The organism is Litoribacterium kuwaitense, from assembly GCF_011058155.1.
GTDB lineage: Bacteria > Bacillota > Bacilli > Bacillales > DSM-28697 > Litoribacterium > Litoribacterium kuwaitense.
Map to the genome: position 1 here is coordinate 1 of NZ_JAALFC010000008.1, position 57,671 is coordinate 57,671.

The 57,671-nt window shown below is 43.7% G+C and carries 49 protein-coding genes and 3 pseudogenes (1 of these 52 running past the window's edge); 27 read left to right on the forward strand and 25 right to left on the reverse strand.

Features of this window, described 5'->3' with window-relative positions:
- Together G4V62_RS06745 and G4V62_RS06750 are read left to right on the forward strand one after the other, a co-directional pair.
- On the forward strand, window positions 1-227 hold a 227-nt coding region (locus G4V62_RS06745; RefSeq protein ID WP_165200472.1), incomplete at its 5' end, for a zinc ribbon domain-containing protein.
- 184 nt (window positions 228-411) lie between these two features.
- Window positions 412-1,188 carry an endonuclease/exonuclease/phosphatase family protein gene (locus G4V62_RS06750; protein WP_246218307.1) on the forward strand — a complete coding sequence of 259 codons (777 nt, stop codon included), beginning with the start codon at window positions 412-414 and terminating at the stop codon, window positions 1,186-1,188.
- Here G4V62_RS06750 and G4V62_RS06755 read toward each other — a convergent pair.
- Window positions 1,177-2,037, reverse strand: a complete 861-nt coding sequence (locus tag G4V62_RS06755) for an MsnO8 family LLM class oxidoreductase (protein WP_165200476.1) — start codon at window positions 2,035-2,037, stop codon at window positions 1,177-1,179. The genes G4V62_RS06750 and G4V62_RS06755 overlap by 12 nt on opposite strands.
- A gap of 43 nt (window positions 2,038-2,080) precedes the next feature.
- On the opposite strand from G4V62_RS06755, the gene fosB reads away from it, so the two are divergent.
- Together fosB and G4V62_RS06765 are read left to right on the forward strand one after the other, a co-directional pair.
- Window positions 2,081-2,497: a metallothiol transferase FosB gene (gene fosB / locus G4V62_RS06760; protein ID WP_165200701.1), complete on the forward strand. Its 417-nt coding sequence runs from the start codon at window positions 2,081-2,083 to the stop codon at window positions 2,495-2,497.
- Between the two features lie 515 nt (window positions 2,498-3,012).
- Window positions 3,013-4,254, forward strand: a complete 1,242-nt coding sequence (locus G4V62_RS06765; RefSeq protein WP_165200478.1) for an MFS transporter — start codon at window positions 3,013-3,015, stop codon at window positions 4,252-4,254.
- 552 nt (window positions 4,255-4,806) lie between these two features.
- On the opposite strand, the gene G4V62_RS06770 is transcribed toward G4V62_RS06765, so the two are convergent.
- Complete coding sequence (locus tag G4V62_RS06770; protein WP_165200480.1) at window positions 4,807-5,184, reverse strand: hypothetical protein; 378 nt, start codon at window positions 5,182-5,184, stop codon at window positions 4,807-4,809.
- A 154-nt stretch (window positions 5,185-5,338) separates the two neighbouring features.
- Here G4V62_RS06770 and G4V62_RS06775 point away from each other — a divergent pair, with 154 nt between their 5' ends.
- The gene (locus tag G4V62_RS06775) at window positions 5,339-6,442 is read left to right on the forward strand and encodes a matrixin family metalloprotease (protein WP_312855449.1); all 1,104 of its coding nucleotides are present in this window, start codon (window positions 5,339-5,341) and stop codon (window positions 6,440-6,442) included.
- Window positions 6,443-6,708: 266 nt separating this feature from the next.
- On the opposite strand, the gene G4V62_RS06780 is transcribed toward G4V62_RS06775, so the two are convergent.
- From G4V62_RS06780 to G4V62_RS06795, 4 genes and pseudogenes are all read right to left on the reverse strand, one after another.
- Window positions 6,709-7,059, reverse strand: coding sequence for a YolD-like family protein (locus tag G4V62_RS06780; RefSeq protein WP_165200482.1), 351 nt, complete (start codon window positions 7,057-7,059; stop codon window positions 6,709-6,711).
- Window positions 7,060-7,372: 313 nt separating this feature from the next.
- Window positions 7,373-7,948, reverse strand: a pseudogene (locus G4V62_RS06785) (IS3 family transposase); the annotation flags it as partial.
- Between the two features lie 537 nt (window positions 7,949-8,485).
- Window positions 8,486-8,881, reverse strand: coding sequence for a preQ(1) synthase (gene queF, locus G4V62_RS06790; RefSeq protein WP_165200484.1), 396 nt, complete (start codon window positions 8,879-8,881; stop codon window positions 8,486-8,488).
- 77 nt (window positions 8,882-8,958) lie between these two features.
- Window positions 8,959-9,669: a queuosine precursor transporter gene (locus G4V62_RS06795; RefSeq protein WP_165200486.1), complete on the reverse strand. Its 711-nt coding sequence runs from the start codon at window positions 9,667-9,669 to the stop codon at window positions 8,959-8,961.
- A gap of 227 nt (window positions 9,670-9,896) precedes the next feature.
- Between G4V62_RS06795 and G4V62_RS06800 the strand changes: the two genes are divergently transcribed.
- Window positions 9,897-11,279 carry an NAD-dependent malic enzyme gene (locus G4V62_RS06800; protein WP_165200705.1) on the forward strand — a complete coding sequence of 461 codons (1,383 nt, stop codon included), beginning with the start codon at window positions 9,897-9,899 and terminating at the stop codon, window positions 11,277-11,279.
- Window positions 11,280-11,443: 164 nt separating this feature from the next.
- On the opposite strand, the gene G4V62_RS06805 is transcribed toward G4V62_RS06800, so the two are convergent.
- Window positions 11,444-12,577, reverse strand: a complete 1,134-nt coding sequence (locus tag G4V62_RS06805; protein ID WP_165200488.1) for an HAD family hydrolase — start codon at window positions 12,575-12,577, stop codon at window positions 11,444-11,446.
- 174 nt (window positions 12,578-12,751) lie between these two features.
- Between G4V62_RS06805 and G4V62_RS06810 the strand changes: the two genes are divergently transcribed.
- From G4V62_RS06810 to G4V62_RS06820, 3 genes are all read left to right on the forward strand, one after another.
- Window positions 12,752-13,165: a universal stress protein gene (locus G4V62_RS06810; protein ID WP_165200490.1), complete on the forward strand. Its 414-nt coding sequence runs from the start codon at window positions 12,752-12,754 to the stop codon at window positions 13,163-13,165.
- Between the two features lie 178 nt (window positions 13,166-13,343).
- The gene (locus G4V62_RS06815; RefSeq protein ID WP_165200492.1) at window positions 13,344-14,402 is read left to right on the forward strand and encodes a Gfo/Idh/MocA family protein; all 1,059 of its coding nucleotides are present in this window, start codon (window positions 13,344-13,346) and stop codon (window positions 14,400-14,402) included.
- A 120-nt stretch (window positions 14,403-14,522) separates the two neighbouring features.
- Window positions 14,523-15,077 carry a general stress protein gene (locus G4V62_RS06820; protein ID WP_165200494.1) on the forward strand — a complete coding sequence of 185 codons (555 nt, stop codon included), beginning with the start codon at window positions 14,523-14,525 and terminating at the stop codon, window positions 15,075-15,077.
- 141 nt (window positions 15,078-15,218) lie between these two features.
- Here the strand turns inward: G4V62_RS06820 and G4V62_RS06825 are convergent, their stop codons facing one another.
- The 3 genes from G4V62_RS06825 to G4V62_RS06835 all read right to left on the reverse strand — a co-directional run bounded on the left by G4V62_RS06825 (window position 15,219) and on the right by G4V62_RS06835 (window position 18,158).
- Entirely contained in the window at window positions 15,219-15,815 is a 597-nt protein-coding gene (locus tag G4V62_RS06825; protein ID WP_165200496.1) for a hypothetical protein, read from the reverse strand.
- Window positions 15,816-16,090: 275 nt separating this feature from the next.
- On the reverse strand, window positions 16,091-17,605 hold the full coding sequence (locus G4V62_RS06830; RefSeq protein WP_312855446.1) for a phytoene desaturase family protein: 1,515 nt from the start codon (window positions 17,603-17,605) through the stop codon (window positions 16,091-16,093).
- Between the two features lie 16 nt (window positions 17,606-17,621).
- Entirely contained in the window at window positions 17,622-18,158 is a 537-nt protein-coding gene (locus G4V62_RS06835; RefSeq protein ID WP_165200501.1) for a methyltransferase family protein, read from the reverse strand.
- Window positions 18,159-18,357: 199 nt separating this feature from the next.
- On the opposite strand from G4V62_RS06835, the gene asnB reads away from it, so the two are divergent.
- The gene (gene asnB / locus G4V62_RS06840; protein ID WP_165200504.1) at window positions 18,358-20,253 is read left to right on the forward strand and encodes an asparagine synthase (glutamine-hydrolyzing); all 1,896 of its coding nucleotides are present in this window, start codon (window positions 18,358-18,360) and stop codon (window positions 20,251-20,253) included.
- A gap of 54 nt (window positions 20,254-20,307) precedes the next feature.
- Here the strand turns inward: asnB and G4V62_RS06845 are convergent, their stop codons facing one another.
- The gene (locus G4V62_RS06845; RefSeq protein WP_246218302.1) at window positions 20,308-21,174 is read right to left on the reverse strand and encodes a C39 family peptidase; all 867 of its coding nucleotides are present in this window, start codon (window positions 21,172-21,174) and stop codon (window positions 20,308-20,310) included.
- Window positions 21,175-21,303: 129 nt separating this feature from the next.
- Here G4V62_RS06845 and G4V62_RS06850 point away from each other — a divergent pair, with 129 nt between their 5' ends.
- On the forward strand, window positions 21,304-21,615 hold the full coding sequence (locus tag G4V62_RS06850; protein WP_165200507.1) for a YwdI family protein: 312 nt from the start codon (window positions 21,304-21,306) through the stop codon (window positions 21,613-21,615).
- A 69-nt stretch (window positions 21,616-21,684) separates the two neighbouring features.
- Window positions 21,685-21,975, forward strand: coding sequence for a hypothetical protein (locus G4V62_RS06855; protein WP_165200510.1), 291 nt, complete (start codon window positions 21,685-21,687; stop codon window positions 21,973-21,975).
- Here G4V62_RS06855 and G4V62_RS06860 read toward each other — a convergent pair.
- From G4V62_RS06860 to pxpB, 3 genes are all read right to left on the reverse strand, one after another.
- On the reverse strand, window positions 21,968-22,918 hold the full coding sequence (locus tag G4V62_RS06860; RefSeq protein WP_165200513.1) for a 5-oxoprolinase subunit C family protein: 951 nt from the start codon (window positions 22,916-22,918) through the stop codon (window positions 21,968-21,970). The two genes, G4V62_RS06855 and G4V62_RS06860, sit on opposite strands and share 8 nt — an antisense overlap.
- Window positions 22,918-23,712 carry a LamB/YcsF family protein gene (locus G4V62_RS06865; protein ID WP_165200516.1) on the reverse strand — a complete coding sequence of 265 codons (795 nt, stop codon included), beginning with the start codon at window positions 23,710-23,712 and terminating at the stop codon, window positions 22,918-22,920. Before G4V62_RS06865 ends, G4V62_RS06860 begins: the two co-directional genes overlap by 1 nt.
- A gap of 367 nt (window positions 23,713-24,079) precedes the next feature.
- Window positions 24,080-24,796, reverse strand: a complete 717-nt coding sequence (gene pxpB, locus G4V62_RS06870; RefSeq protein ID WP_165200519.1) for a 5-oxoprolinase subunit PxpB — start codon at window positions 24,794-24,796, stop codon at window positions 24,080-24,082.
- A gap of 143 nt (window positions 24,797-24,939) precedes the next feature.
- On the opposite strand from pxpB, the gene G4V62_RS06875 reads away from it, so the two are divergent.
- Window positions 24,940-25,311, forward strand: a complete 372-nt coding sequence (locus G4V62_RS06875) for a DUF423 domain-containing protein (protein ID WP_165200522.1) — start codon at window positions 24,940-24,942, stop codon at window positions 25,309-25,311.
- A gap of 101 nt (window positions 25,312-25,412) precedes the next feature.
- Here the strand turns inward: G4V62_RS06875 and G4V62_RS06880 are convergent, their stop codons facing one another.
- The 5 genes from G4V62_RS06880 to hemQ all read right to left on the reverse strand — a co-directional run bounded on the left by G4V62_RS06880 (window position 25,413) and on the right by hemQ (window position 31,347).
- Complete coding sequence (locus tag G4V62_RS06880) at window positions 25,413-27,782, reverse strand: putative bifunctional diguanylate cyclase/phosphodiesterase (protein WP_165200525.1); 2,370 nt, start codon at window positions 27,780-27,782, stop codon at window positions 25,413-25,415.
- A 205-nt stretch (window positions 27,783-27,987) separates the two neighbouring features.
- Window positions 27,988-29,181, reverse strand: a complete 1,194-nt coding sequence (locus G4V62_RS06885) for an FtsW/RodA/SpoVE family cell cycle protein (RefSeq protein WP_165200528.1) — start codon at window positions 29,179-29,181, stop codon at window positions 27,988-27,990.
- 179 nt (window positions 29,182-29,360) lie between these two features.
- Entirely contained in the window at window positions 29,361-29,804 is a 444-nt protein-coding gene (gene gerQ / locus G4V62_RS06890; protein WP_165200531.1) for a spore coat protein GerQ, read from the reverse strand.
- Between the two features lie 15 nt (window positions 29,805-29,819).
- Window positions 29,820-30,248, reverse strand: a complete 429-nt coding sequence (locus G4V62_RS06895; RefSeq protein WP_165200534.1) for a cell wall hydrolase — start codon at window positions 30,246-30,248, stop codon at window positions 29,820-29,822.
- Window positions 30,249-30,600: 352 nt separating this feature from the next.
- A complete protein-coding gene (hemQ, locus tag G4V62_RS06900) occupies window positions 30,601-31,347 on the reverse strand; it encodes a hydrogen peroxide-dependent heme synthase (protein WP_165200537.1) in 747 nt (248 codons plus the stop codon).
- Between the two features lie 299 nt (window positions 31,348-31,646).
- Between hemQ and pta the strand changes: the two genes are divergently transcribed.
- Window positions 31,647-32,627 carry a phosphate acetyltransferase gene (pta, locus tag G4V62_RS06905; RefSeq protein ID WP_165200540.1) on the forward strand — a complete coding sequence of 327 codons (981 nt, stop codon included), beginning with the start codon at window positions 31,647-31,649 and terminating at the stop codon, window positions 32,625-32,627.
- A 65-nt stretch (window positions 32,628-32,692) separates the two neighbouring features.
- Here pta and G4V62_RS06910 read toward each other — a convergent pair whose 3' ends face one another.
- Both G4V62_RS06910 and G4V62_RS06915 read right to left on the reverse strand, forming a co-directional pair.
- Window positions 32,693-33,520, reverse strand: coding sequence for a lipoate--protein ligase family protein (locus tag G4V62_RS06910; RefSeq protein ID WP_212508692.1), 828 nt, complete (start codon window positions 33,518-33,520; stop codon window positions 32,693-32,695).
- Window positions 33,521-33,706: 186 nt separating this feature from the next.
- Window positions 33,707-33,877: an aspartyl-phosphate phosphatase Spo0E family protein gene (locus tag G4V62_RS06915; protein ID WP_165200543.1), complete on the reverse strand. Its 171-nt coding sequence runs from the start codon at window positions 33,875-33,877 to the stop codon at window positions 33,707-33,709.
- A gap of 653 nt (window positions 33,878-34,530) precedes the next feature.
- On the opposite strand from G4V62_RS06915, the gene G4V62_RS06920 reads away from it, so the two are divergent.
- The 3 genes from G4V62_RS06920 (at window position 34,531) to G4V62_RS06930 (ending at window position 36,933) form a co-directional block, all read left to right on the forward strand.
- The gene (locus tag G4V62_RS06920; RefSeq protein ID WP_165200546.1) at window positions 34,531-35,832 is read left to right on the forward strand and encodes an HD domain-containing protein; all 1,302 of its coding nucleotides are present in this window, start codon (window positions 34,531-34,533) and stop codon (window positions 35,830-35,832) included.
- 12 nt (window positions 35,833-35,844) lie between these two features.
- A complete protein-coding gene (locus tag G4V62_RS06925; protein WP_212508694.1) occupies window positions 35,845-36,342 on the forward strand; it encodes a YwgA family protein in 498 nt (165 codons plus the stop codon).
- 84 nt (window positions 36,343-36,426) lie between these two features.
- Window positions 36,427-36,933 carry a YwhD family protein gene (locus G4V62_RS06930; protein ID WP_165200552.1) on the forward strand — a complete coding sequence of 169 codons (507 nt, stop codon included), beginning with the start codon at window positions 36,427-36,429 and terminating at the stop codon, window positions 36,931-36,933.
- 246 nt (window positions 36,934-37,179) lie between these two features.
- Here G4V62_RS06930 and G4V62_RS06935 read toward each other — a convergent pair whose 3' ends face one another.
- Window positions 37,180-39,216, reverse strand: a complete 2,037-nt coding sequence (locus tag G4V62_RS06935; RefSeq protein WP_376768288.1) for a transglycosylase domain-containing protein — start codon at window positions 39,214-39,216, stop codon at window positions 37,180-37,182.
- A gap of 190 nt (window positions 39,217-39,406) precedes the next feature.
- Between G4V62_RS06935 and speE the strand changes: the two genes are divergently transcribed.
- From speE to G4V62_RS06950, 3 genes are all read left to right on the forward strand, one after another.
- Window positions 39,407-40,246, forward strand: a complete 840-nt coding sequence (gene speE, locus G4V62_RS06940) for a polyamine aminopropyltransferase (RefSeq protein WP_165200558.1) — start codon at window positions 39,407-39,409, stop codon at window positions 40,244-40,246.
- Window positions 40,247-40,284: 38 nt separating this feature from the next.
- Window positions 40,285-41,127 carry an agmatinase gene (gene speB / locus G4V62_RS06945; RefSeq protein WP_165200711.1) on the forward strand — a complete coding sequence of 281 codons (843 nt, stop codon included), beginning with the start codon at window positions 40,285-40,287 and terminating at the stop codon, window positions 41,125-41,127.
- A gap of 236 nt (window positions 41,128-41,363) precedes the next feature.
- Complete coding sequence (locus G4V62_RS06950; RefSeq protein WP_165200561.1) at window positions 41,364-46,421, forward strand: ATP-binding protein; 5,058 nt, start codon at window positions 41,364-41,366, stop codon at window positions 46,419-46,421.
- A gap of 161 nt (window positions 46,422-46,582) precedes the next feature.
- Here G4V62_RS06950 and G4V62_RS06955 read toward each other — a convergent pair whose 3' ends face one another.
- On the reverse strand, window positions 46,583-47,248 hold the full coding sequence (locus G4V62_RS06955; protein WP_312855447.1) for a response regulator transcription factor: 666 nt from the start codon (window positions 47,246-47,248) through the stop codon (window positions 46,583-46,585).
- 198 nt (window positions 47,249-47,446) lie between these two features.
- Here G4V62_RS06955 and G4V62_RS06960 point away from each other — a divergent pair, with 198 nt between their 5' ends.
- On the forward strand, window positions 47,447-47,908 hold the full coding sequence (locus G4V62_RS06960; RefSeq protein ID WP_165200564.1) for a YwiB family protein: 462 nt from the start codon (window positions 47,447-47,449) through the stop codon (window positions 47,906-47,908).
- Window positions 47,895-49,565 carry an arginine--tRNA ligase gene (argS, locus tag G4V62_RS06965; protein ID WP_165200567.1) on the forward strand — a complete coding sequence of 557 codons (1,671 nt, stop codon included), beginning with the start codon at window positions 47,895-47,897 and terminating at the stop codon, window positions 49,563-49,565. The genes G4V62_RS06960 and argS overlap by 14 nt, the downstream gene beginning before the upstream one ends.
- Before the next feature lie 300 nt (window positions 49,566-49,865).
- Here argS and G4V62_RS06975 read toward each other — a convergent pair.
- Window positions 49,866-51,076, reverse strand: a pseudogene (locus tag G4V62_RS06975) (phospholipase D-like domain-containing protein).
- A gap of 183 nt (window positions 51,077-51,259) precedes the next feature.
- Between G4V62_RS06975 and rpoE the strand changes: the two are divergent.
- Window positions 51,260-51,778 (forward strand): DNA-directed RNA polymerase subunit delta, encoded by a 519-nt coding sequence (rpoE, locus tag G4V62_RS06980; RefSeq protein WP_165200573.1) that lies wholly within the window; start codon window positions 51,260-51,262, stop codon window positions 51,776-51,778.
- A gap of 344 nt (window positions 51,779-52,122) precedes the next feature.
- Window positions 52,123-53,727: a CTP synthase gene (gene pyrG, locus G4V62_RS06985; protein ID WP_165200576.1), complete on the forward strand. Its 1,605-nt coding sequence runs from the start codon at window positions 52,123-52,125 to the stop codon at window positions 53,725-53,727.
- Between the two features lie 210 nt (window positions 53,728-53,937).
- On the opposite strand, the gene G4V62_RS06990 is transcribed toward pyrG, so the two are convergent.
- Window positions 53,938-54,480: a DUF2529 family protein gene (locus G4V62_RS06990; RefSeq protein WP_165200579.1), complete on the reverse strand. Its 543-nt coding sequence runs from the start codon at window positions 54,478-54,480 to the stop codon at window positions 53,938-53,940.
- Between the two features lie 233 nt (window positions 54,481-54,713).
- Between G4V62_RS06990 and G4V62_RS06995 the strand changes: the two are divergent.
- The 3 genes and pseudogenes from G4V62_RS06995 to murA form a co-directional block, all read left to right on the forward strand.
- Window positions 54,714-55,084: pseudogene (locus G4V62_RS06995) on the forward strand (response regulator).
- A 230-nt stretch (window positions 55,085-55,314) separates the two neighbouring features.
- On the forward strand, window positions 55,315-56,178 hold the full coding sequence (fba, locus tag G4V62_RS07000) for a class II fructose-1,6-bisphosphate aldolase (RefSeq protein WP_165200582.1): 864 nt from the start codon (window positions 55,315-55,317) through the stop codon (window positions 56,176-56,178).
- A gap of 332 nt (window positions 56,179-56,510) precedes the next feature.
- Window positions 56,511-57,671, forward strand: partial view of a UDP-N-acetylglucosamine 1-carboxyvinyltransferase gene (gene murA / locus G4V62_RS07005; RefSeq protein ID WP_165200585.1) — the 5' portion only. It continues 126 nt past the right edge of the window; 1,161 of the gene's 1,287 nt are visible here — the first part of the coding sequence; its start codon is at window positions 56,511-56,513; its stop codon lies beyond the right edge, outside the window.

Sequence of the window (57,671 nt, forward strand, 5' to 3'; positions counted from 1 at the left end):
AATGGTATGGCAAACAAGTCGTTGTTGTTGGAAAAACATTTGCAAGTTCTCAACTGTGTTCTTGCTGTGGCTACCAAAATAAAGACGTTAAGAATCTCAACCTTCGTGATTGGGATTGCCCTTCTTGTGGTACGCATCACAATCGAGATATTAACGCAGGACAAAATCTTAAAAACGAAGCGATAAGGCTTCTAACCGTAGGAACTACGGGGATACTTAATCAATAACTGGCGGTTACGCTGGTGTTCTTAGGAATCTCCCACTTCAAACAGCTCGTAAAAGAGTGTTAAGTGGGGGTGGTTCAATTTGCTCTATTTTCTCCACCATCGAGCCGATTTACTTCTTTCATTACTAGTGAAATGATGTAGGATAGACTTAGAAAGAAACTTGAGGAGAGGAAAGGTGAGCCTAATGAATGTACGATGTATGACTTTTAATTTGCGGCATGCGAATGAGAATGATCCATCTCCGTGGAGCCGCAGAAAAGATGCGATTGTCGATGTAATTCAAGCACGTGAGCCGTCGCTACTTGGGACACAGGAAATGTTGCCGGAGATGCTTAAAGAGCTGACGTCTGCGTTGCCTGATTATGAAGCCATTGGTGCTTTTAGAAGAGATAAGGATGAGGCGAATACTCTCTTTGTCCATCGCGACCATTGGCAGGTTGACAATCATCATACGTTTTGGCTGTCGACGACACCAGAAGACCCTGGCAGCTTTGACTGGGGAAGCATTCCGCGCATTTGCACGTATGCAGAATTGACGTCAAAACAACACTCGGATGTGCGCATACGTGTTATGAACACCCACTTAGATCATGAGAGTCCGTATGCCCGTCATCAAGGCGCTTTAATTATTCGTCAATATTTTGACGAACTACAGCAAAAAGAGGCAATGCCGACACTGCTTATGGGTGATATGAATGAAGGGTTGAAAGGACAGGCCATCAATGTTTTTCAATCCCTTAGCACGGCAAATGGCACGTTTAAAAGCGTTTTTGATCAGGCGATCACGTTAGAGGAGACGTTCCATCATTTTGGTGAATTCAAAGAAGGCGATCCGATCGACTTTATTTTTTATTCGCGTGAATGGACGTGGGAGAAGACAGAAATTGTTCGTGATCGGCCGAATGGAATCTATCCGTCCGACCACGATCCTGTTCTCGCTGACTTTCGTTTAGGCGAATAGTTCATCTGCCAAGTGCTGAATCGTTGAATGCCGTGTTTCAAAAGAGGCCGAGGGAATGTGGATCATCAGCTCGTCGGCGCCGCTTTCACGGGAGACCGACTTTAGCTGTGTTGCCACCTCGGCTGGCAGGCCAACGATCGGCGGTGGGTGCTCTTGATCGTGTGGCATAAGGGCTAAGTCACGATTTGGCGCCGAGGGTGACACACAAGCCACTGAAACGGCGATCATCGTTTTTGCCCTAAGTCGTGCATCGGACAGGGATTGTTTATAATGCTGGAACGCTTCGCTCGCTGGAGAAGCACTCATAAAAGCCCCAAAGCAATACGATAGCCCGCGTTCTCTGGCTGCGATTGCGCTCCGTCTTCCCGTGCCGAGCAGCCATACTTCTGGGAGCTTAGAAGGGACAGGTCGTATGTTGTCATCTGCCAAATGTGTCAACAGCTCGTCTAAACGCTCGGGGTGTCGGCGGACTGCTTCTAGGAAATTCCCTGCTAACCGGGTCGTGACCTCAGGAGGTGCACCCGGTGCTCGGCCAATCCCTAAATCAATGCGGTCAGGAAACATGGCCGCGAGCTGCCGATGGGTTTCAGCGACGAGGTAAGGAGGATGGAGGGGGAGTAGAACGGCACCTGCCCCGAGTCGAATCTGCTTTGTCGCTTGCCCGATCGCAGCAATCATTAATGCGGGCGACGCGCTGGCAATATGTTTGAGCTGGTGATGTTCACTCAGCCAAAACCGTTCATATCCGAGTTGATCCGCTTCGATCGCTAAATCAATCGTCTGTTGGAGGGCATTTTCATCTGAAGTCCCTTTTGCGGCAGGCGATAAATCTAATATAGAAAGCTTCATATCTCATAGCTCCTTATCTCAACCATTATTGGAGGTGTGTTTTCTGAATATTTCAGGCATCAATCACGTCTGTTTTTCGGTGCGAAATTTGGTAAAATCCATTCGGTTTTATCGCGACGTGCTCGGTGGAAAGCTCCTCGTCTCTGGCAAAACGACCGCGTATTTTGATATTGGCGGCGAATGGATTGCTTTAAATGAAGAACCCGATCGTGCTCCCGTATCTACAGCATACACCCATCTCGCCTTTGCCATCGAAGAAAAAGACTTTGAGGCATGGGAGGAAAAGTTAAAACAACATCACGTACATATATTAGCAGGCAGAGCAAGGGATGAGAGAGACCGCAACAGCATTTATTTTACTGATCCCGATGGACATCAGCTTGAGCTTCATACCGGCACGTTGCAAGATCGCCTTCAGTATTACCGCGATACGAAGCCGCATATGACTTTTTATGAATGATGAACGTTGGGATGAATGTGTGGAATAGAGAGGAAGACGACATACGAGACAAGACCGAAAAAGTCATTTTTTAGTGTTGCGTACACATTTTGACCAACAACTTTCGAACAATTCCATTCTTTAAAGTGGCTTAAAACCGCTTGTTTGTCTAGGGGCGACGGTGAGCAGATCGTCAGCTTTTGACATGTTGAGAGAGGTGAAGGGGCTTTCTACCCTCAGTATGCTTGAAACAGCTTGTCAGCTTAGGTGAGAAGGCGCGCGCATACTATGGCATAGGGCGCCGGTTCATGAGTCAACGAGAGAAGCTACAGGCGATGCGTTGAACGTCTACACCATCAGTTAGGCTAAAAACCGTTTGTCATCCTAAGCGAGAAGGCACGCGCAGATTCTCATGGAACGCCCGTTCATGAGAGAATGAAAAGACAGCACGAGCAAATTCCATATTTTTGTATTGCGACAACACGCTACAAGGGCTATGCTTGGGGCAACATCTTTATTAGAAAGAGGCTATCTTCATGCGTTCTCTGCGTAGTCGTTTTGAACAATGGGCGATTTGGAAGACGTACGGATGGACAGCGACGCTCCTGCTCATTCTTGAATTTTGCATCACATTTACGTTTTTTATGTTTGTTCCTTTTATTTCAATGTATATGACAGGTGGACTTGGCTTGTCCATTACGTTTGCAGGAGTTTTACTTGCTGTTCGTTTAATCGCGCAGCAAGGTCTCATGCTGTTTGGCGGATTTTTCGGTGATCGTTTCGGGTATCGAAAGATGATGATTATCGGCTTTTTATGCCGCGGTGTCGGATTTGCTGGTCTTGGGCTCGTGACCACGCCGGCATGGCTCCTCATCATGGCGACAATTGGTGGTTTAGGCGGTGCTCTGTTTAGCCCGTCATTACGCAGCATTTTAATTGCCGATCAGCCAAAGCACGTGCATAAGACGCTCTTCTCAATTGCGAATATGAGTGGTAATGCCGGAACGATTATCGGGCCGCTCGTCGGTTCGCTCTTTCCGATTCATTATTTTCCCGTGCTTAGTGTAGTGGTCGGGGCATTTTTTGCGCTGTTCAGCATTCTCGTTTGGAAGCTTCCGGCGCAGCCTGTCATCCAGCAAACCACGCTCTCATTTCAAACGAGCGTTAAAGAATTGTTACAGCAGCGCCCCTTTCTCATCGCCGTGTTCTGTATGATTCCATTTCATTTTATTTACCAACAGCTCTTTCTCACGTATCCGCTTGTCGCTCAAACGATGACAGGGAGCGGGGGGTGGATTTTTTCTGTGGTTACCGTTCTCGTCGTCGTATTTCAGCTATGGGTAACGAGAAGAACAAAACACTACTCGATTCGCCAGTCGTTGTTCCTCGGCTATGGGATCATCATTTTGTCAACCATTCCGTTGATGGTACACGAAGGGTTATGGTCACTCGTCATTTCGTTGGTCGGTATGGCCGGTGGGGTGATGGTCATGCAGCCAGCGTTTTATACGTACGCGGCGTCTCGAGCAACAGCCGGAACGCTAGCCATGTACCTCGGCTTTTCCAACTTGGCTATGGCAGTCGGTGGTGCTTTAGGAAATACGGCTGGAGGCTCTCTCTATGAGCAGCTTTCAACCGGAGGAAATGCAACCGGCTATTGGATCGTACTTGGCGCGGTGTGCCTGCTGCCATTGTGTGTGCCTGCGCGCTGGTGGAAAGACTCGAGCAGTGGGACCACAGTCATCCCGAAAGAGAAGACAAATGAACCGATGTCATGAAAATAAAGAACGTGTTATACTATTCGCATACACGAAAGGTGCGAACCATAAGCGCACATGAAATCCTCGGGAGGTTCGCACCAAATTTGTTAAACACAATAAATTTATTTGGTGTTTTATTCCATTTTAAATGGATAATAATGCCTAAATAAATTGATTTTCGATAAAAACGCTTCTTGAAAACCCATTTTATAGTGGAAAATCGCTGTCGCACCTCACGTAGGTGCGTGGATTGAAATAAATTATGTAAAGCGTTTGCGTAACATGTTTACGTCGCACCTCACGTAGGTGCGTGGATTGAAATGTGCCATTTTAGTCCTCTTGCGTCGTATAGTGGGTCGCACCTCACGTAGGTGCGTGGATTGAAATGTCTGATGACAGCAGCTTAGTTATGAATCACTTCGTCGCACCTCACGATTCCCTTTTGGGGTTTATACATATACGGTTTGTATCAGGATCTTCGTTGATTGCGATGATATGGAGGAAAGGCCATGGACCAACACTAACCGTTGCTTTGTTGTAGTTAAATCTGGAGAGAGGGGATAATCTCTTCTATCCTTCAATTTGGGCTTTGTATATTATAAGTCTGTCGCCTTCGTTAACAATAACTTGATCCAGTGACTCTGCATTTTTAATACGATAGATTTCAGTTCCTATTGGAAGTTTAGTAGACATACCATTTTCAAATTTTGTTCCTTTGGAATAATTACTCTCTATTACTCCTAATCGTTCACCACGTTCATCCTGGTTTTTTACTTCCTCACTTCGAGCATACACCCGATCATCGAGAACAAAAATATCCGCAGATTGATCATCCTGAATGATTTCTTTTGCCAAATTATCACCAGAACTCGTTGCCGTATTAATGTTTTTCCCCTCTTCACATCCTGAAATGAATATCATCAGTAGAATAAACAATATTTTTCTCATAAAATCACTCCTAAAAAACATAATTTATTGAATAGTTAGAAATTATATATTATATTTGTAGTAATTTCAAACAAAAAGGAGCTTTGATTTTCATGAAAATCATAAAATTCTTACCCCTGTATTAGTTGCTGCCCTGTTTTTAATTTCAAGCACAATTGCTCACGCGAACGAAAAAGAAGATTGGCATTTTTACACAAAAAACATGACTTATCAGTTGGAAAGTGGCATGGACTCACTTATAAAAAAAGGATGGAATAATGCTGTAGATCAATGGAATGATGAAGGGATGAATCTTTACACTCATCAATCTTCGGTTAATAGGTTAGGGACCATTAATGAAACATCGTCAACTCTATATGGAAGAATGACGACATATTATAACACTAAAACTGGTAATGTAACAAAATTTATTGGAGGATTGAACGTCGGAAACCCTAACATAACTGGTTCGAATGTTACGACAAGCACAGCGACACACGAAGTAGGGCATGCTATGGGACTCGCTCATAATAGTAAAAATTCAATAATGAACTCAGCAAGAGATAGATCTAAACTGTGGTTCCCCACCTCATATGATGTCGAAACAATGAATGAAATTTATGAGGATACCATTGGATGGGATTCTGCAGCTACAATTTTGCCTCAGCCTAAAATAACTGCAACAGATGTCAATTTAAGTTATGACTTTCCTGTGACCGACGAGCTAAAAGATATGGTTAGTGAGTCGGATGTAATTGTGATTGGGAAATATCAGGAAGGCTATGAAAAATGGAATATGTTACGTGAACTTGAAGATATACACAAAGAAAGTTCAGAAGGTTTTGTCGAAGGGAGGTTATTTGATTTTAAAATAAACAAAATTATTAAAGGTGATTTGACCGAAGATAGTATTGTGATAAATCATCGAGTCTCTGAAACCATCAATGTAGATATTTCTGAAAAAGCTGAGGGAAAAGTTACATTTCCAGATCCAAAATTTGTAAATCCAGAAACAAATGAGACATACTTGTTGTTTCTTAAACAAAACAAGGAATTAAAGAACTATTATGGAGCAATTGAGCCTTTTTCTGTAACTATTGACGATAATAACTCCGTTCTCTTACAAAGCAATTTAATTGATGAAAAAGAAATTAGTCAAAGCATTAAAGTAACTGAGGATTTTATGGCGCACAGCAATGCTGAAGAATTTATTGAAGACAGTATAACTGGAATGAAGTTGGATGAGCTTCTTGAAAAGATTCAGTTCTTAAAAAATTAGAATAATCCATTGACTACAATATCTTTGTTTCAGTTAGGTTGGGCGTGTCTTCAAAGAATTTATCGTGTTTATCGTACTAAAAACGCCAGCTGGTTCCTTCAAATTTTAGATTACCGCGGGCACTGGTATTTCGGTAACGGGTAAGTATAGGACCCTTAGCCGCTCGAGACATTGAATTTTTTAGACATGCCTGGCTCACCAAAAAAGCCCCTGAATTGGGGCTTTTTATATATCCTCGGCTTATGCTTAATTAATATTAATGACGTTTACCTTTCCATATCCTCCACTGATAAATATATATATTCCACAACAATGTAATGATCCCTAATTTCAACTGTCAGAAATATGTTGTCTAAGTTGCGCGGCACGCCAGATACTTTGTGGTACTGGCCGTCCTTCCGTTTCCAATACCGAATGGACACCCTCGCCCCTTCCTCTACAGCTTTCTTTAATAGTTGATAGTGCTCTTCTGCAAGCTCTTCTGCAATAGCTGGCGGCTCCTGCCTAGACGAGTCTTCGTAATGGCGTTGCAATGCCCGTTTATGCTCAGGCAATATGAACGAGTGTTCCCACAAGATATGATTAAAATCTTTATAATCACGAGGGTCTCTTTTCATGAAGCAGGTGCCACCTTTCGAACGCCAAGAATGTTCTCCTTGCGAAAGGTTCTTATTTTTCGCTTTGTTTGACACATCCCTCTAATGTATTGATCAGTGACCGCCAGTAACTTAACATTTCGCTTAGTAAAGCTGCCGTCGCCTGCCATACATATGATGTTGATCGTCTCACCTATTCGCAGCATTCAACTTAAGAGAACACTTGTTCTTATTATGTGCGAATGTTCGTTCTGTATTCAATGAGAATATTTTAACACTTTTACCAAAAATAATTTATTTATAGTACTAACGATAGTGCAATAAGAGTATAGAAAGTATGAAAAATTTCGAGACGATGTAAGCTGTACTTACCCTTGCGAAGGCACGCTGAACTAAGTCGGCATCTTTCTTCGATCCGGAACTGTAGCCTATGATTTCACAGTTGTAAAGATTAATCAAAATACAGAGGTAGTGCCAATGATTTTTCACCCGGACATACGTCAGATCACTCACGACAACACGTAATTCTTGTTCTTGATGAAAGGCTCTGTTCAACGCATTTCCTATCTCTGATGTGTTGCACGCCGCACGTTTCGGCTTAAACTGAGCCACTGTGTACTTTGACACTAGACATTGTTCTTTCATGATGCGACTTATTCGTCGTCGTGAGACGAACCAACCTTGTTTCTCAAGTTCTTTTTTGACTTTCCGTTGTCCATAGATATGCCAGCTCTTTTGAAAGATATCGACAATCAAAGAGGACTGCTCATCACGAATACGAGCTTCATAGTAATATGTGCTTCTTGGCAGTTGTAGCACGGCGCACATTGGTGATACCGAGTATTTGTGTTGGTTGTTTCGAATCAATATCTAATTTCGCCCCATGATGAGCGCGGCTTGCTTTTGTGACTAGTTTAGATAGTTTCTATACCACTCTCCAACTTAAAAGGGGATTTTAAGTTAACCTAAAATATATACAAAACTGTTAAAAAATAAACATTATCTTTTTTCCTTATGGCTGTTTTTATTTCCGGTTCTATTAGGCGTCACGAGCAAATTATTCTTAGATCACGGGACGAAATTAAACCAAGAGGACTTAAATCATCGACTGACAACTGGAAAGGATACTCATATATTTTCTATAGATGCGGGAGTGCCGTTTACTTTTTTAGGCTTCTTGTTAGGGGTCGCAATAATACCGATTTCAATCCTCGTGCTAATTCTGGTGTTTTCAAGAATAATCAGTTTCTTCAAACAAAAAACGCCTTATTAAGGGGATTAATTCCATTCCTTGAAAAGCCAATGGCGCGCCGATTAAGCAAAATTAAAAGGCATGAGCCCAGTACAATACCGAGTTCATGCCCAGTTAGCTGCCTAACGGAATACCCATGTCTAACTTTAGGGTCACTTCGTTTACGCATCCTCTACAGGTGCTTTCTATCTTGCTTTATCTTACGGCAGTCGCTTCGAGCTCGATGCCGCCTCGTGCTGATTGGTGGACAGTGACTGTCACAGATTGGGGCGCGATGGCTTCAACGATATCATCGGCGATGCGGGCGGCGAGCGATTCGCAGAAGCAGCCTTCTTCACGGAAGGACCAAAGGTAAAATTTTAATGCCTTTGATTCGATACACTTTTTGTTCGGGGTGTATTGAATCGTCACTTGGCCAAAGTCTGGTTGTCCGCTGCGCGGGCAGATCGCTGTAAATTCCAGTGCGCGGAAAGTAATCGTTTGTACATTTGCTGCGTCAAAGGCTTCATTTTTCAGCACCGTTTTTGCCTGTTCGACACTCTCAGGACGAGGCATCGGTCCAGATGATGGTAGCCATGATGTTTCCTTCATATAAATTCCCCCTAGTTTTGATAATGCAGGATGGTTTCGAACTGCAATCTCTAGCGTAACAGAAGCAACAGATTTTGTCAGGAGCTCTTCACCTTTAGCCGTCTTGCCCAGTATAAAAATGGCGTATCTATGAAGGCGACAATGAATTTAAGCACGTACGTTGAGACAAATATTTGCCACCATACAGAGGCCGGCATCGTTCCTAAGAAGGCAATGGAACAGAAGACGAGTGTATCAAGTAATTGGCTAATCATCGTACTGACGTTATTTCGCAGCCAGAGGCGCTTCCCTCCCGTCATGATTTTCAAGAAGTGATAAAGTCCGACATCAATCCATTGACTGACTAGGAAGGCAGCTAAGCTACCGAGGGCGATGCGCCATTGCAATCCGAAGATTGTGGCAAATGCATCCTGTACCTCCGCACCGTCTGCGCTAGGTGGAAAGAGAAGCGCCAGCTGCATAATGATGGTCATTAGCACTAACGCAAAAAAGCCGACCATGACACCGCGACGTGCTTCCTCTTTTCCGTATTTCTCGTTGAGCAAATCGGTCGCTAGAAAAATGGTCCCATAGGTGATATTGCCTAACGTCGCGACGATACCGAAGAGCTCAACGGTTTTGACGACTTGGATATTGGCAATGATGGTCGTGAACCCGATCCATACGAGTAGACCTGTTTTTCCAAAAAGTCGATATGTGATGAGTAGCATGAGAAATTGAATAAGCGCAAATATGAACCAAAACCCTTCTTGTGTAAAAGGAAGTGCCCATAAAGAAAAAAGCGTCATGTAAAAACCTCCAACATCGAATCAATTGATCGTACGTCTGACAAGGATTGACAAGGTCAAGAAGAATTATATCAGTTTTGTCAATGAAATGATTTTGGAAGCGCTATCTGTTCAGCAAAGGAAAAACGTAGTATCATCCAAATATGGGCGCATGTAAGTTTGAACTATTTTCATGTTAATGTAACAAGGACATCTATTGTTGGAGGCGATATCTATTGGCAGCGACAATGAGCATTATTATTCGTTTGGAGATGGATCGATCAAATGGAAGCTTCGGGAACGTAGCTAGCGTTGTTTCTGAGGCTGGAGGAGACCTAGTAGCAATTGACGTCATAAAAGAAGCGAAAGATCGGACAACCCGTGACGTGACAGTGAGAGTGGCAAGTCAGTCGCATGCCGATGAGGTTGTCAAGAAAGTGAGTAGCATTCGGAATGTGAAGGTCGTTCACGTATCTGATCGCACCTTTCTCGTTCATCTAGGCGGAAAGATTGAAATGCGTCCAAAGAGCCCGATTAAAAACCGTGACGATTTATCACGGGTCTATACGCCAGAAGTGGCTCGTATTTCGCAAGCCATTTACGAAAACCCTGACCTTGCCCATACATTAACCATTAAACGGAATACCGTTGCTGTCGTTTCGGATGGATCGGCAGTGCTAGGGCTTGGGAATATCGGTGCAAAAGCGGCAATGCCTGTGATGGAAGGGAAAGCGATGCTTTTTAAACAGCTTGCCAAAATTGATGCTCTACCCGTTTGTTTAGATACGCAAGACACTGAAGAGCTTATTCGGATTATTAAAGCCATGGCACCTACATATGGTGGCATAAATTTAGAGGACATTGCTTCCCCGCGCTGTTTTGAGATTGAGGAGCGACTGACGGAGGAGCTCGATATCCCTGTTTTTCATGATGACCAGCATGGAACGGCTGTTGTCATTTTGGCAGGGCTGTTAAATGCGTTGAAGATCGCGAACAAGCCCATTGAAGACGTAAAGGTCGTCGTTTGTGGCATTGGTGCGGCGGGCATTGCTAGCACAAAGATGCTCTTGAATGCAGGTGTGAAAAATGTCATTGGCGTCGATCGTGAAGGGGCGCTCGTGAAAGGAAAGCCTTATGCGCATAAAATGTGGGAGTGGTATGCTGAACATACCAACCCAAATGAAGAAACAGGAACGTTATCTGATGTGCTCAAAGGTGCTGATGTCTTTATCGGTGTATCAGCACCAAACTTGTTGACGGTAGACGACTTAAAAAATATGAATGACGACCCGATCGTTTTTGCTATGGCAAATCCGCTTCCGGAAATCTCTCCAGAGCTCGCAGAACCACATGTGCGTGTGCTTGCGACGGGCCGGTCAGATTTTCCGAACCAGATTAATAATGTCCTTTGTTTTCCAGGCATTTTCCGCGGTGCGCTTGACAGTCGGGCCACGAAAATTACGGAGAATATGAAGCTGGCTGCTGCCCAAGCGATCGCTTCATCCATTAGCGACGATGAGTTAAACGAAGATTACATTATTCCGAGTGTGTTTAATCAGGACGTCGTTAATCTTGTGAGTAAAGCTGTCGCAGATGCAGCACACGCAGACGGTGTCGCTCGTAAGCTTTGAACGTAAAATGAATTGATCTCAATGGCTACTCGTTTAATCCATTGAGGTGCTTTTCTTTTCTTTCGCTTCACTCGTATTTAGTTCACAAAAAGGCATGAATCCGGTCCGATCCGAGATTCATGCCTTTCGTATTGTCTGCAAACCTGTTCTTTCCTTAGTACATTTTAGTCTGCAAAAATGCTTAAGATTTCACTTGCGTCATTTAAAATGTAATCGGCGTTGCGCTCTTCAAAAGAGGCGCGTGCTTTTTGTCCAGACAGACCTGTTAATGTGGCGACAAAGGTGACGTCCATTGTTTTTGCCGCCATATAGTCAGCAAGTGAATCTCCGACGACATAGACCTCGCCTTTTTTAGACAGCGGGAGCGGGTGATTGATTGCTTCTTCCACAGGTACATCTTTCGTCAGCCAGCCTTGGACGTAGCAATATGGCTGCGGTTTGGCGAGCGGTGCTTTGGTCGGATAAAGTCGTTCAGCATCGAGGACGTCACTTGCCGAAACAATACGGTCTTTATCAAAATAAGATAAGAGACCGAGTGCTTCTAATGGGACGAGCGTTTCGATCGTCGGACGTCCCGTTCCGATCCCTAAGGTAAAGCCTTTATTTTTAAGTTCTTGTAAGACACCTGCCATTTTTTTTGGCTCGACAATGGGAATTTCGTCTTCAAGAAACCCTTTCTTTCCAGTTTGCCGAGGCGCTTTTCCGATCGATTTTTCTACGAGTGCATCACCAAGGTACCATTCCTGAAACGCTTCCTGACAGACGTCCCAAAGCACACTGGAGCGTGAAAATACGTTCGTTTCAATTTGTAGAGCGTTCCAGGCGATGTCGTTTAAATAAAGTAAAATCGCTTGCTTTTCAGCAGTGCTTGCTGAAAAATCTGGAACAAACGTCGCATAATCTGGCGTGAAGGATAAGCCTTCTGCCTTTTCTCGAAGCATTCCGAGTTTTTCATATGTAATGTCTTCTTTTAAGAAGTCTTCTACAAAAGTGCGGTCCTCTTTAACAATTTCCGCCAATACGCGAAGCATTTGATGGGAGAATGTTAGATAAACCATGTCCCAGTTGGCGTTAATTCCTCTGCCTTTAATAAAAGAAAGCACTTCGTCGTCGTGAAAGACGGTTTTACGAATTGCTCGAATGTCCTCCTCCGATGGCGCAGGTGAAAATGCCTCTCCATCAAGACCTAAATACTTGTCGCTTGTCAGTAGCTCCCAGACGGTCAGCGCTGAAGCATCGAAATAGCGCTCCTCGCTCAAGAGTACGCCGTCCACATCAAATAAAATGAGTTTTGCCATGATAACTCTCCTTTCACATCGTCATGCAATGCTTTAACTATAGCTTATTTTCTGTGAAAATTCGACACCCTATCGTTGGAAGATCTACTTTGACTATGTTCGCTTTGACAAAGGATTTGACCTAAGGTATAAAGAACAAGTTAAGGAGATGCCCAATTAAAGGAGGGAACGGGAGTGTTACAAGATATTTTACTTGCCGCGGATGGTTCTGATCACTCAGTCCGTGCGGCTGAAAAAGTTGTCGAAATGACTGGTGGAAACGGGACGGTCGAGGTCGTATACGTCATAGATAGCAGCTCGTCCAAACACGATGTCTTACATCACCAAAGTCAAGAAGAAATCGAGCAGGAAAGGCGTCAGCGCATGAAGCGGGTAGAGGATGTATTTGCAAATACGTCGCTGTCTGTTGAAGTCTTTTTCTTGCACGGAGAGCCAGGTCCAACAATTGTTGAGTTTGCCAACCGCAGACCGTATGATTGTGTTGTCATCGGAAGTCGGGGGCTGAACAAATTACAAAGCATGGTGCTTGGGAGCGTTAGTCATAAAGTAGCTAAACGTGTACAATGGCCTGTTCTCATTATTAAGTAATGAAGCCATGAAAAAAGACGGCCAGGAAGGATGGATGGCAAACGTTTTTCCTGTCCGCTCGATCCCGCGAGTGAAAAAATCTGTTTATATTTTATAAAATAGTGAAAATCTATACCTTTTTAATGAAGATTTCGATATAATCACCCTAACATGAAATCATCAGATAGGGGAGAAACGAATGAGACAACTGAAGATTGGCGTCATTGGTGCAGGAAGCATTAGTCATGCTCATTTAGGTGCATATCAGGCAAGTGAACACGCACATTTACAGGCGATTTGTGATATGAATGAAGAGCGTGCGCGCGAGCAAGCAAAAACGTACGATATCGCTGATGTGTATACCGATTATCATGAGCTTTTAGCAAGCCCTAATGTGGAAGCGGTTTCGATATGTACGTGGAATAACAGCCATGCGGAAATTGCGATTGCAGCGTTAGAAGCAGGGAAAGATGTCCTTGTCGAAAAGCCACTTTGTAAAACGATGGAAGAAGCGTATGCGGTTCAGGAGGCAGTCAAACGGACAGGACGGAAGCTTCAAGTCGGTTTCGTTCGCCGTTTTGGAGGCAATACGGACTTGGCTAAAACGTTTATTGATGCAGGTGACTTAGGTGACATTTATTATGCGAAGACATCGGTGCTTCGCCGTTTAGGAAACCCTGGCGGCTGGTTTGCGGATATTGAGCGCTCTGGTGGCGGACCAGTCATTGATGTAGGGGTTCATGTCATTGACTTGTGTTGGTATCTTATGGGTCGTCCGAAAGTGACATCGATTTCAGCGAACACTTATAAAAAGCTTGGTAACCGGCCGAACATTAAAAATTTAGAGTTTTATAAAGCGGCAGATTACGATGCATCGAAAAATGATGTTGAAGATTTAGCCAATGCACTTATTCGCTTTGAAAATGGCGCTTCGTTGGCAGTCGATTGTAGCTTTACATTACATAAGCGAAAAGATGAATTAAGCGCCACCATTTTTGGCGACAAGGGTGGAGCCGAAATTGAGCCTGAGCTGTATCTCGTTGGGGAGAAGCATCATACAATTTTAAATATTGAACCTCAGGTCGATGAGCGTACGTTTAGCTTTGAAAAAGGGTTTCAAGCACAAATTGAAGGATTTATTCAATATTGCTTCGGTGAAGGAGAGAATCGAAGCCCGGTCGAAGACGGCGTAGAAGTCATGAAAATGTTAACCGGCATATACGAATCAGCAAAACAACAAAAGGAAATTGTGTTTTAAATATATAATTTCAGCCCTCTAGGAGCATAGCTTGCACCTGAGGGCTATTTTATCGTCGTTTGAGTTCTGCCAAAACCGGGGAATAGTGCAGTAAGTCAAGGGATGCAGGAGGAGATACATTTGACAGAACGGCGATATGTTGTCGCAGGTCTTTTGCAAAATCGCCAAGATGCAATACGCATCATCGAGGTTCTTAAAAGGAGAGCCTATGATGAAGAGCAGATTTCTATCGTTGCGAGAGATGAAGAAGATCGTGAAGAGGTTGCTGAGAAAACAGGAGCAGAAGATGCCTTAGCCTCTTTGGAGGAGAACGCCACAAAAAAAGGTTTAGGTCTGGGACTGTCTAGTGGCATGCTAACAGGTGGATTTGCTGGTTTACTTGCGGAATTGGCTGCTTTTACTTTGCCTGGCGTCGGTCCTGTCATTGCTGCAGGTCCGCTGCTTTCTACGCTTACGGGTGCGGCGGTAGGTGCTGGAGCGGGAGGTTTGATAGGTGGACTGATCGGTTATGGTGTACCGAAAGAAGATGCTCGTCATTATGAGCAGCTCATCCAGTCAGGCCATGTGCTTGTTGTTGTAGAAACAAATACAGAAGCCGAAAGTAACTCTGTTTTAAAGAGGTTTTCTGGACATCAAGCAAAAGATGCTCATATCTATGAGAAAAAAAGTACGTAATTTTTTCTTAACGATTTTCGTGCGGAGAAAAAAAGCTGTCCGGCTAGGGACAGCTATACATAGGGGGGTGTGTTCAGTTACCTAAAGATACCATTTGAGTTTGAACGTGTATGGATTGTCGGTTTTAAAGAATGTGTTTACTTAACCACCCAGGATTTGAATCGTTTTAACATTCTTCAAGTTTTCGTTTTCCGCTTTTGGAACAACTTCCATACTTTCTAACACATCGTTGACATATTCATCGCTTGTGAAAGCTTCAAGTGCCATTGTGTTTACAAAGACGCGGTAGACGCCGCCAGCATTGTCATCGATAAAGTAAACAGCTGTTGAAGAACCATCCTCGTTATACGTATCAACCACTTTTGTAGAAGTTACGTTGAGGTCAGATTCAACGATTTCAGCGGAAAATCCTTCGTAGTCTTCCTTAGATTGCTTTTCTTCCTTGGCCGCTGCGTCAACGTCTGTGTTTTTCTCATGATTCCAAGAAAAGAAAACGTTACGGTTTTCTTTTTTGTCCATTAACATGATGACGTCGTCGCCTTCACCTTGAACCAATTCGTGGTTAAATGTATCGAAGTCAAAGAAAAGGCTGTGCGCTTTCGCGTTTTCAGCTGGTGCAGCAGCGACCACTTTTGAAGTCGTATTTTCTTGAGCGAATGTCTCATTCGCACCAACAGCGCCCATTGCTCCTACAGCCATTGCGCCAATAAGTGCTTTCGTTAAAAACTGCTTTTTCATGATTTGAACCTCCAGTAATGTTTTTTGTAAGGTGATTGCCTTACGAGTCTTAATATAAACGGAAGATGTATCACTGTAGGATCATTCTTCCATCAAATTTGCATCATTGACTTCTTTTTTTAGCTGAATGCTGAAGTTTACTTAATATCCCCTAGCTGATTTGTCATTTTGTGCTGCTTCAACACATTTCCAAAAACCACATTAGGTCATAAATATAAAAATAAGAGCTGGAAAGCCCAGCTCTTAACTATTGAATCTTATGGGGATCTTTCTATTTAAGCACGTGCCTTCCGTAGTGGTGTAATATGATTTTCAATCATCAGCTCTGCGGTCAACAAGCCAGACAGTGTTGCCATTGGTACGCCGCCACCGGGGTGCGTTGATCCGCCGACGAGGTACAGGTTGTCAAACACTTCGCTGCGGTTAGGAACGCGAAAGCCGCCGTTCACCTTTTTATCGGCTACGGTGCCATATATCGAGCCTCCGTTGGCACCATAAAGCTGTTTCAAGTCGGTCGGTGTAAACTGGTGCTCCCAAACAATATTGTCTGAATGGAGGGGGAGACCCATTCGGTTGAGCTTGTGCATGATGACATGGCGGTAGTGTTCAGCATCCGTCGTCCATTGGTCTTCGTCCATCGCCATTGGTGGCACGTGTGTCAGGACAAAAAGATTGTCTGTTCCAGAGGGGGCTTGGCTTGCGTCGGTCTTCGCAGAAACGCCAATATAGATCGTCGGATCATCTGCCGGAATACGATCGGTAAACATTTGTGAAAATTCTTTTTCAGGGTTTTTGGAAAAGAAAAAGTTATGATGGGCTAAGTGATCATACGCTCGATCCATCCCTAGCAGCATGACATGGCCAGAGACACTTGGATTGAATTTTTTTAATTGCTTTAACGCCTTCTTAGCTCGGGAAGCACCTTTTCCTTTAAACAGCATCGTATACGATGGAATCGCTTCTAAGTTAGAAACGATGACATCGGCTTCAAATATTTCTCCCTCTGTCGTCTTGACCGCAGTGACCTGGCTTCCTTTTGTAACAATTTCCTCGACTTCAGTATTCGTTTTAACGTGAACACCAAGTTCTTCTAAAAGGCGTGACATTCCACGAGCGATATTGTACATTCCGCCTTTGACATAATAAATACCTAAGCCGAGCTGAACATAGGCAAGCTGTGAGAGAACGGCAGGTGCCTGGTAAGGAGACGCGCCGACGTACATGACGAGAAAGTTAAACAGCTGTTGCAAGTGAGGGTGAGAGAAGTGCTTGGCGGATGCTTGTGCCACAGTTCGCATCGGGTCAAGGGACATCAATTCCTCCAGTGTATGTAATTTTCTTAGGTCATTGACGCCGGAAATACTTTCATTATAAAAGCTTTTCAAACACGTATCGTACATCTTTTTTGAATAGGAAAGGTAACTGAAAAATTCTGTGGCAGCAACGGGAGAGATGCTTTCAAGCTGCCTCATAAGCTTTGGAAGATCCGACGTTAAATCAACTGTCGTTCCGTCTTCAAAAAAGGTACGCCATTGAGGTTCAATGCGGATGAATTCCATATAATCGGCACGGTTTTTATTTGCACTAGCAAAAAGGCTATCTAATACCCAAGGCATCGTTAAAATGGAAGGTCCTGTGTCAAAGGTGTAGCCTGATCCACTCCGAATATTTAATTTACCACCCACGCGCTCATTCTTTTCTAGTAAAGTGACTTGGCATCCCTCTGCCGCCAATCTGATTGCTGTAGCCAAGCCACCTAAACCGCCACCAATAACGATTGCTTTTTTCAATTGTGTTCCACCTTTCCTAATAAATGAACGGAATGATTCGCTTTTTATTCTTTGCATAAGCTAGATAGGGTGCGCCAAACCATTTGTGTAATACTTTTTCTTCATTTTTTGCCCGCCATGCTAAAACAGGAAATAGCAAAAGCACCGAAGACACCAACCCGAAAGTCGTGCCAACGTAAAGGCTTAGACCTGTCGTCACTAATAGCAGTGCGAAGTAAAGCGGGTGACGTAAAAATTGAAAAGGTCCTGAAGAGATTAATCGTTCTGGACGCTGCACGAGGCGAGAAAAAGAGCCTGCCATTTGTATAATGCCCCAGTAACGTAAGCAAATTCCTCCTGCGTAAAGCAAAACGCCTAAGCTTTGCCAAAGCACGGTGTTTTCAATGGTTGACCAGTGGAAAATGCCATCAAGAATAATGACAGTAATCGTAAAAAGCATCGCTGCTGTCACATAAGTGAAGGAAGCATCGCGCACTTTTTTTGTCGAGCGGAAAAGAACACCTTCTAATGCCCAAGCGAGCGTTGCTACAATAAAAATAAGTTGAACCCACATGCCTGCACGCCTCCCTCAATGACCTTTCCCGTATTTAAGCGCCGAGAAACAGCAATTAGGCTAAATTTTCAAAAATGTTAAATGAAAATTTACATTACTTTTTTGAAAACTTGTCAACGTTTTGTGGAAAGCTGTATGACAAACGAAGCGTATGATATACTACGATGATGAATGAATTTGAAGTGAAGGAGACCTTACCATGTGTGGATTTGTAGGTTGTGTATGGGATGCAGCACAGGGGCAGGAACAGGTCAATGAAACGTTTAAACAAATGACCAATGTCATTACGCATAGAGGTCCCGATGACGCTGGATTTTTCCAAGATGACTACGTACAATTTGGTTTTCGTCGACTTAGCATTATTGATGTAGAAAGCGGACATCAGCCGTTAAGTTATGAAAATGAAAAATACTGGATTATTTTTAATGGTGAAATATACAATTATATCGAGTTGCGAGCAGAGCTGGCAGAAGAAGGGTATACGTTTGAAACGAAGTCGGATACAGAAACAATTGTCGCTTTATTTGCCGCGCGTGGAAAAGACGCAGTCAAGCGTTTAAGAGGCATGTTTGCTTTTATCATTTGGGATAAAGAGAAACGAGAGGCGTTTGGTGCTCGAGATCCATTTGGCATAAAGCCTTTTTTCTACAAGGAGCAGGACGGGCGATTGCTCGCTGCATCTGAGAAAAAAAGCTTGCTGATGGCAGAAGCAGACCACGACTTAAACGAGACAGCGCTTCAGCACTATTTAACTTTCCAATATGTACCGGAACCTTTTAGTATGCACGAAGATATTCAGAAGCTATTACCGGGTCATTGTTTTACGAAAAAGCCAGGACAACCATTGGCGATCGAAACCTATTGGCAAGCTTCATTTTCACCGGTACAGCAAAGTCGTGATGAAGCAATGACTGCAATTCAAGACGTGCTAAGAGATTCCGTCGGCGTACATATGCGCAGTGATGTACCGGTTGGGTCTTTTTTATCTGGCGGGATCGATTCTTCAGCCATCGTATCGATTGCTAAAGATTTCCACTCGGACATTTTGACTTTTTCTGTAGGATTTGACCATGAAGGTTTTAGTGAGGTAGATGTAGCTCGGGAAACGGCAGAGGTACTTGGTGTTAAAAATATCTTCCATATGATTACACCGGAAGAGTATATGAACGAGCTTCCAAGAATTATTTGGCATATGGACGATCCGCTGGCAGATCCAGCAGCGATTCCGCTTTATTTTGTTGCTCGGGAAGCTCGCAAGCACGTTAAAGTCGTTCTCTCAGGGGAAGGGGCAGATGAGCTCTTTGGTGGATATAACATTTATCGTGAGCCGCAGTCACTTCAACCGTTTAACTATATTCCTGTGACGTTTAAGAAGCTGCTCCGCAAGCTTGCAGCCGTTCTTCCTGAAGGAATGCGTGGGAAAAGCTTTATCGAACGAGGGTGTACGCCTCTCGAAGAGCGCTATATTGGAAATGCGAAAATGTTTACTGAGGAAGAGAAGAAACGACTTCTTCAGTCATATGATGCTTCACAAGCATACCAAACGATGACGAAACCACTTTATGACGCGATTCAAGGCTATCCAGATGTGAATCGAATGCAGTACATTGATATCCATACTTGGCTTCGTGGAGACATTCTCCTCAAAGCAGACAAAATGACGATGGCACATTCACTTGAGCTACGTGTTCCATTTTTGGACAAGGAAGTCTTTAAAGTCGCTTCTACCCTTGATCCGTCATTGAAAATCACAGGAGGCACGACGAAAGCGATCTTGCGCGAAGCGATGCGCGACATCGTGCCGTCACACGTGCTCGACCGCAAGAAATTAGGTTTTCCAGTACCGATCCGCCATTGGTTAAAAAATGAAATGTATGATTGGGCAAAGAATTTAATTCAGGTGAGTGGGACAGAAAAATATTTAAACAAAGCTGTCGTACTCGAGCTGTTGGAAAATCATCGTATTGGTAAGGGCGATTACAGTCGGAAAATCTGGACGGTGTTAATGTTTATGCTTTGGCATCAAATATACGTGGAGCGAGTGTATGATTTTGAGGCTGAGATGCTAGGCAATCAGCAAGCGATGTCTGTATAGACAGGCTATGCTCCCATAGAAAAACGCCCACCGGTATTAATGGTGCGCGTTTTTCTATGATGGAGAGGATTGCTGAATGGTTATTGCCTGTGAGCCCATTTGCTCCCAGGCTTGCTTAAATTGCTCCATAGGAATTTCTTTATTGGTGCTTCCATCAGTTGGATCATTAATAAACACATGTGTGTCATTATAGCCGGTAATGACGGCAGAGTGCTCACGGTATGTCGTCGTAATTGGTCCAGCGTCTGTTTGCCATGTCGTGAAGTCGGATTGTGGAACGGGCGCAAAGTGAATGGTTGTAATGACCCAAACAGGTTGACCTTGACCCACTGTTTCTAAAATAGATGCAAAAGGCAAGCCAGTTAAATTAACGGTTTGATTAGGTAAGTACGACTCTGCTAAATCCTGAATCGGTCCATGATAAACACCGAAGCCTGGCTGACGAAGGTCTTCCATATCGCCAACGAAGCCGATATGTGGATTTCCGAATGTCACTTTATCACCTGTTTTTTCATAAGGTGTCGGATCTTTTGCGATTTCCTCGGCGAGCGTCATTTTATCTGTTTCGACGCCAGCATGCTGTAAGAGCATGGCTAAGGCGGTGACTTCACATCCTCGTGGTAGCTCAGGGTGTTGTTTAATGCCGGGAACGTTAATCCGTTGCTCATCTGGTCGCGGAAGCTGTTTTGGAACATGGCTTGATTGCGAGACACCCATAGTCGAGGGTCCGCCAGGGGATGCTTGTGCGAGCCATTGCATCGAAAAAGCGTCATTTTTTACAGTGAAACCAAGGCACATTAAACCTGAAAATAAAATAAACGTAATAAAGATTGTTGTTTTTCGGGTGCGTAAAAGCTTTAAAAAGCCGATCAACAATAAGAGTAGGCATAAGACGACAAAAAGCCACTGAATGTCAGTCAAAACCATCACATCCTTTCGCTGAGAGGACAAAGTTAATTTTACATCGTATAAAACGGTGTATGAGCATAGTCCACATGACTTATATCGGCTGATTTGCACGATAAATTCACTGGAAAAAGAGGCGATTTTATGACAATCAGTCACCGTCAGCTGTTGCTGCAAATGCAAAAAGAAATCGATGCTGCCCTTACAGAGCAGGACGATGGACATCATCAGCATGTACGTGAGCGGATTGCAGCCGTTCGGGCGATGGCAGATCTCGTATTAACGGCAGAAGTTCAAGACGTGAAAGCTACTAGACAAGTGTCGCCACAAAAGCAGCATTCTGATGATGAATTAGCTCTTATGCAAGGAGCAACCTTTCGTCAAAACAAACAACATCCGTCATTTGGAGAAGACGAAGAAGAGGAAGCTAATGGAGATAGTATTTTTGATTTCTAACAAGCGCATAAAGAAAAAAAATGGGCGCACACTACGATATGTCGGTGGGGATGAATGGGAGGAATAAGGATGGAGACCGAAAATGAACTGCAACAGGTCTCATCTGATGTTGCAGCCGATCGTTCCTTGGAGCAATATCACATTTATATGAACAGCGATTATATCGGGATCAAAAAGGCTCCGCACGCTCAAGCTCTCGCCGAAGAAATTGAGGTGTTCTTCAATTCTCAAGGGATGTCAGATTTTGAATTTTTCATTGATGACGACCAATATGATATTACCATTGATATCGACGAAGAGCTTGCGCTGGAGGAAATGGAAGAAACGAAAGAAACGTTGTCCCTCTATTTACTTACGTAATGGGATGTCCTAAGGCACGAATTGCAAGCATATTCATGGTTCGATGTTGAGAACGCAAATGTCTTTGGGCTTCTCTGACGTTAATCTTTTTAAATTCAACGGTATGACCTGGCAGAAGCTGTGCGACTTTTGATTGTTCCATTGAAGCCACGGTCGCTATTCGTGGATAACCACCAGTTGTCTGCCGGTCTTGTAGGAGCAGGATGGGGTTTCCAGAGTGAGGAACTTGGACGCTCCCCCAGGTCACGCCTCCAGATAGAAGGTGATCGCCGTTTGCAAAAAGGCGCACACCGTCAAGGAAGAGTCCCATACGATCACCTTGTTTGACGGTAAAAGCACTGTGGTAAAATGCCTCAGTGCTTTTTTTCGTAAACCGCGCTTCATCTGGACCCGAGAGCACACGTAAAACGACATGCTGATCATACTTAGGTCTTGCTGATAGCGAAAGGGCTTTCCGCCATAGGAAGTGACGCTGTCCTACTTTCCCCGTCAACGTATCATGCGTACGTATCAACGTACCGATATCAGCCTTTGAATGAAAGGCCCCGCTCCCTAATATAGTGTTCACGTGCAACCCTCCGTTCACCGCAATATATGCTCGGGCGCCGGATATCGGCTTTCCAAATTTTACGACGTCACCCTTTTCCAGCTGCAATGCTTGCCACATTGGTGCAGGCTTCCCATTGACCGTAGGCGAAAGGTTGGCTCCTGTGATGGCGATAATGGTTTCGTGAAGGCACTCAAGCGTAGGACCAGCAAGCGCGACCTCGATCGCTAACGTATTTGGCTCATTACCAACTAAGAGATTTGCGACCTTGAATGCAAAAGGGTCCATTGCGCCGCCAGGACCTAAACCAATGGATTGATAACCATATCGTCCCGCGTCTTGAAGTGTCGTTTGCAAGCCTGATTGATGAACGTAAAACATATTAATCGTATTCATCACAATGTCGCCTTTCCGGGTGATTGAATGCGAATGTCCTGCTCAGCAAATGCGGTATGTAATGCTTTTACAAATGAAAGTGCATCTGGATGGTCTCCGTGAATACATAAGCTGTCGCAAGGAACATGTACATAGGAATCGCCTTCTGTATCGACACGTTGGACACGTTGCGCGGTTGCGAGCGAAAGCGCTTGAGCCAATGCCGCATCCCGTGATGTATGAAGGGCATGTGGATGCACTCGCGGGGTGAGTTGACCGTTTTGCTGATAGGTACGATCGACAAAGGCTTCCGCCACTGTTTGCAGTCCCGCGCGTTTCCCTTCTGAAATGAGCGCACTCCCGGACAGACCGTAAAGCAAAAGGTCTGCTGAAGTATCGGCGACCGCTTGGGCAATCGCTTCGGCAATCTGTTTGTCAGTCGCTGCCATCGTATATAGCGCGCCGTGGGGCTTAACATGTGTCAGTATCGTTTGTTCCACATAGCAAAATTGTAGCAGTGCACCGATCTGGTAAATCATCATTGCATACACTTCTTCTGGGGACACCGCCATGGCTCTGCGACCAAAGCCTTGCAAATCAGGTAAGCCAGGGTGTGCTCCTATGGCAACACCGGCTAATTTGGCTTTTTGAACGGTGTGTCTCATCACTTGTGGGTCGCCAGCGTGAAAGCCGCAGGCAATATTTACAGATGAAACAAAATGCATGATTTCCTCATCCATACCGAATGTATACGTACCGAAACTTTCACCAAGATCACAATTCACATCAATCGTTTGTGAGAAGGATGAATGCATCATCTCTCAACTCCTTTTTTACTAACTTAGCCAACAAGTCTCCATTCGCAAGGAATATAGCCTAAATGAGTAGGCGGAGATAGATTGGCTTGTCAACAAGCGCACCTTTTGACGTATTAATAGAGCGAATATGTTGGTGTGTGTTCAAGAAGTGTTCTTTGGCAACTGGATAGATGACGTTGCATGGAGAAACAAAAAAGCGAAACCTAAACGAAGGATTCGTGCGTGAAATAGCCAAGTCAATAAAGAAACTTCGAATTATAGGACATCAAGGGTTGGAGTGTCCGAAATCACTCATGAAGATGAAGGTTGCTTTCGTCGTAGAAATAAGAAGCCCCCACCTCAAGCGAGTTCAGTGGTGAGTCGTTCACAACATATGATCATTTTTCCATAGGTGTGGAGAATGGTGTAACGCCTCATAAACATCACGCTTAATCGGTTGAAAAGCCAACGTATCTCCAGCTTTCAAGTAGCAAGGCGGATCGTTGTCAGGTAAAAAGAGAGGTAGTGGGGTGCGGCCAATCAGCTGCCAGCCTCCAGGGGAAGCGACGGGGTATATGCCAGTTTGCTGCCCTCCAATTCCTACGCTTCCAACTGGAACGTGCGGACGCGGGTTACTGCGCCTCGCCATCGACAATGGCTTTGGCAGTCCTTTCAAATAGGGAAAGCCAGGCAAAAAGCCGATAAACTGTATCGTATACGTTTGTTGACTGTGGAGGTCAATCACTTCATCTGTTGTCATCCCGGCATGGCTAGCGACCGCTTCTAAATCAGGCCCGACTTCACCTCCATAGCATACAGGGATCAACCAATGCTTTCCGTATGGCGTGTTTGCAGGGAAAGAGAGCGTTTTTAAAAATAGGTTTATTATTGCACAGACGTCTTTATAGGAAAAAATGAGTGCGTCATAATGGATATGGATGGTTTCATAACCGGCGACAATATCAACAATTCCGAGGTGCTGGCTTGGAAGCAGCTGTGCTTTTTTCAGCAAAAAAGCTCGTTTGCCATCAGGAAGAGAAGGGAAATGAACGAGAATGGCCTGGTCACCATCAGGTTGCAAGGTATAATGAATTTTTGTCAATGCCAAGCTCCTTTCATTCGGTCATCACACGATTGTCACAGAGTGGGTGGAAAGGAAAATGCTATCTCTAGTATACTAAAAGAGAGAACGTCTGAATACGGACTAGTTTAACCACCACTTTAAAGGCAGGTGATCAATAACGTATGTTAAAGCTATTTTTAGTCATTGGTAGTATTAGTGGATTTCTAGCAGTGGCCATCGGTGCATTTGGCGCACATGGTCTTGAAGGAAAAGTATCGGAGCGAATGCTAGCCAATTATCAGACCGGGGTGCTTTATCAAATGTTTCATACGATCGGTATCCTAGGCGTCGCAATCGTTTCCTCCTTCTTTCAAACCCCTCTTTTACTTTGGTCGGGATGGCTAATGGTCGCAGGAATCGTGTTTTTCTCTGGAAGCTTGTATGTCATGGCGTTGACCGGGAAAACCATTCTTGGCGCGGTGACTCCAATTGGTGGTGTTCTGTTTTTAGCTGGATGGATTTTATTAGCCATCGCCGCTTTCAAATATGCGTAAAAAAAACCCGCAGACCTTTATTGAATACCTTCTCACAACGAGGCTTGGAGGATGGATTCAATAAGGCTTGCGGGTTTATTATGAATGCACTAGGAAGAATGTTAAGGCTTTTGGACGGCAGGCAAAAAATCGCCTTTTTGTAGCTTTTCAATAAAGTGATCACTCGCTAGAGGCGTACTAAAGAGATAGCCTTGATATTCTTCGCAAGCTTTGAGTTGGAGTGCATGTAGCTGATCGAACGTTTCCACCCCCTCGGCGATGACGTTAATATTAAGACTGTTGGCCATGTTAATGATCGTGTTTACAATCGCTTGATTCTTCGGGCCTTCATTCATCGCCTTAATGAATGAGCGATCGACTTTTAGCGTATCTAAAGGAAAATCTTTTAAATAGCTGAGTGACGAATATCCTGTGCCAAAATCATCTAAGGACAGCCTTACCCCTAATGCTTTTAGTTTCTGCATGAGTGGCACGGCATGCTCCGGACGCTGGACAATCGACTCTGTTAGCTCAAGCTCCAAATAGTGAGGGGCTAACCCTGTATTTTGTAGCGTTCGCTCGACGATTTCTGCAAAGTTGCGTTGCTGAAATTGAAGGGAAGAAATATTGACACACATACGCGGTATGATATGTCCTTCATCTTGCCAAGCTTTTGCTTGCCTGCACGCCTCTTCTAGTACCCATTCTCCAATTGGCAGAATTAACCCCGTTTCTTCTGCCAATGAGATAAATGAGCCTGGTAGCATTAAACCGTATTCCGGATGTTGCCAACGCAAAAGAGCCTCTACGCCTTGGAATTCCATAGTGCTATTAACCTGAGGCTGATAAAACAATTCAAATTCATTTGTTGCTAAAGCTCGTCTCAAGCCATTTTCCATGATCAGTTTTTTAGACATTTCCTCATTCATTTCATGGGTAAAAAATTCATAGTTGTCTTTCCCGTTTTTCTTTGCTCGATACATTGCAAGGTCTGCGGCTTTGAGTAGGTGATCTGAATTGATTCCATCGCCGGGGAACATACTTAGACCTGCTGACGCAGAGATGTATAAGTCGTTGCTGTCGATTTTAATCGGTTCATTTAAAATGTGTATAATTTGTTTCGCTGTCAAGCCTGCCGAGTATTCCGTGCTATCAATGAGAACGACGACAAATTCGTCACCACTTAGGCGTGCAAGTACGTCTGTTGGTCGAAGGCAGCTTTGAATTTTATGCGACACTTCAATGAGCAGCTTGTCGCCAACTTTATGTCCGAACACATCATTGATGTTTTTAAAGCGATCAAGGTCAATAAACATAACAGCTAAAGACGTTTGATTTTTTGTTGCTTGCCTTATATGGGTATCAAGTTGCTCGTGTAATAGGCGCCTGTTTGGCAAATTTGTGAGGTCGTCTCGGTATACGAGTTGCTGAATTTTTTTCTGTGCACGCAAGCGAACGGATATATCACGGATGATCCTTGTCACGATTGTGCGTTGACCAATGACAGTTGAAGAGACAGTCATTTCTACAGAAATCAATTGCCCGTTTTTCTGTTTCCCCTCAAGCTCAAGATTTGGTTGAGACGAGTTGAAGTGAGTCTTTAAACCTCCGCTGTCACTGACTGCTGGAACGCTATGATCCGGCAGGATGAGATGTATAGGCTTTCCTGAGACTTCGTGACTTTCATATCCAAATATGTCTTTAGCAGCATGATTCCAAGAAATGATCGTACCTTGTTCATCAGTGATGATAACTGCATCGTGAGAACTCATCAAAGCAGCTTCATACAAGCGTGATTGCGTACGTCGATATGTGCTATATCTCATGGCGGAGAATACCATAATAAATACAGAGAAAAAGATCGCCCCGATCAAGGAAACGAGTATTTGCAATTGATTAGGTGATAAGGGTGAAATGAGCGTGGTGGAAGCACCTACATAATGAATGCCTGTGATGCCGCCACTCATCATAAGCGTACGGAGCCACAAAGATGTCGGTTGATTATTATTTTCTGAAGCCTTTGCGGAATCCTCGAGTACTAAAATCAAGGAATAAGCACTTACGTAAAAAATACCTATGGTTAAAAAGAATAGCCCAAGGCTTCCATAAAGTGAATTCATTTCATATGCATAAATCCATCCCAGACTGATGCTAATGCCTAATGCACCTAAGACTCGATAAATAGTACTGACAGTCTTTAAACTGACGAGGTAAAATACAAGCAACGAAGCAAGAGTAAATAACATCATGGAGGTCATATGAATAGAGGGCTCAGTCAATATTGATAAGCGACCAAGAGAGATTTTTACCATAATTAAGATCGCCCAGTGACCGAATCCTAGAGTGAGAGCTCCTCTCGCAATCCAGAACCATGACCGCCGTAAGCTAGACTGAGACAAGTGGCTAGAGATATGTAATACGGCATGAGAAAATACGAAAGCAACAATAAACGAAAGTAGAACGAAGAGCCATTGGTCCATAGAAGAAGGCATGAGGTAGTTCACTCCTTTTAACAACAAATCGACGGTCATGTTAAATGGGTATTTGAGACTATTAAAAAACATAAAAAGTCTTAATATAGGTATAATAGCTTATCTCGTGAAAAAAATCTATGGATAACACATGATTTTAGAATGATTCTTAAGTAAATAATACTACTTTGAAAGAAAAGCAGTCGACTTAAATTTGAAAAAGCGGCTACATTAAACGAACATCTGTGCGGTCCGACTCGAACATAAACTCTTTTTCGTAGAATCGAATGCTAAAAACGAGTCCTATTAAAATCATATTACTTAAGAGCGAGCTTCCGCCATATGAAATGAATGGAAGCGGAATGCCTGTGATCGGAAGAAGCTGCATTGTCATCCCGATATTTTGAAAGATGTGAAACGAAAGCATTGAAATCATGCCTATGCAAATATACGAGTCATAAGCCCTTCTCGTCGTGATAGCGATCTGGGTTAAATGGTAGAGGAGTAAAAAGAAAATGCCGATTAAGAAACTCGCTCCAATAAATCCGAATTGTTCGGCAATGACACTAAAGATAAAGTCTGTGTGGCTTTCGGGAATATAAACGTCACGCTCACCGTAAGCTTTTCCGTCCATTTGTCCAGATCCGATGGCCATCATCGACCGAATGAGCTGCAGTCCGTCCCCGCTTGCGTACTCTTGGGGAGACAGCCATGAATAGAGGCGTCCCAGTGCATACCTTTCCACGCCGACTGCCTCAAGCCATTCGGGCTTAGAAAGAGCGATGTAAATCGCTCCTCCGGCAATCGCCCCACCACTTCCAAAAACAAGGAAAATCCAATGCCACGGAATGCTCGATACTAAAATATAGCCGCAGAGCATCGCGATAAACACTAAACTTGTGCCGAAATCGGGCTGTTGCATAATTAAGCTTAACGGAGCCATCGTACAAAGCGAAAGCTTTCCGATTAACCACAGATCAGTCTTGTGACTTCTTGATATGTGAACGTCTTTGTGCCTTTTTAAAATGAGGCTCATCGCCATGATGTATGTAATTTTGGCAAACTCCGAAGGCTGAAGTGTGCCGAGCCCCGGGAGGACAAACCAGCTTTGCTGCCCTTTAATAACTGGAGCGACTGAGTCAGGAGCGAGCAGAAGTGCCAAAAGAACAAATAAGGAGAAGCCGTACAAGTACCAGGTCATTTTTTCGTATTGTTCTGGTTCAAATAACATCATGACAAAAATGATACATGTGCTACCTAATAAAACGATCCCTTGTTTAAAAGCAAAATTTTGCTTATCGGGCATTGCCATTTGTGCACTATAAATGCTAGCTATACTAAAGATTGACAGTAAAAGAAGCAGCAAAAACAATGTCCAGTCTATTCGATCCGAAATCCGTTTGGTCGAGTTATCTCTCATCATCGTGACCACCTCACATCTTGAAGCATTGTTAATATAATAAACCAATGATAGGGCGTTTTCTTAGAATTGTTCTTTTTTTTAGACGAATGAGTGCGTGCAAAAGCTTCATTTTTTGAAGAAAAAAAGAAAAAACCGCTGGCAAAATGCCCCGGTTTTATCTATCGTTCGTGTGACGCTTATCGTGGCGGATATGTTGACTGTCCACCGCCTTGGCCAAATGGGTAGTCATACGCAATTTCTTCATCAAAGGTAATGTAATCCAAGTAAATGGTGAGTAACAAGTAGCGCTTTCCTGTGTTTCGGTCGCTTATGATGATGTGATCTCGCCCAGCGGCTTCGATGATCCCTTTAAAAATCTTTGAATTCCATTCTTCGCTTTCACCAAAGGTCATGTAGATGGTCGCTTCTTTTCCGCGGTTTAGCCGCAGAATGTTTTCAATATACGACTGTTGCAGCGGAAGCATGCCTGGCGTGTCGGAAACCCCTTGAGTCGCTTGGGGTGGGCTCATTTGCTGAGGCTGTGGGCTGTAACCATAAGAAGGATAGTAGCCGTATTGACCTTGACCTTGAGATGGATAACCGTAATAAGAGCCAGTCATGCCATATTGATGTTTTGACATTCTCACTTCTCCCTTCTATCCGCCGTATACGGCTGGACATTCAGATTGGGTGGGGATAAAAAAGCAGTGCGACTTGTAGCGGCCAGAGTTATACTGACCAAACCATTGGGTCGGGCAGCCACCAGGAGGACGGAAAAAGTACAGCGCATAGCTACCAGGATCATACCGAATGCCTTTAATCACTTGGCGGGCAAGTCTCTTTTCATTCTCTCGAGCTCGTTGATAGAAGTAACCTTTCTGTGTTGCCTCAAAGCCCCCCGGAGATTGAAAGATCATACGTTCCAACGAATTGATGTCAGAAAAATCCAGACATCTGGCACGGACACGATTGACACCAACATTACCGACGAGCAACATGCCTAAGTCTCCATCGCCCTCCGCTTCGGCCCTCATCAGTCTTGCGAGCAATTCCACTTCCTTCTCGTTATAAGGAACGACGGCCATATGACCACCTCGCTTTTCCTGTATCGTCATGGTGTAGTCATTATCTACATGTATGCACGTCCTGAGCGAGATAGTACTCTGAACATATAGAACGCACATAAAAAGCCCCTCTGTTAGTCAGAGAGGCGCAAAATGTAGAGAATGTTATTTCTTAATTTTGTCAGCACTTTTTTCATATCTTAGCAACTCGTCAATTCTTTGTCAGCCTAAGCGTGAAGTCGAGGAAGCCCCGAATAGAACCTCAGTTCATAAGAGGACGAAGGAGACGAGACGGTCGACGTATGCGAGGGTATGCCAACAGGCTGAGCCCCTCTGACTGATTATCAGAGAGGCCCTGAGAGGAGTGGCAGCATTAGACATGAAAATACGAGGCGATGTCTTCAACAGGCAAACGTTGCCCGACATAAAACGAACCGAATTCACCGTAACGTGCACTTACTTCATCAAAACGCATTTCATAGACGAGTTTTTTAAATTGCAGGACGTCCTGGGAGAATAAAGTGACCCCCCATTCCCAATCATCAAAGCCGACTGATCCGGAAATAATTTGTTTGACAGCGCCGGCGTAGCTACGGCCGATTTTTCCGTGGCTGTACATGAGCTCACGTCGTTCGTCCATTGGAAGCATATACCAATTGTCTTCGCCATCACGCCGCTTGTCCATTGGGTAAAAACAGACATACTGCCATTTTGGAAGAATGGGCTTTAAGCGGTTTTGGATACGTGGATCTTCCTCAGGATTTTCGCTGCCGGAAGCCATATAATTTGAAAGCTCGACGACAGACACATAGGAGTATGCAGGCACGAGAAATTCTGCCAATGTCAATTTATTAAATGAAGTTTCGATGTCGTTTAACTCGTCCATTGTTGGGCGAAGTGTCATGAGAAGCAAGTCTGCTTTTTGACCAACAATTGTAAATAATCCGTGACTGCCTTTCTTTTCTTTCTGGACAAGATCAAGACGATCTAGCCATTCGTTGAACTCTTTAAGAATACCTGCCTGCTCATCACTTGTGAGTCGTTTCCAAGCAGTCCAATCGACCGTCCGAAAATCGTGGAGAACATACCAACCGTCAAATGTTTTTGCTGCTTCATTCATCTATGTTCAAACTCCCTTCAATAGTTTTAAAAGGTCAATGTATGATTTTAGGTTACGTCAATCATACTATATCACAATTACGAAAAGCGCCCAAAGCAAGGGAGCATGATGTCACAGAACGTATACAACTTTGCCGGAATTAAAGGAGAATGATTGCCCTGTGTGGTTTTGTCTTATGAAGCAAGAACTTGTGAAAGCCTATACAATACGTTTTTGCTTATAAAAGTCTCTTTTCATTCGTTCGGAAAAGGGGTATGGTGAGGTAGATATTTGTTTCAATAAAGGAGGCCTTTAAAGGTATGGAAGGTTGGTTTCAGTCCGTCAAAGAGAAAGCATCACGTCAAAAAGCAACCATCGTATTTCCGGAAGCGCAAGATGAGCGGATTTTACAGGCCGTCAGTCAATTGCAAAAAGAAGGCGTTGTTTCACCTCTTTTAATTGGAAATGAGGCAAGTGTACAAGCTGCTGCGGAAAAATCTGGTATCGATCTTGGAGGAATTCAAGTATATGATCCAGCGACTTATGATGATATGGATCGTCTAGTCGAAGCGTTTGTTGAGCGGAGAAAAGGGAAAGCAACGGAAGCACAGGCTCGCGACATTTTAACGAATGTAAACTATTTTGGGACGATGCTCGTTCACTTAGGTATCGCCGACGGCTTAGTGAGCGGGGCGACGCATTCGACTGCAGATACCGTTCGGCCTGCATTACAAATCATTAAAACAAAGCCAGGTGTCAAAAAAACATCGGGTGTTTTTTTCATGGGCAAAGGAACCAATACTTATGTTTTTGCAGATTGCGCCATTAATATTGCCCCTGATGCAGCTGATTTAGCAGAAATTGCGCGGGAAAGCGCGCAAACAGCGGAGTTGTTTGGCGTTGATCCACGCGTTGCGATGCTGAGTTTTTCTACAAAAGGATCGGCTTCTTCTGAAGAAACAGAGCGTGTAGCTGAAGCAGTTCGGATCGTGCATGAGCAAGCTCCGGAGCTCGTTGTGGATGGAGAATTTCAGTTTGACGCAGCGGTCGTTCCGGCGGTTGCTCAAAAGAAAGCACCAGATTCTCCAATTCAAGGAAATGCAACAGTTTTCGTATTCCCGAGTTTAGAGGCGGGGAACATCGGCTATAAAATTGCCCAACGTTTTGGGGAATATAGTGCAGTTGGTCCAATACTCCAAGGCTTGGCAAAACCGGTTAATGACCTGTCGCGCGGTTGCAGTGCCGAGGACGTCTACCGACTAGCTTTATTGACGGCCGTTCAGTCTAGTCAAAATGATTGATTATAGAAAAACCAGCCATTATTGCTCGTGGCTGGTTTTTTAGCGTATGTTGCGTATATCATTGTTTAAATCAGGTGTTGAGAGATGCTTTCATTTCTTGTGACCAATCGCTTTTTGTAATAAACGAATCGATCGTGTTCAGATTCCGAAAGAGATTCGTAGGCAAGCGAGGCGCCGTTTTCATGTAGAACATCTGCGAGAAGTGACATGAGGGAAGTGACAGTTAATTTTTGTCCGGTGAGCTCTTCCAAAGAACCCATCACTTCTGGCTGAAGATTAGGAATCGAAGCCAATGGCTTACCATTTGCAGCTTTTTTATAAATGTCCTGGATGAACCTTGCTCGGGCGCTCCCGCTGCCGGATATACAGAGGTACACTTGGACTGCTACAGCACCACGAATACGCCTTTGGGAGATGCCGGCAAATTTTCTGCCGTTGATGCTTAAGTCATAACTTCCCGGACAATAGGAACCTTTAATTTCGCCAACCTCAAAATCGATGTGGCGAGTTTGAAGAGCTTTATGGAGAAGCGCGACCATGGTGTCGTAGCCAGTGGAGATCGAGCTCTTTTTCGCTTCTTTCATAATCATGCTGACATTTAAAACGGCAGAATCTAATGCAACGGCGAGGCCGCCCGAATTGCGAACGACGACATCAGTGTTTTGGTCGTGGATATAGCGAATCGCCTCTACAATGTTTGGCAGTCGTGCATCTTGAATGCCAAGAACAACCGTTGGCAAGTGAACCCATCCGCGCAGGATAGGGGGACTTCCATTTTTCCCAACCGACTCACAAAGTGTATCATCATATGCAAACGAATCAATGGCACGAAACGATGGATTTGGTGTCGTTTGATCAATGAGTCTCCACATTGCAGTTTCTTTTAAGTCCATATGCAGTCAAACTCCCTTCGCCCATATATCATATACCGAAAGGGGCTGATGGGAAAGAGGATCTCCTTTTTCTTGCTGGGCATACTCAAAATTTAAAAACCACTTCCTCGTAGTACAAGGAAGCGGTAGCTTTAAAAAGTATACGGACTACTAGCTAGGAGGCCTGACGTAGAAGTGTAGTCAAGGTTAACGACGCATTGACATATGATCTTCGCTAAGCTGATTCATTTTATCATCCAGTCGCTGACTTAAATCGACGAGCTTTGGGTCTTGAAGATTGTCGAGCGATTGATAAAGCTTGTACATTTCTTTTCGAAGCAATTCAATCTCGTCAGTTAAATGGATCACACTTCTCACAAGATATGCCTCCTTTGTCCTATGATCGGCCGAAAGATGTATCCTGATTACATTTTTTCCAAAAATATCTTACTTATATTATAGTCCAAATGAACTGGTTAGGGAAGAGTTTTCAGCGAACTAGATTGAATAATTGCACATTTTAAATGAATATTGTACATTCTTTCTTTCCACTGTTTAGATTTTACCCATAGTCGATATTTCATTCAACAAGAAAGTGATTAAAAGTATGCTAAAAATGAAAATGTATAAAAAAAATGACAGACATCGCTGTATTTCGTATGATTTCGACAGGGGAGCGGTGATAACAAAGATTCTCTCATTTGGAGAGTTGTCATCATTGAAAGGGACGCTGTAAAATAACTTTATACTAAAGAGTGCACATCCACACATCTTTTTTCTTTCCGGTATGTAAGTGTATTAGCAAGGTGAGGGGTTAGAAGCTTGGACATGAATACTAAATTGCTTGACTGATATGCAGGAACATCTGCATGTTGAGCTGAAATCTTGAATGAAGGACATATTTACCTAGATAAAGTTAAGGTCACGAGCATGACATTTCATAAAAGCACTTTACTTTAATCATAAAAGCACACTTACGGGTAGGTTAATAACGATAAAAGTATAGGCTGAGAAAGCGAGGCTTCAAGGCCATGGGATTCACGGCAGAAAAACTAGAAGAAGAAAAAGTATTTAAAGATCCTGTTCATCGTTATATTCATGTCAGAGACAAGCTCATTTGGGATTTGATAGGGACAAAAGAATTTCAACGGCTCCGACGTATTCGCCAGCTCGGTACTTCGTATCTCACTTTTCATGGTGCTGAACATAGTCGCTTTAACCATTCCTTGGGCGTGTATGAAATTGTTCGGCGTATTGCTGAAGTGTTTAAAAATCGTCCGCATTGGCGGGAGGAAGACCGGCTGCTTTGTTTAACAGCTGCTTTGCTGCACGATATTGGGCATGGGCCTTTTTCGCACTCCTTTGAGAAGGTATTTCACCTCGATCATGAAGTGTGGAGCCGAAGGATTATTTTAGGGGACACGGAAGTCAATCAAGTGTTAAAGGCGGTTGATTCATCGTTTCCACAGCGCGTCGCTGACGTCATTGAGAAAACGGATGAGAACAAACTCATTGTCAGCCTCATTTCGAGTCAGGTAGATGCCGACCGAATGGATTATTTACTCCGAGATGCTTATTACACTGGCGTAAGCTATGGTCAATTTGATATGGAGCGCATTTTGCGCGTCATGCGCCCGACAGATGATCAGGTCGTCATTAAGCATAGTGGAATGCACGCGGTTGAGCATTATATTATGAGCCGCTATCAGATGTATTGGCAAGTCTATTTTCACCCCGTCACGCGAAGTGCAGAAGTGATTTTGACAAAGGTACTCCTGCGTGCAAAGGAATTGTATGAGAAAGGGTATCCGTTTCAGCATCCGCCTTTACTTTTGCAAAGCCTTTTTCGTGAGAAAGTGACTTTAGATGAGTATCTACAGCTGGATGAATCCATTGTATTATATTATTTTCATATGTGGCAGCATGAGGAAGATGAGATTTTAAAGGATTTAGCCAATCGGTTTATGAATCGCCGCTTATTTCAATATGTTGAGATAAACACTGAATTACAGATGAAGCAATGGATGGAGCTAAGTCGTTTGTTTGAACAAATTGGACTTGCACCGGAGTATTATCTTGTCGTTGATTCTTCGTCTGATTTGCCCTATGATTTTTATCGGCCAGGTGAAGAAGAGGAGCGTCTTCCGATTCATTTATTAATGCCTGGAGGAGAGTTGCAAGAGCTGTCCAGGCAATCGGATATTGTGGAATCCATTTCTGGAAAGAAGCGAACAGATCACAAACTGTATTTTCCGAAGGATTTACTAGACAATGCAAGAGAGCATGAGCGAGAGAAAAAGAGGATTTTGGACATTCTGTATGGCAAGGGGTAATGCCGAGTGTTAATGGAACATGCCAAGCTACTTAAAGTACTAGCAGATACAAAGAAGATCACTGGTCGCAAAAAACTGCAAAAGATGATTTATATTGCACAAAAGCTGCACTATCCTTTTTATGAGAAATTTGAATTTCATATGTATGGTCCTTATTCAGAGGAATTGACTTTGCAAATGGAAGAGCTTGATCATCTCGGATTAGTACGGGTTTATAAAGAGGAAAGTGAAGAATTGCTTTTTACAATGACGGAAGAAGGGGAAGCTTTTTTGCAGCAGAGCAATGTCGAACTTCCTTCTACGTGGGCGTGTATGAATTGCTTAAATCAGCAAAGCGCTCGTTTTCTTGAATTAGTCGCTGCACTTCTTTACTTTGGTCACCTTCCTATAGAACAGCTTCGGCAAAAGGTCGCTATGTTAAAAAGACAGCCGCAATATGAGCAAGTTGAGATTGATGAGGCGTTCCACTTTATTCAAGCGTTGAAAGAAAGGCAGTTTTCGCTAGCTTGATTCTGCTAGTTAGAGATTGGTCATCGTCATGTGATACACTGAAGGGAAATATCGAAAGCAGCTTTTGAAAGGGGCGTGTCACCAATGAGTGAAGAAAAAAAGCGAACGAGTACACAGTTTAATATTCTTAAAAACGATTCAACGGACGGTCATGGTGGCTTTGGTGTAGGCTCTATTAGTCTTGAAAATGTCTCGCCGGTCATCATTGATCCGGAAGAAGAAGAAGTGTTTATTGATATGGGGGCTTTACATGCGCGTTCGAAGGTGGAGCGTCGCTTGAAATTTGTCCCTAACCGAGAGGAAGTGCCTGATGGCAAGCTCTATTGGATCGTTTGGGTCACTGTGGAGCGAGGAGACGAAGGTCCATACTATGCGGGGCTTGGCGGCTGTGAGATTCGTACCAATCGTTCCATTAAACGAGGCTATAAGTCGATGCCGGAGCATGTCAATCATATGGATAAATCAATGAAGCATCAAGTCGCTGTCAGTCATATGGATGAAAAGTCACGCCAGTTGCTTGCTGCCTTTTTAAAGGAATACGATGAGGGGATGTGGCAACGTTCATCCGAGTCGCTCAAGGATGCGTTGTAAATTTGAACATTTTATGAACGTTTGGCATAATGCTTGAGAAAGCGCTATAAAGTAGTAAACTTTGTAAAAGATGCACACATAGCATCTAGGACAAAAGAGGCTGCGCTCTTTTTTTGTGAAGGCTTTTGACCCAGGCCCACACGAAGAAGAGACAGCCTTTTTTATATGCCATCACGCCATTCCCCCATAACAGTTCCTGTAAGCAATGTACATCTCTTTTTTTACCACTCAACCTTCCAATCTACGCTAAAATGGCCAAAATTCTTTCCACCAAGCCTCTCGTGGCTTTTTCGGCACTGGCGTCGGTGCTCGTTTTTCGGGTTCAGTTGGCTGACAATACCCTTGTGGAGCAGTGCCTCTTTCAAAGTACATCATTCTTCCTTTGCACGATGTCGTTGCCCGCTTACCAGAGGAAGGGTCGATGGCGACAGGAATGACACCTTCTGTTGCCTGGAACGTACGTAACGGCAGTCCTTCATGACTTTTTTCCATGACATCGGCCCAAATTTTTTTTGAGGCGACTTTTTCAGCCGGAATGTCTAATGTTTGTCCTTGATCATAGCCAAGCCAGACGGTACTAACGAGTTGTGGTGTGAATCCAATCATCCACGTGTCGGTGTTCGTTGTCCCTGATTTACCAGCGTAAGGGCGGTGGAGCTCGGAAACGAGATCCTGTCCGGTGACAGTCGTGTAACCATTTAGCTCTTGGTCGAACATCCCCGTCATCATATGAGCTGTTAAAAAAGCAAGGTCACGATCCAGCGCCTGAGTGAGCTCCGGCTTTGCTTCGTATAATACCTCACCGCGGTAGTTTTCCACCCGTTCTATAAACAGAGGCTCTGCTTTGACGCCTTGGTTGGCAAAAGCTGTGTAAGCTTCAGTCATTTCCATTAAGCTGACGGGAGAAGTGCCTAATGCTAATGAAGGGACAGGCTGCAGCGCACTATCAATGCCGAGTGTTTTGGCCGTTTCGATCAATCTTTGTTCACCTAAGAAAAGGTTGGTTTTTACAGCAAAGATGTTGTCTGAAAGGGCAAGTGCCTGTGCCATCGTAATGGGGGCATTTGCGTAATAGCCGTTGTAGTTGTCCGGCTTATATACTTCCCTGCCATCGTCATAACGAAATGTCGTCGGCTCGCTGACGAGCGTCGTTGCAGGTGTGAAACCGTTGGCTAATGCCGTATAATAGAGAAGAGGCTTAAAAGTCGATCCTGGGGCCCGCTTCGCTTGGGTTGCCCGGTTGAAGGCACTTTCTTCAAAATCTCGCCCTCCGACGAGCGCGCGGACTTTACCAGTTTTTGGTTCCATGACGACGACGGCAGCCTGAATGGATGATTGCCCATGAACATGTCGCGAAACGGCTTGCTCAGCACTCGCTTGCACATGTGGCTGTAATGTCGTAAAAATACGGAGTCCACCTGTTTGAATCTGTCGCTCGGTCAAACCTGCTTTTTCTTGTAATGCTTGAAATACAGCCTGCTGATAATAAGGGGCACGGAGCGGCTCGTTTGGATGGTTTGCCAGCGCAATCGTTGCTGCCTTGGCTTGTTCTGCATCTTCTTTAGATATTTTTCGCGACTTTACCATCTGCTTTAATACATAGCCTTGCCGATCTTTCGCATTGTCAAAATGGATCTCTGGTGAGTACAGACCGGGACCTTTTGGAATGCCCGCCAAAAGCGCTGCCTCGGCGATCGTCAAATCACTTGCCGACGTATTAAAAAAATATTGCGCGGCTGCCTCGACACCGTAAACGCCATGCCCAAAATAGATCGTATTTAAATAACCTTCTAAAATGTCTTCCTTTGAATAATGCATTTCTAGCTGCAGCGTTACATAGGCTTCACGAATTTTTCGGCTCCACGTTTTCGTCAGGTCTCCAAATAAGTTGCGCGCATATTGCTGTGTCAGCGTACTCGCACCTTGTACTTTGTCAAAAGATTTGAGGTTGGCAATTGTTGCGGCGGCAATTCGGGAGTAATCAAACCCGTTGTGGGTAAAAAAATCAGCATCTTCGGCAGCCAGCGTGGCATCGATGATGTGTTGAGACATATCTTCAACGCTGATCCAGTATCTTGTAACACCCGGCGTAGAACGTTCTGCGATGAGCTCCCCTTCAGCGTCATACACTTTAGCCGTTTGGGGAACGGTAAGCGGTGGAGGCTCTTGAACATAGACCGTCGCTAATAAGATGCCGTAGGTGATGAAGATCGTCGCTACTCCAGCAGCAATAATCATTCCAATGACCTTTAGTCGTTTCCGAAACCAGGTGTCCAACGTCATCCCTCCCTACACAGTCCTCACCCTTTTTTATCCAGTATATCCAGCCGCTTATTTTTTTAATCGCGCCTGTGCCTCATACGAAAAAGATTGCACTTCGGTGTTTGTTTCGACTATACTTTTTTTGTTTCCACGAAAGTTTTTTGAGAGAGTTACAGCTTATGTGCTGGGGAAATAGAGAGGAAGAGATATGATGAGTATTTGGTTTACTGAAAAACAAACCCCTTATTTTGGGATTACAGCACAAGTTCGCTGTTCGCTCGTGCATGAGAAGACGCCTTATCAAAAGCTCGATCTCATCGAAACTGAGGAGTTTGGCAAAATGCTGCTACTTGACGATATGGTGATGACGACTGAAAAGGATGAATTTGTTTATCACGAAATGATGGCGCATGTGCCGATGTTTACTCATCCAAAACCTGTCAATGTACTCGTCGTTGGAGGAGGAGATGGCGGTGTCGTTCGGGAAGTGTTAAAGCATCCGTCGGTAGAGTGTGTGACGCTAGCGGAAATTGACGGCGCGGTCATCGAATATTCGAAAACACATTTACCAAAAATTGCGGGGATGTTAGACGATCCACGTGTGGACGTGAAGGTTGGCGATGGCTTTATGCACATTGCTGAGGCACGGGATGCATATGACGTGATTATGGTTGATTCAACGGAGCCGGTTGGTCCTGCTGCGAAGCTATTTGAAAAAGGTTTTTATGAAGGCATTTCGCGAGCATTGACGAAGGACGGGGTCTTTGTCGCCCAAACCGATAATCCTTGGTTTAAAGCAGAGCTTATTCGCCAAGTGTATCAAGATGTTAGCGAAATATTTCCGATCACACGGGTTTATACAGCGAACGTTCCAACCTATCCGAGCGGCATGTGGACGTTTACGATCGGTTCAAAGACATATGATCCGTGCAAAGTATCTGCTGAGCGCTTTCATTCGATTGAATCGCAATATTATACGTCCTCACTTCACCATGCATCGTTTGTCTTACCTCGATTTGTGGAACGTCTCTTAGAGGAGGCGTCGGATTGACCTATTTTGACGAAGCTTATTCAGGCAAAGTGTTTATTATGAGCCGGAGTACGTATGAAGACGCAACGGCGGTCATCTATGGTATGCCAATGGACTGGACAGTCAGCTTTCGTCCTGGTTCCCGCTTTGGCCCGGGGCGCATTCGTGAAGCGTCGATTGGATTAGAAGAATATAGTTTTCGTTTGGATGCTCATTTAGAAGATGTTGCGTATTACGACGCTGGCGACCTCATGCTTCCTTTTGGTAATGCAACAAAAAGTCTTGCGATGATTCGTGAATTTGCGAAAAGCTTGTTTAAGGATGGTAAATTTCCTCTTGGATTAGGCGGGGAGCACCTCGTTTCCTGGCCTGTTATCCAAGAAGCGCATGCGGCATACCCTGACCTTGCCCTCATCCATATTGATGCGCATGCGGACTTACGCGTGTCGTATGAGGGGGAAGTGCTTTCTCATGCGACACCGATACGAAAAGCGTGTGAATTGCTCGGCGCGGACAATGTGTATTCGTTCGGGATTCGCTCAGGCTCTCGAGAGGAATATGATTATGCACGTTCGAGCGGTATGCATTTTTATCCTGAACAAGTTTTTGAACCAATAAAAAAAGCACTTCCTTCTCTCCAAGGGCGCCCAGTATATATCACCATTGATATCGATGTATTAGATCCAGCTTCTGCCCCAGGAACAGGGACGGCAGAAGCAGGGGGGATTACATCACGCGAGCTCCTTGAAACGCTATATGCCTTATCAGCAGCAAACATAAATATTGTTGGGGCAGACCTTGTAGAAGTGGCGCCTGCGTATGACAACGCAGATCAGACCTCGATTACTGCAGCGAAGCTTATTCGCGAAATGCTATTAGGATGGATTCCTAAATCAACCTAAAACCTTAGCCTGTTTACAAGGATTAGCTATTTGCATATATCGTCGGTCGCTACTCATACGCTCATGAACAAAAATTCTAGATTTGCGCTGACAAGCTTTTTTAAGCTGGACTGGTACAATGACAATAATTAAGAATTACGAGAGAGTAGGCATTCAGATGCGATCTGTCTACACTCTTAAACCTCCTTATTTTGGAGGTTTTTTAATAAGTGAACTCATACAAAGGAGGATTTTGCATGCAAACCCATTCATTCAATAGTGTCGGCTCGCAAGCTTATTTTGAAGAATATTCACACTATGATGAAGTGTTGGGTCAGTATGTTTATGTCAAGCAAGTATCGCCACAAAATGAATCGACGAATCAGCTAGACGTGTTAAAAAACGAATATGATTTGCTGCAACGGTATAATGTTAAAGGTCTTCCCACTCCTCTTCATTACTCTCCCGGGCGTTTAGTTCTCCAAGAGGTGAAAGGAAAGGCATTGCCGTTTTATACAGAGGGGTTTAGAAATGATAGGAAGCTCTTTTTACGTATGGCGATACACTTAGCAAAAACGGTCGCGCGCATCCAGAATGCTGGGTTACTTCATCAGCAGCTCACGCCCAATTGCATTTATTGGGACCCTTCTAGAGAGACGATTGTAGTACTTCATACGGAAGCGATGATACGAGAAAACGGTGATGTAGGCGACAAGTCAATGCGTGCAAAGCTGACACCTTATAGTGCGCCGGAACTTGTGGGTGGCTCTGTAAAGGTGGATGAACGAGCGGATGTCTATTCGCTTGGTGTGATTTTATATGAAATGCTAACTGGACAGTTGCCCTATCAACATCAACAATCAGAAGACTGGTATTATGATTTACAAACAGATACACCCCCTGATCCGAAAGCATTTTGCGATGATGTCCCTGCACCACTCGTGTCTATTCTTATGAAATCGTTAGAAAAAGATAGGCAGCAGCGATACGATCATGCTTTGAGTTTGTGTGTCGATCTTGAGAAACTATTTTTAAATCTATACCACGCCCACCCTTCTCATGATGATCCAGGAAGATTTTGTGTGAAAGGACGTTTTACGAACGAATTTCCGAATACATCGACCTCTCACTCCGTTGACGCAATGATTGATTTACTATCTGAAGTGCGCCTTGGCATTAGTGCCATAAGCTTTGTGACAGGCGCTGCTGGGGCTGGAACAACGCCAGTGGTGCGCAACGTTTTACGACAAATGGCACGCGAAAAAGCGATTATTGTGGAAGTGGCGGTTCAGCCTACTGCCCAAGAGCGCCCGTATCACCTGATGGTGACGATTCTCCGTCAAACGATTCGACAAGTTGCAACGACATATCCAGCTCTATTTAATGACATACGTGAACAGATGAGTCAACGCTTTCAAGCCATTCCTGGTTGGCTAACGACGCTAATACCAGAGTTACTCTGGATGGGTCAAATGTCTGTTCCGGAAGAAGGCATTTCAAGTAAACAAGCATGGGAAGATTATTTTTTGCAATTTTTTCAGTTAGTTGCAAATTCCGAAAGGCCAGTCGTTTTACTGCTAGACCATGTGCAGTGGGGAGATGTCATGACGAGGAAACGTTTGCGTAAGTGGATGTTGGAAGGTTATTTACCCTATGTCTACATCATCGCTACATCTACACGACAAGAGGAACATTTTTTTTCTATTCAAGAATCTTCGTCGCCTTGTTTACGCTTGACGCACCATCATTTATCTCCGCTATCCTTCGAGGAAATCAGTTGTCTCCTTAAAGAGTTATTTCATTTGCAGTCGTCGCAAAGCTTTCTTCTAGCTGAAGGTTTATTTTTGCTGACACAAGGAAATCCCCTGCAAATAAACACTTATCTCTATACGCTCGTCGCTAAGGAAGTATTATTTGTCGATGTTGACAAAGGCCAATGGTGTTATGACTTGGACCGCCTAAATCTGCTCATTGAAAATGCTGCTGATCAGAGCTTGTTGCAAGAAAAACTGCGTCACTTACCGGAAGAAATAACAACCCTATTACAACTGGTTGCCTGTCGGGGTACTGCTGTGATGGCGTCCGAGTTAGGAAGAGTCAAAAATACTACCCAACAGATTGTTGAGGACACGCTTCATTTAGCCATTAAGCAAGGTCTTCTCATAGAGGACAGCGAAAAAAAGGGACGGTTTTCCCTTCCTGAACCTTTTCGGTCCCACGTGATGAAAGAAGGGAATCAGCAGTTTTTAAAAGAGGTACACAAACGATGGCTGTTTGAAGACTTGCAGCAGATCCAAAAAGCGTCTAAGGATCACGCTGTGGACTTGTACGGTGTAACCCATCATTACGAAGGAGCGGGTCGGCCGCAGCTGCCAGCGGATCTGCATCACATCATGATTGACATTTTGTTACGGTTTGCAGAAAAAAGCATGCAAATCCAAGCCTTTGAAAGGGCGCTGTCTTATTGTCAACATGTTCAGGAGTTGCTCCAGCGCTCGTTTGCGAGCTCTCAAACCGACTGTCAGTTTGCGCAAGTGCTCACTTGCCAAATCGCTGTTCAGTTGCAGCAAGGCGTGTATACAGATGTGGAAGAGACCATTCATTATTTAAAAAAACATATTCACTCGAAGGAGGAGCAAATAAAGGCTTATCAACGGCTAATGACCGATGCAGATATTGTCGGGAAGAAAAAAGAGGCGATCCAGTATGGATTAGAAGCTTGCCACTTGCTTGGCGTTTCGTTGTTAAAGCGCCCTGGTGTGACCAGCCAGTGGCTGAAGTCTATCTTTCAACCGTTCTACCCGACAAACTTGTCATTGGTAAAACCAAGGAGACCTATCGATTCAAATGTTAAAATGCGTTTTCTTATCGATTTTATGCAAGTGTGTTTCTTAGAAGAAAAACAGTTGCTAGCTGCTGTAACGATGCATGCCTATCGTGATATAGAGAATGTTCATGTACGGTTTCATCCGATGATTCTGAGCTTTTACGCGTTACACCTGCTTATTTATGAAGGAGATGTTTCATCTGGTCGTCGGTTACTTGCAAAAGCAGAGACGCTTTTAAAGTCTACTCAGCATCAAACGCAAAAAGGATGGATGAAATATATTTACGGTTCATGGATGCTTCCTTGGACAACCTCTCTTCAGAATGGTCCGCAAGTGCTTGAAGAAGGGGGGAGGTATTTGCACGATGCTTTAGATCGCCGTTTGCTGCCACGAATGCTGTCGGCGTGGGTGTTGAGCATGCTAGAAGCTGGACAGCCATTGCATACATTACAAATGAAAATTGGTCAATGGCAGGGTGGCGAATTAATTCGCCGTCGTCGGACATTTGTTGAACATGTCATCCGCTCAATTGAAGAAGGTCAAGGGAGTCTACAACCACTTGAGAAAGGCAGCGTTGCAGAACGCGATCTTTGGCCGTATATTCATATTCATTGTTTATTTTGGACAGGGTCGTACGCCAATGTCATCCAAAAGATGAAAACCATGCGAAGTCATGGTGAACTAGGAAATTGGATGGAGCCAGGGGTGATTAATGCATATGTGATGGAAGCCCTAGCGTTTATCTATACATTGAAGCCAGGAGATTCAAAGAAAACGAAACGCGTCGTTCTTCGTCAACTTCGCGGCGCGATGAAGATCGTACGTAAAGCCGAACGACGAAATGACGTTTCTGTGGCGCATAAAACCTATTTACTTTTAGCGGAGGAGGCAAGACTGTCTTATGACGATGAGACAGCTGAACGTTTTTACGAAATGGCGGGAAATGAAGCGCGAAAACAAGGGATTTATCATTTTGCTGCCTTAGCGGCTGAGCGAGCAGCTAGCATGCTCGTGATGAACGAACGCCAAAAAACAGCGCGTTGGTTTGCTGAAGAAGCGAGCAATAATTATCAAGCTTGGGGCGCTTTTGCAAAAGTTCGTCAGTTAAAAAACAGCTATGCAATTGAAGAAGAAACGTCTGGTGAGTTGAAAGATAAGGTAAATATGGATTCATCTTCACACTTAGCGTTGATGCATCGTATTGATGTGGAGACGATTGCTCATGCGTCCCAAATGATTTCTAAAGACATTCGTTTAAATACTCTAGCAGAAACGCTCCTTACCCTCGTTCTCCAATATGTCGGCGGAGAGAAGGGTGTGCTGTATTTATTAAGAAATGATCGCTATTATGTGGAAGCTATTTTGGAGGACGACACGTATCGCTGGTTCTCACCGAGACAATTATCGGCAGACGCGTATGCTGGCGGCTGTCCTGAAGTGATTGAGCAAGTGATTAAAGATAAGGAGCCTGTCATACTTACAAGGCCTGCTGATCACTCACTATGGATGAATTCATATTATATTGCAAAACATCGTCCTCTGTTCATTTTATCCATTCCTATTATTCGAAAAGAAACAGTTTTTGCAATGATTTATATTGAAAACTATAAAACCGAAAAGTCATTTTCTGAAGCGAAGATTAAAATGGTTGAACTACTCGCTTCGCAGATTGCTATTTCTTTAGAAAATGCGTTGTTTACGGAAAAACTCGAAGATGAAGTGCGTTCCCGTACGTACGCGCTCGAACAGTCTTATGCCGAATTGGAGCAGAAAAGTAAGCGTCTGATCGAGGTCGAGCAATCTCGAAAACAGCTTATTTCTAACATTTCCCATGATCTTCAAAGCCCTGTCGCCATTATGAAGGGCTATGTAGAGACATTGCTTGATGGGGTCGTGAATGATGAAACACGGAAAGAAAAGTATTTATTGGGCCTCTTAGAGAAGGTTAACCAATTGTCAGGATTAATTCAGACATTATTTCAACTAGCTAAATTGGAGACTGGTGAGCTGAATTTAATTCGCAAAAAAGTAGACGTTGCATGGATGATGGATTTTTTAGAAGAAAAGCTGTCGTTTGAGCTCGGTGAGGAAGGCGTTCAATTTCAAGTGAAAGGTGAACGGTTTGACCACCAGCAAATTGCAGTACACTTAGATAGTATTGAACGAGTATTCATGAACCTTATTGGGAATGCCCTCGAGCATGGTGGTACAGTAACGAGTGTGCAAATTGAGTTTTTCTGTTGGGGACAAACTTTGTATGTCAAAGTTAAGGATGACGGAAGAGGAATAGATGATAAGGATATGCCATATTTATTTAATCGGTTTTATCAAGGGTATGCCGCCAAGAAGGGGAGTGGCCTTGGGCTCGCCATTTGTAAAGAGTTGGTTTTGTATCATGGAGGAGATATGTGGGCTGAGTCATCGAAAGATAAAGGCGCAATCTTTGTCTTTACGCTTCCGCTTTCTCATGAGAATGAAGAGAATTGAATGTCGATAAAAAAGTGTAGCCAACGTCTTGAGAGGACACTGGCTACACTTTTAGGTATAAAGAAAAATTGATTGTGCTCATAGTGAGGCTGAGGAAGCGTTTGCGTTTATTTGGTTCTCGCACGCATCACCGTTAAAGCGATATCCAATACCGCGTACAGTTAAAATGTAGTGTGGATTGGCGGGGTCGCTTTCGATTTTTTGCGCAAATTATGAATATGAACCATCACTGTGCGTGTGTCGCTTAAACTATTTAAACCCCAAACACGGTTATATAGATCATCCAAGGTAAACGTTTGGTCCGGCTTTTGAATCATGCATGCCAGTATCTCAAATTCTTTTTTGGACAAGGAAACTTCTTTACTATTTAATTTACAAACGTGACTCAACAAGTCGACTTCAAGATTTTTAGCATAAATGGTTTGTGGTGTCTTCTTCTGATTGCCGCCTTCGTTAAAAAAGGTGTTTCTCCGAATATGTGCTTTTACGCGAGCTATTAGTTCATTTGGACTAAAAGGTTTGGTAATAAAATCATCTGCACCAAGACCTAAGCCGAGGACTTTATCGATTTCGTCATCTTTACTGGATACGAACAGAATTGGTACTCGAGTGAGCTGACGAATCTCTCGACAAACATCAAAACCATCTAAACCGGGAAGTAGTATATCAAGTAAAATGAGATCGGGACGCTCCGCTTTTACAAGTTCCAGGGCTTGTAGACCAGTACTTGCTGAAATGACTTCATAGTCATTTTTGCGTAAATACAGCGTAAGGATTTCGTTAATCTCAACATCGTCGTCTACGATTAAAATCTTTTCCTTAGCCATGGACGCTCCTCCCTTTGACCGAATTTTGCAAGGGTATAAATAAAGTCATATGATTTGTATAAACATTATAGGAAAAAAGACGTGCAGTCAAGGTAAAAGAAGGTTGTTTATCCAATTGATTGGGCGGTTGCAGGAGCCGTTGAACGTCTTTATACTTGAATCATTGAAACGATAGGGCAAAGAAGGGCAGGAAAGAAAATGGCACAGGCGAATCAGTTGTTACCTGTTCGCGTTCAAGTAGATACGTTGATTTACCGTGAAGATGAGCCCCCTGAAGAAATAGCAGTGAAGGCGAGCGGATTTCGAAAACCTTCTGTCAAAGGGCTATTTTTAGTATACTATGAAGAGGAAGAAGAGATCGGCCGTACCCAGAATGTCGTGAAGCTGGATGAGACGGACAAGCCAGTGTTGAGAATTGTACGGAGTGGTGGTCTGTCCATGCAGCAGACGTATGTTGTAAATGAGACGACAGAAGGGCAGTATGAAGTACCTTGGGGACAATGGCTTACGACTGTGAAGACGGAAGACATTCATTTTAAAAATACTCAATCTCAGCCGACTGAATTGTTGATTTCCTATTTATTAGATATTGGCGGCGCGGGTTTTGCAAAGTATCGCGTAAAGATTACCATAACGGAGGAAGAACATGAGCATGATTGAACAAAACAAACAGCAGATATGTGATGTATTAAAAGAGGCGGTAGTCAAAACAGGCTTAGTCGAGGAAAAAGACGTGCCCAATGTGATCTTGGAAAAGCCAAAGGATCCGACGCACGGAGATTTTGCTTCAAACATAGCGATGCAGCTTGCGAAGCCGGCACGTCAAGCTCCTCGTGCGATTGCTGAAGCCATTGTTCAAGCATTTGATCGACAACAGACAGCGGTCAACGAGATCGACATTGCTGGTCCTGGCTTTATTAACTTCCGCCTTGATACAAAAGTCTATACGAAGGTTGTCAAACAAGTTCTTGATGCAGGCGAGGACTATGGTAAAGGCGTTCAAGAACAACCACAAAAAATACAGGTAGAGTTTGTTTCAGCCAATCCTACAGGTGATTTACACTTAGGTCATGCGCGTGGTGCCGCTGTAGGCGATACGTTGTGCAATCTATTACAAATGGCAGGTCATGAAGTTTCACGGGAATATTATATTAACGATGCAGGAAATCAGATTGACCAGCTGGCTCGATCTGTAGAAGCACGCTATTTTCAGCTTCTTGGAAATGATGTAGCAATGCCGGAGGATGGGTATCATGGAGATGATATTAAAGCCATTGCGCAAAAACTGCTCGAAACGACAGGAGAAGCATTCATCTCAATGACTGAAGAAGAGCGTCTGACGCTCTTTAGAAAAGAAGCTCTGGCTTTTGAGCTTGAGAAGCTAAAGCAAGATTTGCTAGCTTTTAGAGTTCCGTTTGACGTCTGGTATTCCGAAATGTCGCTTTACGACAATGGGAAAATTGATGAAGCTTTAGCGACACTTCATGAAAATGGAAAAACCTTTAACGATGATGGAGCCAAATGGTTCCGCTCGACTGAATTTGGTGATGATAAAAATCGCGTTCTTGTAAAAAGTGATGGATCGTACACGTACTTAACCCCGGATATCGCATACCATCAGGATAAGATTCGCCGCGGCTTCTCCAAGCTTATTAATATTTGGGGAGCAGATCACCACGGCTATATTCCGAGAATGAAGGCTGCAATTCAAGCGCTTGGTTATTCGGAAGATATGCTTGAAGTAGAAATTATTCAAATGGTTAATCTGTTTAAAAATGGCGAAAAGTTTAAGATGAGTAAACGAACTGGAAAAGCTGTAACACTCCGTGAGCTAATGGAGGATGTTGGTGTCGACGCGATGCGTTACTTCTTTGCGATGAGAAGCCCGGAATCCCATTTGGACTTCGACATAGATCTGGCAACATCTGAGTCGAATGACAACCCTGTCTATTACGTACAGTATGCACACGCTCGGGCATGCAGCATTTTTAAACAGGCAACGGAGAAGGGCATTCAATTGGCGCCGGAAGCTCAATATGATCTGCTCGTTTCAGAGAAGGAGCAAATGCTCTTAAAGAAGATCGGCGCATATCCTGAAACCATCCAAGAAGCTGCCGAAAAAAGACTACCTCATCGCATGACGCAGTATGTTCATGAACTGGCAAGTGCATTTCACAGCTTTTATAATGCGGAGAAAGTCATTGATCCTAATGCGCCTGCTTTGACTCAGGCGAGACTGCATCTTTTACAAGCAGTGAGACAAACATTGCGCAACGCCCTAGCGGTGATTGGTGTAGAGGCACCTGAAAAAATGTGAGCAATGAATTTTAAGAAGGGCATTTAGAAGAGTGTAGACAAAGGCTTTTTACGCTTTGTTACACTCTTTTTTTCGATAAAGTTGATACCCTCATCGTCAGCCTATCTGGAAGACGCTTGTCAGTTTAAGCGTGGAGGCAAGCGAAGGGTTCATAGAGAGGACAAGTGAGCCAACGATAGGTGGACGTTAAAGCCTCTTGCTTCGTCTGCGGATCTGGAGCCCGGCAAACTTTATGCAAGCGAGGCGTATAAGGCCATTGTCACGATGTGAAGCGAAAGCTGTTTGTTAAAAATCCAACAGTTACAATAGACCGGCCATCCACGAAGCGACCTTTCGTTTAAAAGGCTGAGGGTCTTCATGGAGAAGGTTTAAAGTGAGGGCGCGACTAGCTTTTGCATCCTCATTAAATTGTGTTGTAATTGTTTTTACAAGTGAAGGGTCACTCGTCAAGCAATTGATCTCGCTGTTTAAGAAAAAACTGCGCCTGTCAAAATTCGAGGTACCTAAGTGAGCCCGTTTTTCATCAAATATACATACTTTTCCATGATAAAAACCTTTTTCATATTGAAAAACTTCACCTTCAGCCTTCAACAATGAATCCAAGTATGGGAAGGAAGCTTCTTGAACGAGCGGATGGTCGGTTTTTTGGGGACGAGTAAGGTGACAGAGACGCCACGCTGCAACGCTTTGAGCAATGCATTCATTATTTTTTGATTAGGAATAAAATAAGGCGATCCTATGTCAATCGAACACTCGGCCTGATCAATGTCTTTAACCAACTGTTCTGCTAATCCATTCCCATCGGTCATAAGAAATGAGATGTTGACGTTTTGGCGGGAAGGTGCACATCGCTCAGGCTCTCGTTCTCTAAAGGGTAGGGTTGATGCGTGATTAAAGTCTTTTAAGAATGATGTATGCATATGGTAAACGCCGTTTCCTTGAAAACGTAGGTGATAATCACGCCAAGGACCGAGTTCAGGATTTCCGCCAAGGTAATCAATCCCAATGTTAAAACCCCCTAAATACCCGATTCGACCATCAATTACGGCAATCTTACGGTGGTTTCTGGCTAGTGTTGTAAAGGCGAGGTAAGGCAAACGAGGGACGTGGCTAAAGGCAAAAAAAATGCCAGACCTCTTTAATTCAGTCGTCGTTTTTTTATTAATTCGATAGCCGCCAAGGCGGTCAACGAGTAAATAAACGTGTACACCACGCGATGCTGCCTGACGAAGGTGAGAGAAAAAAAGTCGAGATAGCGCATCGTCTTTAATGATAAAAAAGGAGATTGCTACGGAATGCTCCGCTCGATCAATATCCTCGAGCATTTTTTGGAAAAAAGTAGCGCCCTCAACGAGGAGTTCAGGTTTGGCAATGGTGTCTTGAGTTGAGAAGGGGGATGTTTTCAGTGCGTGACGTTTTCCAAAATAGTATGAGACAAATAAGAGTATGACAATGAGGCAGATGACAGCTGTCGCCCAAATGATGGCGTTCATATGACCCCTCCTTTCCATTATAATTAGTATGACCCACTCACCATTGGTTCACTCCATTTCAACGAAAAACTCAGGATTTCTCCTTTTTCTTAGGAAAAGCTGGCATAGACTGCTTGAAAATGTTTATAATGAGGGATAGTATGAAGTCTTGTCTGGAGCGATATGAGCAGGCATGAAAAAAGCGGTAAAGGGGAAGCGTTGATGAGTCAAACCAATTTTACTGAAGAACAAATCGCTGAGCTATCTATGCTCGATATGGCTTATGAGATTCTTAAATCAAAAGGCGCTACAATCGAGTTTCATGAGCTTTTTGAAAAAATTAGTAGACTTAAGCAGTTTACGGAAGAACAAAAAGCGGATAAGGTAGTCCGATTTTTTTCTGATTTAAATGTCGATGGCCGATTTATGACATCAGGAGATAACAACTGGGGCTTAAAGCGTTGGTATCCAGTAGATACGACAGAGGAAGACCTGGCCCCGACAAAGCCGAAGAAAAAGAAAAAACGCTCGAGTCAAATTGATGATGAGGAAGAACTTCATGATTCAGAAGAAGATATTGATCTTGGTGATCTAGATGACTTGGAAGATTTGGAAGAAGATGAAGCTTTTGAAGCTGAGGTAGAAGATGATAACGCTTTTGATGAAGAAGATCTTGATGAAGAAGACTTCGAAGAAGAGAACGATGACGATGATGACGAAGAAGAGGAAGATCTCCGATAAAATAAAAATGGGTTCGGTTGACTTCTGTAAGTCCCCCGAGTAAAATAGATGTGGGCTCTTACGAATAAGCAGATTCCATGGAAAACCATGCGTAAAGATCAAAAGTGCTCCCGCACAAAGGGGTCACTTTTGTTTTTTTGTACTTTAGGATGAGGTTCTCAGCATTGAGATCAAGTATGAAAAAACAAATGGACTCCCCTTTGCATTCTAGCGGAGCACTCTTTATGTGTGGTTTACCTTGTTTTTATTTACAAAGGCAAAAGAGATGCATACGTCGATTGCCATTTTACGCAATACATGAGGATCAGATAGCTCTCTATAAATTTCTTGATGGGGTGGATTGAATGACAAAGTACATTTTTGTAACTGGCGGCGTCGTTTCTTCGCTAGGTAAAGGTATCACAGCCGCTTCGCTCGGAAGGCTCTTGAAAAATCGTGGCCTTAACGTAACCATTCAAAAATTTGACCCATATATTAATGTGGACCCAGGCACGATGAGTCCATACCAGCATGGAGAAGTTTTTGTGACGAATGATGGCGCAGAAACAGACCTTGATCTTGGGCATTATGAACGGTTTATCGATATTAACCTTGGGAAGCACTCTAATATTACAACTGGAAAAATTTACTCGACAGTGTTACGGAAGGAACGAAAAGGCGATTATCTTGGCGGTACAGTGCAAGTCATTCCGCATATTACAAATGAAATTAAAGATCGCGTGTACCGTGCCGGACACGAAACGAACGCTGATGTTGTGATTACCGAAATCGGTGGAACCGTTGGAGATATTGAATCTCTCCCATTTTTAGAAGCTATCCGGCAAATTAAAAGTGATATAGGACAAGATCAGGTGATGTATATTCATTGTACCCTTGTGCCTTATATTCGGGCCGCTGGAGAGATGAAAACGAAGCCTACGCAGCATTCGGTGAAAGAGCTACGGTCTCTAGGAATTCAGCCAAACGTCATTGTTGTTCGTACAGAATCGGCAGTGCCTCAAGACATGAAAGATAAAATTGCTTTATTTTGTGATATTAATGCTAAGTCTGTGATTGAGTGCCGTGATGCGGACAACCTTTACGAAATTCCGCTCTCTTTGCAAGAGCAGCATCTTGATCAAATCGTTTGTAACCATCTTAAATTAGAATGCCAACAAGCGGAGATGACCGAATGGAAGAAGCTAGTTGACCGTGTTGCCAATTTGAAAAAAATGACGCGTATCGCGCTCGTTGGAAAATATGTCGAATTACAGGATGCTTATCTATCTGTGGCTGAAGCTCTAAAGCATGCAGGCTATGAGCACGATTCAGATATTGATATTAAATGGGTCAATGCTGAAGCCGTTACGAGGGAAAATGTAGCCGAGCTTCTTCAAGAAGTCGACGGAATCCTTGTGCCTGGAGGCTTTGGCGATCGAGGTATTGAAGGCAAGATCGAAGCGATTCGCTTTGCGCGGGAACAGAACGTACCATTTCTTGGTATCTGCTTAGGAATGCAGCTCGCCTCTGTCGAATTTGCCCGACACGTGCTTGGATATGAAGATGCACACTCAGCAGAGATTCAGCCAAGTACGACTCACCCGGTCATTGATTTGCTTCCAGAACAGAAGGATATTGAAGATTTAGGGGGTACTCTTCGTTTAGGTCTGTATCCTTGTAAGCTTCAGGAGGGTACATTGGCGCACCAAGCTTACGAAGAAGAAGAAGTTATTTATGAGCGTCATCGTCATCGTTATGAATTTAATAATGTATATCGTCAAGAAATGGAAGATAATGGATTTGTATTCTCTGGAACAAGTCCAGATGGAAGGCTTGTTGAAATCATCGAGTTGAAAGATCATCCTTGGTTTGTGGCGTCTCAGTTCCATCCGGAATTTCGTTCTCGTCCTACGATGCCGCAACCGCTGTTCCGCGATTTTATCGAAGCCTCTTTAAAGAGTGCAGAGTGATTTGTTAAATATTTTCATCTGCATTCAACTAAAAAGCGTTCGCCGATTTGTTGGCGAACGTTTTTTTCGTTAATTGCGTGGGAAGATAGAGACTTGAACGGGAAAAGCTTGCTGAGTCGTCTCCCCAGTAGCAGAATGTGAAAATCCATTTCATGGCCAGGTGATGTTCTGTCCTCCGATTCAAAACGTGCGTCACTTCGCATTTCGTTGTTATTGCTCGTTTATGATTTCTTTTGTGAGGAGGGTGAGCCAGTGATAGGCCATGATGAAGGCGAGGCTATGGGGCTTGAGGTGACGATTTCCGTCTTCATCAAGAAATAAGCCTTGTTGTACATGCAATGGAATAAATACATCGGATCGTTGACTTAGGCCGTTGGATGATGAAGGGCTTTCTGACAGTGATGCTAACGTTAGCACTTCCAGGCCATGTTCTTGAGCAAGCTGACACATGTGTACGGCTTCGGGATCATCTTCCCAAGGCACTGAGATGAGTAAACGGTCGGTTGGGGCGCACTTGGAAAATTGGTCTATCGCTTGCTCGCTAAGAATAGGTTTAAGTTGTAAAATCGATTGGTCTGAGCTATGTTCAGCAAGCGTTAAGACGAGATGACCTTCATTTTTTGTATACGCATAGATTGTTCCTTGGCTAGTGATCGCTTGGGCAAGAAGGCGTGCTCCGTCTTCATATGATGGCTCTTCTACAGCCATTTTTTTAAAGTGCCCTAAGGCTTGGGTTGGAATGATTTGAAACAAATGAATCCCCTTTCTCATCCGTATGTTTCTTAGTTTTTTCGACAGGTGGGTACGACCTGTTCTTATTTATCCTACAATAAAAGACAATTCTCTCCAAATTTTCTTTTCTTTCGAGGTGAATCGACTTCTGATAAGAAGGATAAATTTTTAATAGAAAGAATTACTAATTATACGGTTTTATCGGTAGAATTCAAAAACGACAGATAATTTTCACGAAGGGCGGGGATATACAAATGAAGGAAAAAATTTTGATTGTTGATGATCAATACGGCATTCGACTTTTACTAAATGAAATTTTAGTCAAGGAGGGTTATCGAACATTTCAGGCAGCCAATGGGTTCAAGCGTTGGCAATTGCAAGGGATGAGGATGTTGACCTTGCCCTACTTGATATGAAAATCCCCGGAATGGACGGTTTGGAAATTTTACGTCGTTTAAAGCAAGAAGATCCAGAGCTTACAGTCATGATTATGACAGCGTATGGAGAATTAGATATGATTGCGAAAGCAAAACAAATGGGGGCTTTGCATCATTTCATAAAACCGTTTGATATTGATGATGTCCGTGAAGTGATTCGCAAGGCTTTACAGCCATCTTCTGATTGATTTTAAAAAAACACATATTTTAAAAAACGTAGAAGAATAAAGGTAGTCAGCGCTTTCATGCAAAATTCTACTTCGTTCTACAGTTGCCGACAACGCTTGTTATTGGTATGCTATGGTTGTTTACCCGAGCTTGTCGAAATGAACGCACTTCCTTGCTCTACTTATGCGCTTATTTTGAAGAGCTTGGATTTACTATACTTAATCTTTTGAACGGAGGCGGACAAACAGCCATGCCATTAGTTTCAATGAGAGATATGTTAAACAAAGCCAAAGAAGAGAGATATGCAGTAGGTCAGTTCAATTTAAATAACTTAGAATTTACACAAGCGATTCTTCAAGCTGCAGAGGAAGAAAAATCCCCTGTGATTCTCGGTGTATCAGAAGGTGCTGCGCGCTATATGGGCGGCTTTAAAACGGTTGTTTCCATCGTTAAAGCATTAATGGATGATTATCAAGTTACAGTACCGGTCGCTATTCATTTAGATCACGGTTCTTCATTTGAAAAATGTGTTGAAGCGATTCATGCTGGCTTTACTTCAGTCATGATCGACGGTTCACATTATCCGTTAGAGGAAAATATTGCTCTAACTCAAAAGGTCGTCGAAGTTGCTCATCTCCTTGGCGTTTCTGTAGAAGCTGAGCTAGGCCGTATCGGTGGACAAGAAGATGACCTGATCGTTGACGACGCAGAAGCAGCTTATGCGATCCCTGAAGAGTGTGATCAGCTGGTCCGTGAAACGAACGTTGATTGCTTTGCACCAGCATTAGGTTCTGTTCATGGCCCTTATAAGGGTGAGCCTAACCTTGGTTTCGACCGAATGGAAGAAGTTATGAATTTGACTGGCATACCACTCGTGCTTCATGGAGGTACAGGCATTCCGACGAAGGATATTCAAAAGGCCATTTCATTAGGTACAGCAAAAATTAACGTAAACACAGAAAATCAAATTTCTTCAGCGGCGCGCGTACGCGAAGTCTTAGCCGAAAATACTGAAATGTACGATCCAAGAAAATATCTTGGACCTGCGCGTGAAGCAATTAAAGAAACTGTCATTGGCAAAATGCGCGAGTTTGGATCTTCACAAAAAGCATAAAATGACCCCAATACTCTTGTAAGACAGGTCGAACCAATGTGAAAGCACCCCACTGGAGGTGCTTTTGCATGTTTACATAAAATTCCATGATGTTGTCTAAAAAAACCGTCGATATGTTTTTACAGGAATTTATCTCTTAAACAAAGAATCGTACAAGCAGCCACCCAGTGTCTTTCATTTGTATAAATTTGGAGAGAACGGCTCATATTAACCTTAAAGCTTAGGTGAAGGCATGATTTTTACGGTGATTCTTTGTTTTTGTTTCTAGAGTTTGGCTGTCTCAAGTGGTCATCTTTAAGGCAATGACGAGTGAAAAGGAGCGCATGGATTTCATGGAAAAACTGTTAATTGAAGGAGGCAGCCCTTTACGTGGGACGGTGAGAATTGGTGGCGCAAAAAACAGCGCGGTGGCATTGTTGCCGGCTTCAATTCTCGCGCAATCACCTGTCACTATCGAAGGGTTACCTGATATTTCAGATGTTGGTATAATCGCAGATCTTTTAGAGGAGATAGGTGGTACAACGTCATTGGAAAACGGTCGAATTGTCATTGATCCCACTGAGATGGTCTCAATGCCTCTTCCTAATGGTAAAGTGAAGAAGCTAAGAGCATCCTATTACTTGATGGGAGCAATGCTCGGTCGTTTTAAAAAAGCAGTCGTTGGGCTTCCTGGAGGATGTTATTTAGGTCCTCGTCCGATTGATCAGCATATTAAAGGATTTGAAGCACTGGGAGCAACCGTGACAAATGAGCAAGGTGCGCTGTATTTACGAGCGGATAGGTTGACAGGTGCGCGTATTTATTTAGACGTTGTGAGCGTTGGTGCGACGATTAATATAATGCTTGCTGCAGTTTTGGCTGAAGGAAAGACGGTTATTGAAAACGCTGCAAAAGAACCTGAAATTATTGACGTAGCCACACTTTTAACAAATATGGGCGCGCGCATTAAAGGGGCCGGTACGGATGTGATTCGTATTGAAGGAGTTGAACGTCTGGAAGGCTGCCACCATACAATTATTCCTGATCGAATAGAAGCTGGAACGTATATCATTATGGCGGCCAGTGCTGGAGAGGAAGTCATTATTGATAATGTCATTCCGCAGCATTTGGAGTCGTTAATTGCTAAGCTTCGGGAAATGGGTGCGCAAATTGATACGTCAAATGACCAATTGCAAATTTCTAAAATGGTTCGGCCGACAGCTGTAGATATTAAAACGCTCGTTTACCCAGGTTTTGCGACTGACTTACAGCAGCCGTTCACTGCTTTATTAACACAGGCGAATGGAATGGCTGTCATCACAGATACGATTTATAGTGCGAGGTTCAAGCACATTGATGAGCTACGGAGAATGGGTGCAAATGTAAAAGTTGAGGGAAGCTCTGCGATGATTTCTGGTCCTGTGACTTTACAAGGTGCTAAGGTACGAGCGAGTGACCTTAGAGCTGGTGCTTGTCTCGTGTCAGCGGGTTTAATGGCCGAAGGTGTGACGGAA

What these genes read in the sequence shown, in the direction of transcription:
- queF (WP_165200484.1), bottom strand. Translation starts at nt 8,881, where the DNA reads ATGAAGGAAACATCATGGCTACCATCATCTGGACCGATGCCTCGTCCT.
- G4V62_RS06960 (WP_165200564.1), top strand. Translation starts at nt 47,447, where the DNA reads ATGGCACAGGCGAATCAGTTGTTACCTGTTCGCGTTCAAGTAGATACG.
- pta (WP_165200540.1), top strand. Translation starts at nt 31,647, where the DNA reads ATGGAAGGTTGGTTTCAGTCCGTCAAAGAGAAAGCATCACGTCAAAAA.
- G4V62_RS06805 (WP_165200488.1), bottom strand. Translation starts at nt 12,577, where the DNA reads ATGGCAAAACTCATTTTATTTGATGTGGACGGCGTACTCTTGAGCGAG.
- G4V62_RS06885 (WP_165200528.1), bottom strand. Translation starts at nt 29,181, where the DNA reads ATGAGAGATAACTCGACCAAACGGATTTCGGATCGAATAGACTGGACA.
- speE (WP_165200558.1), top strand. Translation starts at nt 39,407, where the DNA reads ATGAGTATTTGGTTTACTGAAAAACAAACCCCTTATTTTGGGATTACA.
- G4V62_RS06850 (WP_165200507.1), top strand. Translation starts at nt 21,304, where the DNA reads ATGACAATCAGTCACCGTCAGCTGTTGCTGCAAATGCAAAAAGAAATC.
- argS (WP_165200567.1), top strand. Translation starts at nt 47,895, where the DNA reads ATGAGCATGATTGAACAAAACAAACAGCAGATATGTGATGTATTAAAA.
- G4V62_RS06895 (WP_165200534.1), bottom strand. Translation starts at nt 30,248, where the DNA reads ATGGCCGTCGTTCCTTATAACGAGAAGGAAGTGGAATTGCTCGCAAGA.
- G4V62_RS06770 (WP_165200480.1), bottom strand. Translation starts at nt 5,184, where the DNA reads ATGAGAAAAATATTGTTTATTCTACTGATGATATTCATTTCAGGATGT.
- G4V62_RS06920 (WP_165200546.1), top strand. Translation starts at nt 34,531, where the DNA reads ATGGGATTCACGGCAGAAAAACTAGAAGAAGAAAAAGTATTTAAAGAT.
- G4V62_RS06910 (WP_212508692.1), bottom strand. Translation starts at nt 33,520, where the DNA reads ATGGACTTAAAAGAAACTGCAATGTGGAGACTCATTGATCAAACGACA.
- G4V62_RS06765 (WP_165200478.1), top strand. Translation starts at nt 3,013, where the DNA reads ATGCGTTCTCTGCGTAGTCGTTTTGAACAATGGGCGATTTGGAAGACG.
- G4V62_RS06865 (WP_165200516.1), bottom strand. Translation starts at nt 23,712, where the DNA reads ATGCATTCATCCTTCTCACAAACGATTGATGTGAATTGTGATCTTGGT.
- G4V62_RS06780 (WP_165200482.1), bottom strand. Translation starts at nt 7,059, where the DNA reads ATGAAAAGAGACCCTCGTGATTATAAAGATTTTAATCATATCTTGTGG.
- rpoE (WP_165200573.1), top strand. Translation starts at nt 51,260, where the DNA reads ATGAGTCAAACCAATTTTACTGAAGAACAAATCGCTGAGCTATCTATG.
- G4V62_RS06825 (WP_165200496.1), bottom strand. Translation starts at nt 15,815, where the DNA reads ATGAAAAAGCAGTTTTTAACGAAAGCACTTATTGGCGCAATGGCTGTA.
- G4V62_RS06815 (WP_165200492.1), top strand. Translation starts at nt 13,344, where the DNA reads ATGAGACAACTGAAGATTGGCGTCATTGGTGCAGGAAGCATTAGTCAT.
- G4V62_RS06860 (WP_165200513.1), bottom strand. Translation starts at nt 22,918, where the DNA reads ATGAATACGATTAATATGTTTTACGTTCATCAATCAGGCTTGCAAACG.
- G4V62_RS06800 (WP_165200705.1), top strand. Translation starts at nt 9,897, where the DNA reads ATGAGCATTATTATTCGTTTGGAGATGGATCGATCAAATGGAAGCTTC.
- G4V62_RS06950 (WP_165200561.1), top strand. Translation starts at nt 41,364, where the DNA reads ATGCAAACCCATTCATTCAATAGTGTCGGCTCGCAAGCTTATTTTGAA.
- G4V62_RS06880 (WP_165200525.1), bottom strand. Translation starts at nt 27,782, where the DNA reads ATGCCTTCTTCTATGGACCAATGGCTCTTCGTTCTACTTTCGTTTATT.
- hemQ (WP_165200537.1), bottom strand. Translation starts at nt 31,347, where the DNA reads ATGAATGAAGCAGCAAAAACATTTGACGGTTGGTATGTTCTCCACGAT.
- asnB (WP_165200504.1), top strand. Translation starts at nt 18,358, where the DNA reads ATGTGTGGATTTGTAGGTTGTGTATGGGATGCAGCACAGGGGCAGGAA.
- G4V62_RS06835 (WP_165200501.1), bottom strand. Translation starts at nt 18,158, where the DNA reads ATGTGGGTTCAACTTATTTTTATTGTAGCAACGCTCGCTTGGGCATTA.
- G4V62_RS06795 (WP_165200486.1), bottom strand. Translation starts at nt 9,669, where the DNA reads ATGACGCTTTTTTCTTTATGGGCACTTCCTTTTACACAAGAAGGGTTT.
- G4V62_RS06875 (WP_165200522.1), top strand. Translation starts at nt 24,940, where the DNA reads ATGTTAAAGCTATTTTTAGTCATTGGTAGTATTAGTGGATTTCTAGCA.
- gerQ (WP_165200531.1), bottom strand. Translation starts at nt 29,804, where the DNA reads ATGTCAAAACATCAATATGGCATGACTGGCTCTTATTACGGTTATCCA.
- G4V62_RS06855 (WP_165200510.1), top strand. Translation starts at nt 21,685, where the DNA reads ATGGAGACCGAAAATGAACTGCAACAGGTCTCATCTGATGTTGCAGCC.
- pyrG (WP_165200576.1), top strand. Translation starts at nt 52,123, where the DNA reads ATGACAAAGTACATTTTTGTAACTGGCGGCGTCGTTTCTTCGCTAGGT.
- G4V62_RS06755 (WP_165200476.1), bottom strand. Translation starts at nt 2,037, where the DNA reads ATGAAGCTTTCTATATTAGATTTATCGCCTGCCGCAAAAGGGACTTCA.
- fba (WP_165200582.1), top strand. Translation starts at nt 55,315, where the DNA reads ATGCCATTAGTTTCAATGAGAGATATGTTAAACAAAGCCAAAGAAGAG.
- speB (WP_165200711.1), top strand. Translation starts at nt 40,285, where the DNA reads ATGAGCCGGAGTACGTATGAAGACGCAACGGCGGTCATCTATGGTATG.
- G4V62_RS06935 (WP_376768288.1), bottom strand. Translation starts at nt 39,216, where the DNA reads ATGACGTTGGACACCTGGTTTCGGAAACGACTAAAGGTCATTGGAATG.
- G4V62_RS06955 (WP_312855447.1), bottom strand. Translation starts at nt 47,248, where the DNA reads ATGGCTAAGGAAAAGATTTTAATCGTAGACGACGATGTTGAGATTAAC.
- G4V62_RS06925 (WP_212508694.1), top strand. Translation starts at nt 35,845, where the DNA reads ATGGAACATGCCAAGCTACTTAAAGTACTAGCAGATACAAAGAAGATC.
- G4V62_RS06750 (WP_246218307.1), top strand. Translation starts at nt 412, where the DNA reads ATGAATGTACGATGTATGACTTTTAATTTGCGGCATGCGAATGAGAAT.
- G4V62_RS06930 (WP_165200552.1), top strand. Translation starts at nt 36,427, where the DNA reads ATGAGTGAAGAAAAAAAGCGAACGAGTACACAGTTTAATATTCTTAAA.